The sequence below is a fragment of the Pseudonocardia sp. NPDC049635 genome (genome assembly GCF_040659795.1).
Taxonomy (GTDB): Bacteria; Actinomycetota; Actinomycetes; order Mycobacteriales; family Pseudonocardiaceae; genus Pseudonocardia.
Genome location: NZ_JBFAON010000031.1, coordinates 1 through 55217 on the forward strand (window position 1 = coordinate 1; position 55217 = coordinate 55217).

The 55217-nt window shown below is 73.8% G+C and carries 53 protein-coding genes; 28 read left to right on the forward strand and 25 right to left on the reverse strand.

Going from position 1 to position 55217, the window contains the following annotated elements; genetic code table 11:
• Positions 1-439: 439 nt before the first annotated feature.
• Positions 440-793, reverse strand: a complete 354-nt coding sequence (locus tag AB0J24_RS25360) for a nuclear transport factor 2 family protein (RefSeq protein WP_358685723.1) — start codon at positions 791-793, stop codon at positions 440-442.
• A gap of 193 nt (positions 794-986) precedes the next feature.
• On the opposite strand from AB0J24_RS25360, the gene AB0J24_RS25365 reads away from it, so the two are divergent.
• Positions 987-1160 carry a hypothetical protein gene (locus tag AB0J24_RS25365; protein WP_358685726.1) on the forward strand — a complete coding sequence of 58 codons (174 nt, stop codon included), beginning with the start codon at positions 987-989 and terminating at the stop codon, positions 1158-1160.
• Positions 1161-1244: 84 nt separating this feature from the next.
• Here AB0J24_RS25365 and AB0J24_RS25370 read toward each other — a convergent pair whose 3' ends face one another.
• Complete coding sequence (locus tag AB0J24_RS25370) at positions 1245-1676, reverse strand: ATP-binding protein (protein ID WP_358685728.1); 432 nt, start codon at positions 1674-1676, stop codon at positions 1245-1247.
• A 311-nt stretch (positions 1677-1987) separates the two neighbouring features.
• Here AB0J24_RS25370 and AB0J24_RS25375 point away from each other — a divergent pair, with 311 nt between their 5' ends.
• Both AB0J24_RS25375 and AB0J24_RS25380 read left to right on the forward strand, forming a co-directional pair.
• The gene (locus AB0J24_RS25375; RefSeq protein ID WP_358685730.1) at positions 1988-2476 is read left to right on the forward strand and encodes a hypothetical protein; all 489 of its coding nucleotides are present in this window, start codon (positions 1988-1990) and stop codon (positions 2474-2476) included.
• A 129-nt stretch (positions 2477-2605) separates the two neighbouring features.
• Entirely contained in the window at positions 2606-3421 is an 816-nt protein-coding gene (locus AB0J24_RS25380) for an SAM-dependent methyltransferase (protein ID WP_358685732.1), read from the forward strand.
• Here AB0J24_RS25380 and AB0J24_RS25385 read toward each other — a convergent pair.
• Positions 3409-4224 (reverse strand): crotonase/enoyl-CoA hydratase family protein, encoded by an 816-nt coding sequence (locus tag AB0J24_RS25385; protein WP_358685734.1) that lies wholly within the window; start codon positions 4222-4224, stop codon positions 3409-3411. The two genes, AB0J24_RS25380 and AB0J24_RS25385, sit on opposite strands and share 13 nt — an antisense overlap.
• A 77-nt stretch (positions 4225-4301) precedes the next feature.
• On the opposite strand from AB0J24_RS25385, the gene AB0J24_RS25390 reads away from it, so the two are divergent.
• From AB0J24_RS25390 to AB0J24_RS25415, 6 genes are all read left to right on the forward strand, one after another.
• Positions 4302-5483, forward strand: coding sequence for an MFS transporter (locus tag AB0J24_RS25390; RefSeq protein ID WP_358685737.1), 1182 nt, complete (start codon positions 4302-4304; stop codon positions 5481-5483).
• A 126-nt stretch (positions 5484-5609) separates the two neighbouring features.
• The gene (locus AB0J24_RS25395; protein ID WP_358685739.1) at positions 5610-6413 is read left to right on the forward strand and encodes a TrmH family RNA methyltransferase; all 804 of its coding nucleotides are present in this window, start codon (positions 5610-5612) and stop codon (positions 6411-6413) included.
• A gap of 36 nt (positions 6414-6449) precedes the next feature.
• The gene (locus tag AB0J24_RS25400) at positions 6450-7556 is read left to right on the forward strand and encodes a histidine kinase (RefSeq protein ID WP_358685742.1); all 1107 of its coding nucleotides are present in this window, start codon (positions 6450-6452) and stop codon (positions 7554-7556) included.
• Positions 7553-8230 (forward strand): response regulator transcription factor, encoded by a 678-nt coding sequence (locus AB0J24_RS25405; protein ID WP_358685745.1) that lies wholly within the window; start codon positions 7553-7555, stop codon positions 8228-8230. Before AB0J24_RS25400 ends, AB0J24_RS25405 begins: the two co-directional genes overlap by 4 nt.
• A 181-nt stretch (positions 8231-8411) precedes the next feature.
• On the forward strand, positions 8412-9932 hold the full coding sequence (locus AB0J24_RS25410) for a multicopper oxidase domain-containing protein (protein ID WP_358685748.1): 1521 nt from the start codon (positions 8412-8414) through the stop codon (positions 9930-9932).
• Entirely contained in the window at positions 9925-10368 is a 444-nt protein-coding gene (locus AB0J24_RS25415; RefSeq protein WP_358685750.1) for a hypothetical protein, read from the forward strand. The genes AB0J24_RS25410 and AB0J24_RS25415 overlap by 8 nt, the downstream gene beginning before the upstream one ends.
• Here the strand turns inward: AB0J24_RS25415 and AB0J24_RS25420 are convergent.
• On the reverse strand, positions 10352-11593 hold the full coding sequence (locus AB0J24_RS25420; protein WP_358685752.1) for an MFS transporter: 1242 nt from the start codon (positions 11591-11593) through the stop codon (positions 10352-10354). The genes AB0J24_RS25415 and AB0J24_RS25420 overlap by 17 nt on opposite strands.
• A 45-nt stretch (positions 11594-11638) precedes the next feature.
• Between AB0J24_RS25420 and AB0J24_RS25425 the strand changes: the two genes are divergently transcribed.
• On the forward strand, positions 11639-12823 hold the full coding sequence (locus AB0J24_RS25425; RefSeq protein WP_358685754.1) for an ROK family transcriptional regulator: 1185 nt from the start codon (positions 11639-11641) through the stop codon (positions 12821-12823).
• A 146-nt stretch (positions 12824-12969) separates the two neighbouring features.
• Positions 12970-13125: a hypothetical protein gene (locus AB0J24_RS25430; protein ID WP_358685756.1), complete on the forward strand. Its 156-nt coding sequence runs from the start codon at positions 12970-12972 to the stop codon at positions 13123-13125.
• Between the two features lie 192 nt (positions 13126-13317).
• On the opposite strand, the gene AB0J24_RS25435 is transcribed toward AB0J24_RS25430, so the two are convergent.
• Complete coding sequence (locus tag AB0J24_RS25435) at positions 13318-14214, reverse strand: 3-keto-5-aminohexanoate cleavage protein (RefSeq protein ID WP_358685758.1); 897 nt, start codon at positions 14212-14214, stop codon at positions 13318-13320.
• A 76-nt stretch (positions 14215-14290) separates the two neighbouring features.
• Between AB0J24_RS25435 and AB0J24_RS25440 the strand changes: the two genes are divergently transcribed.
• The 3 genes from AB0J24_RS25440 (at position 14291) to AB0J24_RS25450 (ending at position 16787) form a co-directional block, all read left to right on the forward strand.
• Positions 14291-14896 (forward strand): hypothetical protein, encoded by a 606-nt coding sequence (locus AB0J24_RS25440; protein ID WP_358685760.1) that lies wholly within the window; start codon positions 14291-14293, stop codon positions 14894-14896.
• 98 nt (positions 14897-14994) lie between these two features.
• On the forward strand, positions 14995-16041 hold the full coding sequence (locus AB0J24_RS25445) for a leucyl aminopeptidase (protein ID WP_358685762.1): 1047 nt from the start codon (positions 14995-14997) through the stop codon (positions 16039-16041).
• Positions 16038-16787: an Asp/Glu racemase gene (locus AB0J24_RS25450; RefSeq protein WP_358685764.1), complete on the forward strand. Its 750-nt coding sequence runs from the start codon at positions 16038-16040 to the stop codon at positions 16785-16787. Before AB0J24_RS25445 ends, AB0J24_RS25450 begins: the two co-directional genes overlap by 4 nt.
• 159 nt (positions 16788-16946) lie before the next feature.
• Here AB0J24_RS25450 and AB0J24_RS25455 read toward each other — a convergent pair whose 3' ends face one another.
• The 10 genes from AB0J24_RS25455 to AB0J24_RS25500 all read right to left on the reverse strand — a co-directional run bounded on the left by AB0J24_RS25455 (position 16947) and on the right by AB0J24_RS25500 (position 26566).
• The gene (locus tag AB0J24_RS25455) at positions 16947-17798 is read right to left on the reverse strand and encodes an alpha/beta hydrolase (protein WP_358685766.1); all 852 of its coding nucleotides are present in this window, start codon (positions 17796-17798) and stop codon (positions 16947-16949) included.
• The gene (locus AB0J24_RS25460; protein ID WP_358685768.1) at positions 17795-18448 is read right to left on the reverse strand and encodes an isochorismatase family protein; all 654 of its coding nucleotides are present in this window, start codon (positions 18446-18448) and stop codon (positions 17795-17797) included. The genes AB0J24_RS25455 and AB0J24_RS25460 overlap by 4 nt, the downstream gene beginning before the upstream one ends.
• On the reverse strand, positions 18445-18987 hold the full coding sequence (locus AB0J24_RS25465) for a (2Fe-2S)-binding protein (RefSeq protein WP_358685770.1): 543 nt from the start codon (positions 18985-18987) through the stop codon (positions 18445-18447). Before AB0J24_RS25465 ends, AB0J24_RS25460 begins: the two co-directional genes overlap by 4 nt.
• On the reverse strand, positions 18984-21374 hold the full coding sequence (locus tag AB0J24_RS25470; protein ID WP_358685772.1) for a xanthine dehydrogenase family protein molybdopterin-binding subunit: 2391 nt from the start codon (positions 21372-21374) through the stop codon (positions 18984-18986). The genes AB0J24_RS25465 and AB0J24_RS25470 overlap by 4 nt, the downstream gene beginning before the upstream one ends.
• Positions 21367-22212 carry an FAD binding domain-containing protein gene (locus tag AB0J24_RS25475; RefSeq protein ID WP_358685775.1) on the reverse strand — a complete coding sequence of 282 codons (846 nt, stop codon included), beginning with the start codon at positions 22210-22212 and terminating at the stop codon, positions 21367-21369. Before AB0J24_RS25475 ends, AB0J24_RS25470 begins: the two co-directional genes overlap by 8 nt.
• Complete coding sequence (locus tag AB0J24_RS25480) at positions 22209-23618, reverse strand: MFS transporter (RefSeq protein WP_358685777.1); 1410 nt, start codon at positions 23616-23618, stop codon at positions 22209-22211. The genes AB0J24_RS25475 and AB0J24_RS25480 overlap by 4 nt, the downstream gene beginning before the upstream one ends.
• A gap of 12 nt (positions 23619-23630) precedes the next feature.
• Positions 23631-24899 (reverse strand): FAD-dependent monooxygenase, encoded by a 1269-nt coding sequence (locus AB0J24_RS25485; RefSeq protein ID WP_358685780.1) that lies wholly within the window; start codon positions 24897-24899, stop codon positions 23631-23633.
• A 139-nt stretch (positions 24900-25038) separates the two neighbouring features.
• Positions 25039-25452 carry a MarR family winged helix-turn-helix transcriptional regulator gene (locus AB0J24_RS25490; RefSeq protein ID WP_358685837.1) on the reverse strand — a complete coding sequence of 138 codons (414 nt, stop codon included), beginning with the start codon at positions 25450-25452 and terminating at the stop codon, positions 25039-25041.
• A 168-nt stretch (positions 25453-25620) separates the two neighbouring features.
• Complete coding sequence (locus AB0J24_RS25495; RefSeq protein WP_358685782.1) at positions 25621-25938, reverse strand: hypothetical protein; 318 nt, start codon at positions 25936-25938, stop codon at positions 25621-25623.
• Between the two features lie 34 nt (positions 25939-25972).
• Complete coding sequence (locus AB0J24_RS25500) at positions 25973-26566, reverse strand: TetR/AcrR family transcriptional regulator (protein ID WP_358685785.1); 594 nt, start codon at positions 26564-26566, stop codon at positions 25973-25975.
• A 230-nt stretch (positions 26567-26796) separates the two neighbouring features.
• Between AB0J24_RS25500 and AB0J24_RS25505 the strand changes: the two genes are divergently transcribed.
• Positions 26797-27717, forward strand: a complete 921-nt coding sequence (locus AB0J24_RS25505; RefSeq protein WP_358685787.1) for an SDR family NAD(P)-dependent oxidoreductase — start codon at positions 26797-26799, stop codon at positions 27715-27717.
• A gap of 61 nt (positions 27718-27778) precedes the next feature.
• Here the strand turns inward: AB0J24_RS25505 and AB0J24_RS25510 are convergent, their stop codons facing one another.
• The gene (locus AB0J24_RS25510) at positions 27779-29461 is read right to left on the reverse strand and encodes an alpha-amylase family glycosyl hydrolase (RefSeq protein ID WP_358685790.1); all 1683 of its coding nucleotides are present in this window, start codon (positions 29459-29461) and stop codon (positions 27779-27781) included.
• Positions 29462-29548: 87 nt separating this feature from the next.
• Between AB0J24_RS25510 and AB0J24_RS25515 the strand changes: the two genes are divergently transcribed.
• From AB0J24_RS25515 to AB0J24_RS25530, 4 genes are all read left to right on the forward strand, one after another.
• Positions 29549-30553: a LacI family DNA-binding transcriptional regulator gene (locus AB0J24_RS25515; protein ID WP_358685793.1), complete on the forward strand. Its 1005-nt coding sequence runs from the start codon at positions 29549-29551 to the stop codon at positions 30551-30553.
• 111 nt (positions 30554-30664) lie between these two features.
• Positions 30665-30877, forward strand: a complete 213-nt coding sequence (locus AB0J24_RS25520) for a hypothetical protein (RefSeq protein ID WP_358685795.1) — start codon at positions 30665-30667, stop codon at positions 30875-30877.
• A 25-nt stretch (positions 30878-30902) separates the two neighbouring features.
• Positions 30903-31268 carry a cupin gene (locus AB0J24_RS25525; protein WP_358685797.1) on the forward strand — a complete coding sequence of 122 codons (366 nt, stop codon included), beginning with the start codon at positions 30903-30905 and terminating at the stop codon, positions 31266-31268.
• A 76-nt stretch (positions 31269-31344) separates the two neighbouring features.
• Positions 31345-31770, forward strand: coding sequence for an META domain-containing protein (locus AB0J24_RS25530; protein WP_358685799.1), 426 nt, complete (start codon positions 31345-31347; stop codon positions 31768-31770).
• A 22-nt stretch (positions 31771-31792) separates the two neighbouring features.
• Here the strand turns inward: AB0J24_RS25530 and AB0J24_RS25535 are convergent, their stop codons facing one another.
• On the reverse strand, positions 31793-32569 hold the full coding sequence (locus AB0J24_RS25535) for an alpha/beta hydrolase family protein (RefSeq protein ID WP_358685801.1): 777 nt from the start codon (positions 32567-32569) through the stop codon (positions 31793-31795).
• 16 nt (positions 32570-32585) lie between these two features.
• Positions 32586-33638, reverse strand: coding sequence for an alpha/beta fold hydrolase (locus AB0J24_RS25540; protein ID WP_358685803.1), 1053 nt, complete (start codon positions 33636-33638; stop codon positions 32586-32588).
• Positions 33639-33823: 185 nt separating this feature from the next.
• Between AB0J24_RS25540 and AB0J24_RS25545 the strand changes: the two genes are divergently transcribed.
• Together AB0J24_RS25545 and AB0J24_RS25550 are read left to right on the forward strand one after the other, a co-directional pair.
• Entirely contained in the window at positions 33824-35035 is a 1212-nt protein-coding gene (locus AB0J24_RS25545; protein WP_358685805.1) for a macrolide family glycosyltransferase, read from the forward strand.
• A 166-nt stretch (positions 35036-35201) separates the two neighbouring features.
• A complete protein-coding gene (locus tag AB0J24_RS25550; protein ID WP_358685807.1) occupies positions 35202-36731 on the forward strand; it encodes an alpha/beta hydrolase in 1530 nt (509 codons plus the stop codon).
• Between the two features lie 137 nt (positions 36732-36868).
• Here the strand turns inward: AB0J24_RS25550 and AB0J24_RS25555 are convergent, their stop codons facing one another.
• Positions 36869-37756, reverse strand: coding sequence for an alpha/beta hydrolase (locus AB0J24_RS25555; protein ID WP_358685810.1), 888 nt, complete (start codon positions 37754-37756; stop codon positions 36869-36871).
• Positions 37708-38415 (reverse strand): hypothetical protein, encoded by a 708-nt coding sequence (locus tag AB0J24_RS25560; protein WP_358685812.1) that lies wholly within the window; start codon positions 38413-38415, stop codon positions 37708-37710. The genes AB0J24_RS25555 and AB0J24_RS25560 overlap by 49 nt, the downstream gene beginning before the upstream one ends.
• A 444-nt stretch (positions 38416-38859) precedes the next feature.
• Here AB0J24_RS25560 and AB0J24_RS25565 point away from each other — a divergent pair, with 444 nt between their 5' ends.
• Entirely contained in the window at positions 38860-39090 is a 231-nt protein-coding gene (locus AB0J24_RS25565) for a hypothetical protein (protein WP_358685814.1), read from the forward strand.
• 35 nt (positions 39091-39125) lie between these two features.
• Here AB0J24_RS25565 and boxB read toward each other — a convergent pair whose 3' ends face one another.
• From boxB to AB0J24_RS25585, 4 genes are all read right to left on the reverse strand, one after another.
• The gene (gene boxB, locus AB0J24_RS25570) at positions 39126-40547 is read right to left on the reverse strand and encodes a benzoyl-CoA 2,3-epoxidase subunit BoxB (RefSeq protein WP_358685816.1); all 1422 of its coding nucleotides are present in this window, start codon (positions 40545-40547) and stop codon (positions 39126-39128) included.
• Positions 40548-40552: 5 nt separating this feature from the next.
• Entirely contained in the window at positions 40553-42274 is a 1722-nt protein-coding gene (gene boxC, locus AB0J24_RS25575) for a 2,3-epoxybenzoyl-CoA dihydrolase (RefSeq protein ID WP_358685818.1), read from the reverse strand.
• A 250-nt stretch (positions 42275-42524) separates the two neighbouring features.
• A complete protein-coding gene (locus AB0J24_RS25580) occupies positions 42525-42968 on the reverse strand; it encodes a GNAT family N-acetyltransferase (protein WP_358685820.1) in 444 nt (147 codons plus the stop codon).
• A gap of 113 nt (positions 42969-43081) precedes the next feature.
• Positions 43082-44692 carry a benzoate-CoA ligase family protein gene (locus AB0J24_RS25585; RefSeq protein ID WP_358685822.1) on the reverse strand — a complete coding sequence of 537 codons (1611 nt, stop codon included), beginning with the start codon at positions 44690-44692 and terminating at the stop codon, positions 43082-43084.
• A 173-nt stretch (positions 44693-44865) separates the two neighbouring features.
• On the opposite strand from AB0J24_RS25585, the gene AB0J24_RS25590 reads away from it, so the two are divergent.
• The 5 genes from AB0J24_RS25590 (at position 44866) to AB0J24_RS25610 (ending at position 51875) form a co-directional block, all read left to right on the forward strand.
• Positions 44866-46746, forward strand: a complete 1881-nt coding sequence (locus tag AB0J24_RS25590) for an AAA family ATPase (protein WP_358685825.1) — start codon at positions 44866-44868, stop codon at positions 46744-46746.
• Between the two features lie 61 nt (positions 46747-46807).
• On the forward strand, positions 46808-47620 hold the full coding sequence (locus tag AB0J24_RS25595; RefSeq protein WP_358685827.1) for a PIG-L family deacetylase: 813 nt from the start codon (positions 46808-46810) through the stop codon (positions 47618-47620).
• 511 nt (positions 47621-48131) lie between these two features.
• Positions 48132-49886, forward strand: coding sequence for a cytochrome c oxidase subunit I (gene ctaD, locus AB0J24_RS25600; protein WP_358685829.1), 1755 nt, complete (start codon positions 48132-48134; stop codon positions 49884-49886).
• A 19-nt stretch (positions 49887-49905) separates the two neighbouring features.
• Entirely contained in the window at positions 49906-51156 is a 1251-nt protein-coding gene (gene serB / locus AB0J24_RS25605) for a phosphoserine phosphatase SerB (RefSeq protein ID WP_358685831.1), read from the forward strand.
• Positions 51157-51212: 56 nt separating this feature from the next.
• Entirely contained in the window at positions 51213-51875 is a 663-nt protein-coding gene (locus AB0J24_RS25610) for a peptidyl-tRNA hydrolase (RefSeq protein ID WP_358685840.1), read from the forward strand.
• Between the two features lie 91 nt (positions 51876-51966).
• Here AB0J24_RS25610 and AB0J24_RS25615 read toward each other — a convergent pair whose 3' ends face one another.
• Positions 51967-53934, reverse strand: coding sequence for an ATP-dependent DNA helicase (locus AB0J24_RS25615; protein WP_358685842.1), 1968 nt, complete (start codon positions 53932-53934; stop codon positions 51967-51969).
• 272 nt (positions 53935-54206) lie between these two features.
• Between AB0J24_RS25615 and AB0J24_RS25620 the strand changes: the two genes are divergently transcribed.
• Positions 54207-55097: a thioesterase family protein gene (locus AB0J24_RS25620; protein ID WP_358685834.1), complete on the forward strand. Its 891-nt coding sequence runs from the start codon at positions 54207-54209 to the stop codon at positions 55095-55097.
• Positions 55098-55217: the final 120 nt, after the last annotated feature.

A 55217-nucleotide genomic window follows, 5' to 3' on the forward strand; every position in this document is an offset into this window, starting at 1 on the left:
AGCCAGCTCTGCGGCGTTGCGGCGGAACTCCTCGGGATACTTACTTCGACGCCCCATCGCGCGTCCTCCTCCTCGGCTACTGCCAAGTCTGGAGGTGTCCGGCCAGTAGGTGTCACTTCAGGGTGTCCTTATGGTGTCGACACCGCCGGTCACCTCGCCGACCTCGCCGGAGTCCTCGGTGACGGCGCGGGGGTGTGTCATCGTGGGCATGACCGTCCTGGTTCGTTCGCATCGGGCAGGGCGGCACGCACCAGCCGGGCGAGCGGACAAGACAGTGATGGGTGCCTGCTGGCACAGGCTCCTATGAGGTCACAACCGCCGTCTGGTGAGTGCAAGCGAGCCCCGCAGCGGACCGGACGACAGATCCCGTTCAGGACCCGAGGTCAGTCAGCCGTTGGGTCAGACCGACCCGCTGCGGGGCCCACCTACATCCTCACTGTCAGCCGTCGAGCAGCGTGTGGAGCGTGCTGATCCGGCCGTCGGTGACCTGCACGACGTCGGTCCCGGTGACGACCGGATCGCCGTCCGCGGGCCCGAACCGCCAGTCCAGCACGCTCAGTCCGGCCGGGTTCTCCCGGACCCGGTGCAGGGTGAAGACGAACCCGGGCGCGCCGTCGAGCAGCGCCCCCGCCTTCGCCACGACCGCCGCCGGCCCCCGGACGGTGCCGTCCGGATCGTGGAACGCGACGTCCGTGGCGTAGATCTCGTCCCCGGCCCGCGCCCGCGTCGCGGGATCACGCTCGCCGAAGACCTCGAACAGATTGCGCCGGGCGAGCTCGGATGCGGAGGACATGGGAGTTCCCCTCGTTCGTCGGCGGAACACCGAGGATTCGGACGCCCATCCCAGGGCCGCGGCGGCCCGCCTGTCAAGCCGATCACCCGGCGGGGAGCCTCCGAGGTGAGCGGACCCGGCGCGGCACCGGGTCGTCACCCATCCGTCAGGCGGGAGCGGTGTGCATGGAACTCGGTCCGGGCACAGTGCAGGTATGAGTGAGAGCAGCAACCAGCACGCCGACATCTCCTGGCCGCACCCGGCCAGCGAGCACGCCCGGCGCGGCGGGCACTACGCCCCGGCCGACGGCGTCTCCGACCGGCCCGTGGGCGACCACGATCCCCGCCCGGCCGGCGACCGCTCCGCCCGGACCACCTCGCACGCCTGACCGGTCCGCCGGTCGGGATCGGGACGTCACGGAGCGAGCACGGGCACCGCACACCGCGACACCCGGCAGGTCAGGTCCGGCAGGTCAGGTTCGGCAGATGCCCGGACAGCGGCCGAGCGTGCCGTGCAGCGTGACGGTGGTGCCGTCCGGCCCCGGTCGGACGGAGACGTCCTCGGCACAGGCAGTGATCATCAGCAGCCCACGGCCGCGGAAACCGCTGTCCTCGGGCGGGTCCCGCCAGCGGCCGTGGTCGGACACCTCGACGCGTACCCGCGGGCCGGGTCGCTCGATCTCCGCGCGCAGCGTGACGATGCCTCGGGTGCCCTCCGGGTACCCGCCGTAGGCGTGCTCGATGCTGTTCGACACCGCTTCGTTGACCGCCAGCACCAGGTCCGAGGCCGTGTCGCAGGCCTGGTCCGCGCCGCACAGCGACGCCAGCCATTGACCGACCTCCCTGCGCGCGCGGCTTGCGGCGCGCGGCTCCGCGGTCAGTTCCAGGACGAGGTGCGCGGCCATGTGGCGGCATACCCCGCGCGGGGCGCCGGGTAACGCGTGCGGATCGGAACCGGGCGCATCACATCCGCCCGTGCCACCGGCCGGCGGATCCGGTGGGTCCCGCGGTCCGTGTTTCACGATGGTGAGCGTGGGTACCCTCGATCGTTCCGCGCACGTCGCCGTCCGTTCACCAGCACGGGCGGGTCGTGCCATACCGAGTGGATCCACGCTCGGGTGCCGCGCGTGTCGCCGACCCGGTGGTGACGGACCAGGTCCGTCACCACCGGAGGGTCGCCGTGCCGTGGCACCGGCGTGGAGCAGGGGAGGACCGCGTGGCCAAGAAGGACAGCAAGAAGAAGGACAGCACGACCAAGAAGGACGGCAAGGGCAAGAAGGACGAGATCGCGGCCGCCAAGAAGGGCGTGAAGAAGGCTCGCCGCGCGGAGGAGAAGAAGGCCGAGCAGGCTGTTCGCGAGGCGGCCAAGGCGGAGAAGAAGGCCAAGGAGAAGGCCAAGGAGCAGCGCAAGATCCACGAGCGCGCGGCGAAGGCCGAGCGGAAGGCCGCGAAGAAGGCCAAGGCCGCCCGGCTGGAGAAGGTCGCCAGCGCGAAGGCGGCGGAGAAGGCCGAGCGCGAGGCCGCGAAGAAGGCGAGCGAGAAGATCGTCGCCGCGAAGCCGGGTTCGGGGGTCGGCACGCCGGAGACCGACCCGTCGGCGAAGGAGGCGCGCCGGCGCGAGGCCGAGGCCGCGGCCGCCCGGATCGCCGAGGCGGTCCGCCGGAAGGTCAACGGCAGCCGACCGGCGAAGACCGGGCGGTCCTGACCCTGCGACGCTTCTCGTCCCGACGGCGACGCGCCCGGGCCGCACGAGCGGACCCGGGCGCGTCGGCGCCGGAGCGTGCCGACCTGCTCCTGTTGCGCGACGAGGCGTGTATGCGAGAGGGTCGCGCATGTGATCGAGCCGGAGTCGGCAGCTGAGCCGGACCTCAGCCTCCCCAGCGCTGCTCGCGTGTACGACTTCCTCCTCGGCGGAGGGCACAACTTCGCCGTCGACCGCGCGATCGCCGAACGGATCATCCAGGCCGTGCCCACCGCACGGGAGACCGCCGTCGCGAACCGGGCGTTCCTCGGCCGCGCCGTGCGTGCCTGTCTGGACCGGGGCTGCCGGCAGTTCCTCGATCTCGGCTCGGGGATCCCCACGGTCGAACCGGTGCACGAGATCGCCCACCGGTGCGACCCGTCAGCCAGGATCGCCTACGTCGACACCGATCCGGTCGCGGTGTCGATCTCGCGCGACCTGCTCGCCGGTGTCGACCGCGCGACGATCACCGCGGCGGACCTGACCGACCCGGAGGCCGTGCTGTCCGCGCCCGGCGTGGCCGGACTGCTCGACCCGGCGGAGCCCACGGTGGTGCTGGCCGTCTCGGTGCTGCACTACGTCGGCGACGACGAGCTGGTCGCCCGGCTGCTCGACCGGTACTGCTCGGCGTTCGGCCCGGGCAGCATGCTGGTGTTCTCGCACGGCAGCACCGATGTGGACGACCCGGCGGCGGTCACCGGGACGGAGGGCATGCTGCGGCTGGCCCGCGACAGCGGCCATCCGATCGTCCCGCGGGACCGGGCCACGCTGCGCCGCATGACCGCGGGCGTGGACCTGCTCGAACCCGGCCTGGTCGACGTCAGCCGGTGGCGGGTCGACGACCCGGATCCCGGACCCGTCCTCGGCGTGTACGGGCTGGTCGGAACGGTCCGCGGTCAGTCGCGGTAGACCCCGGGACGCTTCTCCAGGTAGGCGGTGACCGCCTCCTGCAGGTCGGCCGAGACCAGCGCGCCGCTGTTCCAGGTGGCGATCTGGTCGAGCCCGTCGGCGACCGAGTGGTCCCGCGCGTAGGTGATCGCGTACTTGGTGCCGCGCAACGCCAGCGGGGACTTCGCGGCCAGCTCGCCGGCCAGCGCGACGACGCCGTGCTCCAGTGCGTCCGCGTCGTCGAACACGCCGTTGACCAGGCGCAGCTCCTTCGCCTCGGTGCCCGACACCGGACGGCAGGTGTAGGCCATCTCCCGGGCGATCCCCTCGCCGACGATCCGCGGCAGCCGCTGCAGCACACCGACGTCGGCGGCCAGACCCATGTCGACCTCCTTCAGCACGAACGACGCGTCGGCCGTCGCGTACCGCAGGTCGCAGGCCACCGCCAGGTCGAGCCCGGCGCCCAGGCAGACGCCGTGCACCGCGGCGATCACCGGCTTGCGGCAGCGCTCGACGGCGGTCAGGCAGTCCTGCAGGTCCAGGATGGTCCGGCGGAGCTTCTCCGCGCCGTGCCCGGGGGAGGGGTCGGACGCGGTCTCCTGGAGCCCGCCCAGCATCGCGACGTCGATCCCGGAGCAGAAGTGCCTGCCGTTGCCGCTGATCACGACCACCCGGGCCGACGGATCGGCGTCCAGGTCGTGCAGCGTGTCGCGCAGGCCGGACCACATCGGCGCGTGCAGCGCGTTCGCCGCCTCCGGGCGGTCCAGGCGCACCCGCGCGATCCCCTCGGCCACCTCGACCGCGATGCCCGTCGGCTCGCCCATGGAGTGCACTCCTTCGTCCGGTGTCGGTTCCGGCCCGAGGCTACCGCGGAGTAACCCTCGGCTGACAGGATGCGCTGGTGCGACGGGGCGGCGGTGTCGGCCGGGGGGACCGGACCTGGTGGGTGGCCTGCGGGCTGCTGTTCGCGACGGCGTTCGGCACGAACGTGCCGACGCCGCTGCTGCTGGTCTACCGGGTCGAGCTCGATCTCGCGCCGAGCACGCTGGCCGCGATCTTCGGGGTGTACGCGCTCGGGCTGGCCCCGTCGCTGCTGCTCGGCGGACCCGCGTCGGACCGGTACGGCCGGACCAGGGTGCTGCTCCCCGCCGCGGTGGGCGTCGCCGGGGCGTCGCTGCTGTTCCTCGGTGGCGCGTCGGCGCTGTGGCTGTTGTTCGCGGCCCGGTTCGTGCAGGGGCTGACGTCCGGCGCGATCTTCTCGGTCGGCAGCGCCTGGCTGCAGGACCAGGCCGGGACGGCCGGTGCCGCGCGGGCGGCGCGGGCCGCCTCGATCGCGCAGACCGCCGGGTTCTGCCTGGGCCCGTTGTGCTCCGGCCTGATCGCCGCCTACGGGCCGTGGCCGCTCGCCCTGCCCTACCTGGTGCACGTCGCGCTGCTGGTACCGGCGGTCCTGGCGGTGCTGCTGGTCGCCGGCACGGCCCGCCCGGTCGCCGACGGACCACGGCGCGGGCTGCTGCCCCGGCCCGGCCTGGACGGGCAGGCCCGGCGGACGTTCGTCCGGGTCGTGGTGCCGACCGCGGTGTGCGTGTACGCGTTCCCCTCGGTGGCGGTGACCGTGCTGCCGCTGCTGCTGCCCGGGATCACCGGGCTGGTCGCCCTCACCGGGTTGCTCGCCGCGCTCACCCTCGGCACCGGGACGCTCGTGCAGCCGTTCGCGCACCGGCTCGGAGCGCGCACCGGACCGGTCGGGGCGGGGCTCGGCGCGCTCGGGTTCCTCTGCGGCGCGCTCGCCGCGCCCACCGGGTCGGTGCTCGCCGTCGCGGCCGCCGGGGTGCTCCTCGGCGCCGGCGGTGGGCTGTGCCTCAACGCCGGGCTCACCCTCGTCGGGCGGCTGGCACCGGCGTCCGGCCGGGGTGCGGCGAACGGGGTGTTCTACACCGCGGCCTACGTCGGCTTCGCGATGCCGTTCCTCGCGACCGCGTTCGTGACGGTCGAGGCGCTGGTCTGGCCGCTGCTCACGCTGGCCGCCGTCACCGCCGCGACCGCCGGCTGGCTGACGCTGCGGATGCCTGCCACCGACTGAACCGGTGACCTCGGGGTGCGCCCGGCGTGCGGCGCGCCGACACGAGCCGGGCGCACGGTCCCGCGCGGGACGGGACGGTGGGACCGCATGGCGGGGCCGCCGACCGCCGCGCCCTACGCTCGTCGGGTGCCCGACCTGACCAGCACCGCCAACCCGCGCGTCAAGCAGCTGGTCCGGTTGCGCACCCGCCGGCACCGCGACGCGGCGGGCGTCACCCTGATCGAGGGGCACGACGAGCTCGCGCTCGCGCTGGACGCGGGCGTGCGGCCCACCGAGGTGTACTGGGCGCCCGGCCTGGTCGCCGACCCCGGGCTGCTGGACCGGATGCCCGGGGCCCGGACGTTCTCGGTCAGCCCCGAGGTGTTCGCCCGGATCGCCTACCGGGAGTCCCCGGACGGCTGGCTCGCGGTGGCGCGGGCCCCCGGCGGTCCGCTGGAGTCCCTCGTGCTGCGCCCGGACGCGCTGGTGCTGGTCGCGGAGGGGATCGAGAAACCGGGGAACGTGGGCGCGATGCTGCGCACCGCCGAGGCCTGCGGGGTGGACGCGGTCGTCATCGCGACCGCGGACCGGGCCGGGACCGACTTCGCCAACCCGAACGTCGTGCGGGCCTCGAAGGGGACGGTGTTCGCGGTGCCGGTCGCGTCGGCGTCCTCGGCCGAGGTGCTCGGCTGGCTGCGCCGCAACGGGCTGCGGGTGCTCGTCACGACACCGGCCGGGAGCACCGAGCTGGGCTCGGCCGACCTCACCGGGCCGTCGGCGCTGGTCATCGGCACCGAGGCGACCGGAGTGACCGAGCTGTGGCACGACGGCGCCGACGAGACCGTGGTGATCCCGATGCAGGGCACCGTCAACTCGCTGAACGCCTCGATCGCCGCCGCGGTGGTGCTGTTCGAGGCGGTCCGGCAGCGCCGGGGTACGTCGGCGCGATGACGCGCCGGGCCCTCCCGGCTGCGTAGCCTGCGCGGCATGCCGACCGTGCGTGACGTGCTGGTGGCCGCCGCCGTCGCCGCCGCGGCGGTCACCGGTGCGCTGCTCGGGGAGCCGTCCGGGCGGCCGCTGCTGCCCTGGGGCGGCGCGCTGATCGGGGCCGCGGCGGTGGCGCTGTGCTGGCGCAGCCGGTTCCCGGTGCCGGTGCTCGTCGCGGTGATGGCGCCCACCGCGCTGTACTACTGGCTCGACCATCCGGACGGGCCGGCGTCGTTGCTCGTCGCGGTGGCGGTCTACACGGTCGCCAGCCGGGTGAGCTGGCCGCGTGCCGTGCTGACCGGGCTGCTCGTCGTGCTGGCCTGGGCCGGCACCGAGGTGCTGGTCGTGCGGAGCGCACCGGGTCCGGTCGACCACTACGGCTGGATCGTGGTGACGGTCGCGCTCGGGGTCGCGGTCGGGGCGGTCCGCCGGGCCGCGGAGCTGTCGGCGGAGCAGGCCGAGGAACGGCTCGCGCGCCGTGTCGAGCAGGAGCGGCTGCGGATCGCCCGGGACGTGCACGACGTCGTCTCGCACAGCCTGTCCATGATCGTGGTGCAGGCGGGGGTCGGTGCGCACGTCGCCACCCGGCGCCCGGAGGAGGCGGTGACGGCACTGCTCCGCATCCGGGACGCGGGCACCGACGCACTGCGCGAGCTGCGCGGCACCCTGGAGTTGCTGCGCGACGTCCCCGACCCGTCTGCCGACCGAGCTGCCGGCCCGCCCACGGCCGGCCTCGACCGGCTCGACGAGGTGGTCGGGTCGGGTCGGTCGGCCGGCGTGGAGGTCACCGTGACCGGTGACCCCGGGCCGCTGCCGGACGCGGTCGACCGCACGGCGTTCGCGATCGTGCGGGAGGCGGTCACGAACACCGTCCGGCATGCGCCGGGCGCGTCCCGGGTCCAGGTGTCGGTCGTGCGGGACGCCGGGCGCCTGCACGTGCGCGTCGCCGACGACGGCGGGCCGGTCGAGCACCCGGACCGTCCGCACGGTCAGGGCCTGCGCGGCCTCGTCGAGCGGGCCGAGGCGCTGGGTGGACGGTTACGGGCCGCCCCGGGTGTGGACGGGTTCGTCGTCGAGGCAGAGCTGCCGGTCGGGAGGAGGACGTGAGCGCGGTCGCCGAGGACGTCCGGGTGCTGCTCGCCGACGACCAGCCGCTGATCCGGGCCGGGTTGCGGGTGCTGCTGGAGACCGAGCCCGGCTATGCGGTCGCCGGCGAGGCGGCGGACGGGGCGCATGCGGTCCGGCTGGCCAGGGCGCACCGGCCGGACGTGGTGCTGATGGACGTCCGGATGCCCGGCACCGACGGTCTGGACGCCCTGGAGACGATCACCGGCGATCCCGCCCTCGCGGGCACCCGGGTGGTCGTGCTGACGACGTTCGATCTCGACGCCTACGTGTACCGGGCGCTGCGCGGCGGCGCCAGCGGCTTCCTGCTCAAGGACACCGAGCCGGTCGCGTTGCTGCGCGCGATCGACCTGGTGCACGCCGGCGAGGCGCTGCTCGCACCGTCGGTCACCCGGCGGTTGATCACCGAGTTCGCACGCCTGCCCGCGGCCGAGCCGCCGGGGGCGGACCGGCTCGCGGTGCTCACCCGGCGCGAGCGGGAGGTGCTGACGCTCGTCGGTGCCGGCCGGACCAATGGTGAGATCGCGTCCGAGCTGGTGATCAGCCCGGCCACCGCGCGGACCCACGTGGGGCGGCTGCTGACCAAGCTCGACGCCCGGGACCGGGTGCAGCTCGTGGTGATCGCGCACGAGGCGGGGCTGGTCGGCCGCCGCTGAGCCTTGCCGCGCCCACCCGCCGAGATGCAGCTCAGCGGGCCCCACCGTGGCGCCCGAGCCCCCTGAGCTGCATCTCGGCGGACCCGGAGGAAGGGTCGGGGACCTACGTCGGTGCGCGTAGCGACAGGTGACGTCGCCGCGCCGACGCGCCGGACCCGGTCGGGCGGCGAGGCTCGTGGCCATGACCCGACGGATCGGACGCCGCACCTTCCTCGGCCTCGCCGGCGCCGCCGCGGGCGGGCTGCTGCTGGGCGGCTGCTCAGGCGTCCCGGCGTCCCGGCTGCCCGCCCCGGCGCCGCGGCCGCTGGCGATCCCGCCGCTCGCGTCCGGGACGCGCCGGGGCGGGGTCCGGACGTTCGCGCTGACCGCCGCGCCCGGGACGAGCGCGTTCCATCCCGGGGTGGGCACCCCGACCTGGGGCTACGGTGTGGCGTTCGGCGGGCCCACGCTGCGCGCGACCCGCGGGGAGCGGGTCCGCGTGCACGTCACCAACGGCCTGCCGGAGACCACGTCCACGCACTGGCACGGCATGACCCTGCCCGCCGAGCACGACGGGGGCCCGCACTCCCCGATCGAGCCCGGAGCCACCTGGAGCCCGGAGTGGACGATCGAGCAGCCGGCGGCGACCCTCTGGTACCACCCGCATCCGCACGGTGCCACGGAGCGGCACGTGCACCGCGGGCTGGCCGGGCTGTTCCTCGTCGACGACCCGGAGGGCGCGCCCCCGCTGCCGCACCGCTACGGCGTCGACGACGTCCCGCTCGTCGTCACCGACCGGACCTTCACCGCGAGCGGGGCCTTCGACACGCAGCGGCGCAGCGCGCACGGCCTGGTCGGCGAGACGCTGCTGGTGAACGGGACCGTCGCGCCGTACCTGGCGGTGTCGTCGTCCCGGATCCGGTTGCGGGTGCTCAACGCCTCTCCGGCCCGTTGCTACCGGTTCGCCCGGTCCGACGACCGTCCGATGGTGCTGGTCGGGACCGACTCCGGGCTGCTGGCGGCACCGCGGACGGTGTCCTCGGCTCTGCTCACCCCCGGTGAGCGGGCCGAGCTGCTGCTCGATCTCGACCCGGGGCGCCCGGTGACGCTGCGGTCGCTGCCCCAGGATCTCGGGGCGGTGTCCGGCACGGAACGCTCGATCGGGGCGCAGGACACCCTCGACGTCCTGCAGATCCGGCCGGCCGGCGTCCTCGAACCCGCTCCGCCACTGCCGGACGCGCTGCCGCACGAGCCGGGTCCGGACGAAGCCGCGGCGACCGGGGTGCGCCGGTTCACCCTCGGCAACGACGTGATCAACGGGAAGGCGATGGACATGACCCGGATCGACGAGGTCGTCCACACCGGGGCCGTCGAGATCTGGGAGCTCGTCAACGTGCACTCCCGTCCGCACAACATGCACGTGCACGACGCCCGCGGCCAGGTGGTCGAGGCCGGCGGCCGGGCGGTCCCACCGGCGGAGCGGACCTGGAAGGACACCGTGTACGTCCCGCCGCGGACGACGGTGCGGGTGCTCCTGCGGTTCGGGCGCCACCCGGATCCGGAGCGGCCGTTCATGTACCACTGCCACCTGCTGTACCACGAGGACCAGGGGATGATGGGGCAGTTCGTGCTCGTCCGCGAAGGCACCGATCCGGGCTCGGTCCCGCGCAATCTCGGTGGACACGGCGCGCACGGGGGGCACGGCGGTGGGCACGGTGGGTGAGCGCGCGCGGATGCTCGCGACGGTCCCGTTCCGGGTGTGGGCGGTGCTGCACGGGGTGCTGGTACTGGCCCAGGTAGGCCTGGCCGGTGTGCTGCTCGACGCGGCCCTCGGCGCCCTTGCCTGGCACGGCGGGATCGGCGGGTCGCTGATCCTGGTCGCGACGGTGCAGACGGTGCTCGCGGTACCCGCCGCGTGGCCCGGACGGATGCCGGTGTGGCCGGTCGCGGTGAGCGCGGTCCTCGTCGTCGCCGACACCGCACAGGTCGCCGTCGGGCACCTCGGGCTGCTGGCGGTGCACGTGCCGCTCGGGATGTCGATCGTCGTCGTCCAGCTGGCGGTCGCGGTGCGGGCCGTGCTGCCCGCCGCGGTCCGGCGCCCCCGTTCGAGTGCCGCCGGGCCGGGACTCAGCGGGCAGGGACTCAGCGGGCCGGGATGACCGGGCCCTCCCACCGGGTGGTGCCCCGGCGCAGCTCCGCGCGTTCCATCCGGACGGCGACGTACAGCGCGGCCAGCCCGAGCAGCGGCAGCACGGTCGCGACGGCCGCCGGCGAGGTCCAGCCCCAGCCCGCGGCCAGGACCAGCCCGCCCAGCGCCGCCCCCAGCGCGTTGGCGACGTTGAACGCCGCGTGGTGCAGCGCCGCGCCCAGGGTCGGGCCGTCCCGGCCGGCGTCCATCAGGCGGGTGGCCAGCGCGGGCGTGGTCGCCGTCGTGGTGAACGCCAGGGAGAACAGGGCGGCCAGCGCCATCACCACCGACGACGCCGTCACCGCGAACACCGTCATCGACACCGCGGCCGAGCCGAGCCCGGCGGCGATGGTGCGCACCGGGGCGATCTCGGCGAGCCGCCCGCCCACCTGGTTGCCCAGCGTCATGCCGAGCCCGAACACCGCGAGTGCCACCGGTACCGCGGCCTCGGCCAGCCCGGACACCTCGGTGAGCACCGGGGTGATGTAGCTGTAGACGGCGAACGAGCCACCGAAGCCGGTCGCGATGACCGCCATCGTGATCCACACCTGGCCCCGGCGCAGCGCCGAGAGCTCGGCGAGCACCGAGCCGCGGTGCCCGTCGCGCACGTCCGGGACGAGCCACCAGACAGCGGTCATGGTGACGGCGGCGATCGCGCCGGTCGCCAGGTAGGCGGCAGGCCAGCCGGCGGCCTGGCCGAGCCAGGTCGCACCCGGGACCCCGACCACGTTCGCGATCATCAGCCCGCTCATCACGGTCGCGATCGCCCGCGGGCGGCGTTCGCGGGGAACGAGCGAGGCGGCGAGCACCGACGCCGTCCCGAAGTAGGCACCGTGCGGGAGCCCGGCCAGGAACCGGGTGGCGACGAACGTGCCGAACGTCGGCGCGAACGCCGAGGCGATGTTGGTCAGCGCCAGCGCGCCGGCCAGTGCCAGCACCAGGTGCTTGCGCGGCCATCGGGCACCGAGCACGGCGAGCACCGGTGCGCCGATGACGACCCCGAGCGCGTAGGCGCTGATCGCGGTACCGGCCTGCGGGACCGTGACGCCCAGGTCGGTGGCGAACGCGGGCAGCAGACCCATCGAGGCGAACTCGGTGGTGCCGATGGCGAGCCCGCCCAGCGCCATCGCGAACAGCGCCGGGCCGGCCCCTCCGGTGGTGGGAGAGTGGTGAGAAGATGTGGAGCCAGTTTTCATCGCCCCACGAGAATAAAGAGTGCAGGCCTGGAGGTGTCAAACGAGATGGCGTCGGTGTCAGCCGGTTCACGTCCCGGACGCGCCGAGACCGATCGTTGGCGGGCCACCGCCGAGGTGCTCGCGGAGATCCGGCGTGAACCGGGGCTGACCCGGGTGGAGCTGGCCCGGCGACTGCGCCTGGGCGGCGGTTCCGCCACCGAGATCACCGGCCGGCTGCGCGGGCTGGGCTGGATCACCGAGGAGCGGGCACCCTGCGAGGGGCGTGGTCGCCCGACGACCCGGTTGGTCCCGAACCCGGGCGGGCCCGCGGTCGTCGCCGTCGACGTGCGGTTCGAGGGCTGGCGGGCCGGGTTGGTCGGGCTGGGCGGCGAGCCGGTCGCGGTTCGCTCCGGGCGGCACGCGCGCCGGGAGCCGGACGCGGTCGCCGCCCAGCTGGACGGGTTGGTGGGGGAGCTCGTCGCCGAGCACCCGGGGCCGGTCGCCGCGGTCGGGATCGGCGTCGCGGCGACGCTGCTCGACGAGCACCTCGCCCAGGCCGCCGGGCAGGGCTGGAGCCCGTTGGACGTCCGCCGGATCGGTGCCGGCCACGGCGTGCCGGTGCTGGCCGGCAACGACGCGAACCTGGCCGGTGTGGCGGAGGTCCGCGACGGTGCCGCGGCGGGGGCCGGTACGGCGCTGTTCCTGACCGTCGAGGTCGGGATCGGCGGGGCGTTGCTGTTGCGCGGACGGCCGCAGGCCGGCTCGCGGGGAGCGGCCGGGGAGTTCGGGCACCTGCCCTTCGGCGATCCGGATCGCGGTTGCCCGTGCGGGGCCCGCGGATGCTGGAACTCCGAGGTCGACGGACGGGCGCTGGCGCGGATGCTCGGCGAGCCCGAACCCGACGACCCGCACGGCTCGGCGGTCGTCGTGCTGGAGCGCGCTGCGGCGGGGGAGCAGCGCGCGGTCCGGGTCGTCGAGCACGCCGCCGCCCGGTTCGCGGCCGGGACCGCCGGCCTGGTCAACGCGCACGATCCGGAGATCGTGGTGCTCGGCGGGCTGGGGACGGCGCTGCGCCGGGCCGCGCCGGACCGGTTCACCGAGGCCTATCGCGCCGGCTTGATGACCTTCCATCGGGAGAGCCCGCCCGCGGTCGTCGACGCCGCGCACGGTGCCGAGGGGGTGCTGCGCGGCGCCGGGGCGATCGCGCTGGACCATGCGACGTCCCCGGCCGGGCTGGCCGCGCAGGCGTAGCGGAGGCCGCGCCGGCCCGGTCCGGTGACCGCCCGGCGGTGATCCGCCCCCGAATGTCACGATCCGACCATCGGAACACTTCTCCGCGCTGCGCGCGGCGCGCTCCCCGGGTAGTTTCCTCCCACATTCCTGGGAGGGAACCCGAAATGATCATTCTTGGCATTGTTCTGCTGCTGGTGGGCTACTTCACCAGCATTCCGCTGGTCACGACGATCGGCACGATCCTGGTCGTCATCGGCGTCATCCTGCTCATCCTCGGTGCGATCGGCCGGCCGGTCGGTGGTCGTAAGGCCTGGTTCTGACCAGGCCGGTCGCGATCGGGGCGGAACCCGCCCGTCGCTCGGGAGCGACCGGCGGCGCAGCCGTGCAGGGAGTGCGGCCCCGGCCCGGCCGGGGTGGCACCCGCTGCCGTGTATCAGGTTGAAAACGTCCCGCGAATCAGTGTTCCGGGCCGGGCCGAGCGGGTAGTCGAGCGTCCTTTCCCGCGGTCCGGATCATGAATTGCCCGGGGCCGTCGGGAGTCCGAGCAGGCGGCGTGCGGAAAGCGGGTCCGCGGGGGTCGCGCCCACCCGGTCGAGGACTCGCAGCGCGTCCTCCAGCAGCTCCCGGTTCGACGGGGTCCGGTGGCCCGCGTGGTCCTCCAGCCCGACCCGCAGATGCCCGCCCCGGCGGACGGCGAGTTCGGCCAGTCCGGACGCCACGACGTCACCGCCGAGCACCGCGACCGACCACGGCAGACCGGAGGGCTCGAGCAGCTCCAGGTAGGCCTCCAGTGCGGCCCGGGTCGGCGGCAGGCCGAACTGCAGCCGGTCGGCGAAGTACAGCTTCACGATCGCGCCCGGCGGCACCCTGCCGTGCCGGTGCAGGGTCAGCGTGGTGCGCAGGAATCCCGGTTCGAAGATCGAGATACTCGGCCCGGCCCCCAGCTCGGCGGTGCGCGCGAACATGTACTCCGTGTCGGCGAACGAGTTCTGGTAGGGCTCGGGCGCCGCGCTCTCGGGGCAGCTGCCGTCGTCGAGCAGGCCCACGTTCACCGAGCCCGGGTCCACCAGCGTCAGGCCGCCCATCCGGCGCCGTGCCAGTTCCTCGACGTGTGCCCACCGGCGTTCGACCGGGATGCCGCGGGCGCCGGCCGCCATCGTCGGGTAGAGCAGGGCGGCCGGGTGCCGGTCGAGCACCGGCCGCCATGCGGTCAGGTACGGCTCGACCGCGTGCACCCCGTCGGCGGTGAACATCAGTTCGTCGTTGTGGTTGTGCACGATCGCCGCGCCGCGGCCGAGCACGTCCAGCGCCTGCTCGGTGATCTCCTCGGGCGCCCGCGGGACGTGCGGGTTCCGGTCGCGGGTGGTGGTGCCGTTGAGCGCCACTTCCAGGATCACCGTCGAGTCCACCCGGGCAGCATCGCCGGATCCGGTCCCGGGCGCACCTCCTCGGGCGGCGGGAGGGCCGGGTCGTAGGCTCGTCGCCGTGAAGGGTGCTCCGCGGTCACGGCGTGGACGACCCGGTGCCCGCGCCGGTGTCGGCGTGGGCGTGGGCGCCGCCGCGCTCGTGCTGCTGGCGGGTTGCGGGGACACGCCCGGCCCGCTCACCGACGGGCCACCGGGTGCCGCCCCGGCCGACGGGTTGGCCAGGATCGTCGAGCTGACCGGGGACCGGATCGGCATCGCCGAACGGGCCGCCGCCGGGGACGCCCCGGTGGAACCGTGGGCCGAGGCCGAGGCCGAGGCCGGGGCCGAGCGCGCCGGAGTCGACGCGGAGTGGGCGGCACGCGTGTTGGCCGACCAGCGCGCGGCCGCCGACCAGGTGCGCGACGGCCTGCGGCAGCGGTGGGCCGAGCGTCCCGAGCTCCGGCCCGCCGAGCGGCCCGATCCGGTGCAGCTGCGTTCCGAGCTGGACCGCCTCGACGAGGAGCTGCTCGCGGCCCTGCGGGTCGCGGCCCCGGCCCGGGTGCACGAGGACTGCCCCAGCTCGCTCGCCCAGGCCGCGGTGGCCCGCGCCGAGGGGCTCGACGACCTGCACCGCTCGGCGCTCGGTCGCGGCCTGATGTCGATCTGCGACGGCACCCCGGACTGACCCGGCGCCCGTGACGGTCGTGTTTCCGTCGGCGACAAGTATTGCGTACCCGGATAGTACGTGCTCGGATTAATAGACGAGTCATGGAGGTGGCCAGGATGGACCAGAACCTGTTCAACGACATCTGTCTGCAGCAGCTGACGCTGTCCGGGGTGCACGAGGGCGAGACCGTCGTCGTGCTGACCCGGGGCGGCGAACGCGGCGCCTACGCCGACGCCTTCCTGTGGGCGATCCAGCGCCTCGGCGCGACCGGGTACCACATGCGGCTCCCGTCCCCGGCGAGCGCGGCCGGGGCGTGGGCGGTCGGCGACTCCGGGCTCGGGAACATTCCGCTCGCCGTGGAGGCCCTCAAGGCGGTCGACATGGTCGTGGACTGCACGTTCCTGCTGTTCTCGCCCGAACAGTTCGCCATCCAGGACGCCGGGACCCGGATCCTCACCGCCGTCGAGCCGCCCGAACTGCTGGCCCGGCTGATGCCGACCACCGAGCTGCGCGAGCGCGTCGAGGTCGGGGCCGAGTTGCTGGCCAAGGCCTCGACCATGCGGATCACGAGCCCGCACGGCACCGATGTCACCTACCAGCTCGGCATGTACCCGACGATGTCCGAGTACGGCTACACCGACACCCCCGGCCGCTGGGACCACTGGCCGGCCGCGTTCGTGTTCACCGGTGGGTCCGACACCGGCGTCGACGGCAAGATCGTACTCGCCCCGGGGGACGTGCTGCTGCCGTTCAACACCTACGTGCAGACCCCGGTCGAGATCACCATCGAGGAGGGGTTCATCCGCGACATCCGCGGCGGCGCCGGCAGCAGCGGCCTCGACGCCGACCTGCTGCGCTCCTACATCGAGAGCTTCGACGACCCGCGTGGCTACGGCATGAGCCACGTCGGATGGGGGCTCGACGAGCGCGCGCACTGGCACGGCCTGACCCAGTTCCCCGGCGGGATGGGGATGGAGCTGCGCAGCTTCTACGGCAACGTGATGTTCTCGATCGGCCCGAACAACGAGCTCGGCGGGCCGAACGACACCGCCTGCCACTTCGACATCCCGATGCGCGGCAACTCGCTCCACCTCGACGACGAGCTGATCGTCGACGCCGGCGAGCTCACCGTGCCGGAGATGCGGCCGGTGAACCGCCGATGAGCCGGGACCTGCACGTGGGGATGATCGTCCCCAGCTCGAACCTGACGATGGAGACCGAGCTCCCGCGGATGCTGGCCGCGCGCGAGGCGGAGATCCCCGGCGAGCGGTTCGTCTTCCACGCCGCCCGGGCCCGGATGCAGCACGTGACCCCGGAACAGCTGCGCGCGATGAACGCCCAGGCGCAGCGGGCCGCGGCCGAGCTGGCCGACGCCCGCCCGGACGTCGTCGCCACCGCCTGCCTGGTCGCGATCATGGCGCAGGGGCCCGGTTACCACTGCACCGCCGAGGACGACATCACCGCCGCGCTGCGGGCGGAGGGTTCGCAGGCCTCGGCGGTGTCCAGCGCCGGTGCGCTGCTGTCCGGGATCTCCGCGCTCGGCGCGCAGCGGGTCGCGATCATCACCCCGTACATGGAGCCGCTGACCCGGGCCGTCGTCGACTACCTGGAGGATGCGGGCGTCGAGGTCGTCGACTCGCTGTCGCTGCAGGTGCCGGACAACCTCGCCGTCGCCCGGCTCGATCCGGCCGACCTGCGCGAGCACTGGCGCAAGCTGGACCTGGCCCGAGCCGACGCGCTGGTGCTGAGCGCCTGCGTGCAGATGCCGTCGCTGCCCTCGATCCAGCCGGTGCAGGACGAGGTGGGCATCCCGGTGCTCTCCGCCGCGACCGCGACGACCCACCGGATCCTCACCGAGCTGGGTCTGGAGCCCCGGGTCCCGGGCGCCGGGGCGCTGCTCGCCGGCTGACCCCGCACCACCCGCTCCGGCCCGCGCCACCCTCCCGGCGCGGGCCGGTCCGCTCCCGGGACACGAACCATGATCCGCGTCCGGGGAGTCCAGGAGACCGATACGCGCAGCTGCGCTCCCCGAACAGGGATCATGAACCGTGGGGCGGGGCGCTGCCGGTCAGCCGACGAGCGGCTGCAGCGCGGTGCGCAGCAACCGGCGTGCCCCGGCGGGGTTGTCCCAGAAGACCATGTGCCCGGCGTCGGGCACCTCGACGAGTTCGGCACGCGGGTTGGCCGCGGCGATCTCGGTGACCCCGGCCGCGGTCACGACGGGTGAGTCCGCGCCGAACAGCACGGTCGTCGGTGCGGGCACCGAGGGCCAGGTGTCGAAGAAGTCCTCGTTCTCGAACCCGGCGTGGGTGGCCCGGATCGCCGCCTCGTCGCAGGAGGACAGCCAGCGGGCCCGCAGTTCCTGCTCGGCGCGCGGCCAGCGCGGCCAGGCCTTCGCGACCTCGTCGGCGTCGGTGCCGCGGACGGCCTCGGCGAGCTGGCCGAGGAACGCGTCCAGCGTGGTCGGGTAGGGCCCGCGGCCGGGCCCGGACAGCGGCGGGTCGACCAGCACGGTGCCGCGCAGGGGGCGTGCCACCGCGGTGGCGGCGGCGATCCGTGCGCCCATCGAGTGCCCGAGCAGCACCGGCTCGGAGCCCAGGTCGAGCTCGGACAGCACGGCCAGGGTGTCGCCGACGTAGTCGTCGAGGGTCCAGGACGTTCCGGAGTCGGACAGTCCACGGCCGCGGACGTCGAGCACCAGCGGCCGGCACAGGTCGTTCACCTCGCGGGCGACGAAGTCCATGGTGATCGCCGGGCTGGTGATGCCGGGCAGGAACAGCACCGGCGTGCCGGTGCCCTCGTAGTCGAGCACGTGCAACCGGAGATCACCGTTGCGCACCCAGCGGGACACCGCCGCGACGTCGGCGAGATCGGCCAGGGCGTCCTGGCGGACCTGACGGGTGGTGAGCGTGCCGGTCATGCGAGTCCCTTCAGGTGTCCCACGGCGTCGTCGAGGTCGACGACGTCTCCGTACTTGGCCGCGATGTCGAACAGGTTCGCCTCGTGCGGGCCCGCCGCCCGGTCGCCGACGCAGTCGCGCGGCACCAGCACCCCGAACCCGGACTGGACGGCGTCGACGGCGGTCGCGCGCACGCAGCCGCTGGTCGTGGCCCCGCACACCAGGACCGTGTCCACCCGGGCGGCGGTGAGGAACGAGGCGAGCCCGGTGTCGAAGAACGCCGAAGCGCCCTTCTTGGTGATCACGTTGTCACCCGCCCCGACGGGCAGGCGGTCGTCGAGGGCGACGGCTGCGGAGCCCTCGGTGAGGCCGCGCAGTCCGGGGGCCTTGGTCAGCCAGGGGAGCGTGTCCAGCTCGGCGGGGGTGTAGGCGATCGTGGTCCAGACGACCGGGACGCCGGCCGGGCGGGCCGCCTCGACCAGCGTCGTGGTCGCGGCGACCACGTCGGACAGGTCGGCGCCGGTCGGGTACGCCGGGTCGGTGAACCCGGCCGTCAGGTCCACCACGACGATCGCGGGCCGCTCGCCCCGGCGGGTCGTCGCGCCGAACCCGGCCCGGTCGTAGGTCGCGTCGGTCTCCGCCCCGTGCAGGCCGGGATCGGGGGTGCTCATGGGGTGCTCTCCAGGGTCGGGTCGGGTGTGCCTGCCGCGGTGTCGAGTACGCCCTGCAGGGCCGCGCGGCGGCGGGACGCGCAGTCCCCGATCGCGTCAACGATGGTCTCGTAGCCGGTGCAGCGGCACAGGTTCGAGGCGACGACCTCGCGGATCTCCTCGCGTGTCGGGTCCGGTTCCTCGGCGAGGAACCCCTCGGCGAGCATCAGGAACCCCGGCGTGCAGAAGCCGCACTGCAACCCGTGGTGCTCGCCGAAGCAGCGCTGCAGGTCGGACAGCTCGCCGTCCGGTGCGGACAGCGACTCGACGGTGCCGATCGCGGCGTTCTCCACCTGCACCGCGAACAGCAGGCAGGCCCGCGCGGGCTCACCGTCGACGAGCACCGTGCAGGCCCCGCAGATGCCGTGCTCACAGCCGATGTGGGTACCGGTGAGTCCCAGGTCGTGGCGGAGCACGTCGGCGAGCGTGCGCCGGGGCGGGATCACCAGCTCGTGGCGCTCCCCGTTGACGGTCAGCTCGACCAGCTGCACATCGGTCATCTCGCCTCCTGGAGGGCCTCGGCCGGACGGTCGGTGTCCGCTGTCCGGTTCAGTGCACTGTGGATCGTGGAGCGGGTGATGGGGGTGTGGTCCAGCTCGACGCCGGTGTGCCGCAGCGCGTCGTTGACCGCGTTGAGCACAGCGGCCGGGGCGCCGATGGTGCCACCCTCACCTGCGCCCTTCGCCCCGTTCGCGGTGAACGCGCAGGGCGTCTCCAGGTGCTCGATGCGCACGTCCGGGATCTCGGCGGCGGTCGGCACCTTGTACTCCATGAAGCTGGGTGCCAGCGGCTGGCCGAGCTCGTCGTAGGTGACCTGCTCGAACAGCGCCCCCGCGATGCCCTGCGCGATGCCGCCCCGCGCCTGCCCCTCGACGACCCGCGGGTGGATGGCGACACCGCAGTCCTCGACGCAGACGTAGCGCAGGATCTCCACGCCGCCGGTGCCCGGGTCGAGTGCGACGACGCAGCCGTGGGTGGCGTTGGAGAAGGTGCCGTCGCCGCCGACGTCGAAGCTCGCGGTCGCGGTGAGCCCGGGGCCGACGTCCTTGGGCAGCAGGTGCGAGCGCAGGTAGGCGACGTCGGCGAGCTCGGCGAAGGGGAACGTCCGGTCGCCCACCCGCACCCCGCCGCGCCCGTCCAGCGCGGCCGACTCCACGTCGGCATCGGCGAGGTGGGCGGCGAGCGCGCACAGCTGGTCGCCGAGCTTGACCGCCGCGGCGGCCGCGGCGGAACCGCCGATGGTCACCGAGCGGGACGCGAACGAACCCCAGCCGTAGGTGATCCGGTCGGTGTCGCCCTGCACGACCTTGACCTTGTCGTAGCCGATGCCGAGCCGGTCGGCGACGATCTGGGCGAACGTCGTCTCGTGGCTCTGGCCGTGCGACAGGGTCCCGGTGGTCACGCTGACCGTGCCGTCGAGGTCCATGGTGATCTGCGAGAGGTCGAAACCGGGGACCACCTGCATCTTGCGCTGTGCGAACGCCCCGGAGCCGTAGCCGGTGCGCTCGGAGAAGCAGGCGTAGCCGATGCCGAGGATCCGTCCGTCGTCCGGCGTGCGGCCGGGCCAGCCCTCCTCGCGCAGCACCTGCTCGCACAGGTTCAGCGACTCCAGGTAGGAGCCGGGATCGTAGGTGATGTTGTTGACGCCGCGGTACGGGAACTCGGTGATCAGGTTCCGCCGCCGGACGTCCAGCGCGTCGATGCCGAGCGAGCGGGCGGCCCGCTCCATCAGCCGTTCCATCACCATCACGTACTGCGGGCGGCTGACCCCGCGGTACGGCGCGGTCGGCGCCTTGTTGGTGGTCACGGCCCGACCGCGGACCCGGTAGGCGGGCACCCGGTAGACGCCGGGCATCTCGGCCGAGGCCATCAGCGGCTCGATGCCGGCGGTGAACGGGTAGCAGGAGTAGGCGCCCATGTCACAGACGACGTCGGCGTCCAGCGCCAGGATCTCGCCCTCGGCCGAGAACGCGGCGCGGGCGGTGTAGTGCTGCTCGCGGGCCAGGAAGCTCGCCGTCAGCGCCTCCCGCCGGTCCTCGATCCACTTCACCGGGCGGCGCAGCACGCGGGCGGCCGCTGCGGCGGCGATCTCCTCGCGCCCGACGACGCACTTCTGCCCGAACCCGCCGCCCATGTCGGGGACGGTGACCCGGACCTGCCGCTCGTCCAGCCCGACGCACCGGGCCAGCACCGTGCGGACCTGGTGCGGGACCTGGGTGCAGGTGCGCACGACCAGTTGTTCGTCGCGGTCGTCCCAGTCGGCGACGACGCCGCGGGTCTCCAGCGGCAGCGCGTTCTGCCGCCCGGTGCGGGCCTCGACGGTGACGACGGTGTGGGCGCCGGAGAAGATCGCGTCGATGCCCTCGGTGGCGAACAGCGACACGTCGACGAGCACGTTGCCGGGTGCCTCCTCGTGCACCGGTGGTCCGGCCGCGGCCAGCGCGGCGGCCTCGGTGACGACCGGGTCGAGGGGCTCGTAGTCGACGAGCGCGGCCTCCACCCCGTCCTCGGCGGCGTACGGGTCGGTGGCGAGGACGACCGCGACCGGTTCACCGACGAACCGGACCTTGTCCCGGGCGAGTACCGGCATCGAGGTCGGCGTGAACTCCTCCGCCGGCCGGTCGAGCAGCGCGGTGATGTCGCCGAGATCGAGATCGGCCGCGTCGAACGCGGCGACGACCCCTGACACTCCCCGGACCTCGGTCAGGTCGACCGAGGTGAGCAGAGCATGGGCCTCGGTGCTGCGGACGAACGCGGCGTGCAGCATCCGGGGCAGCGTGATGTCGTCGACGAACCGGCCACGCCCGGTGAGCAGGCGCGGGTCCTCGCGGCGCGGCACGGACGCGCCGACCCAGGCGCCGTCGCCGCGCAGGCTCGGCTCACCCATCGGCGGCCCCCGCTCCGGTCGTGCGGTGCACACCCGGGCCGTCGCCCCCGGTGCGGGGCGACCCGGCCTCGGTCCGGGCACGGGCGACCAGGGTGCGGACCAGGCCGCGGCGGTAGGAGGCCGGTGCGCCGGGCTCGTCGCGCAGGTCCGGCACGTCGGCGATCTCGTCCGGGGTGCCGGCGTCGCGCAGGAGCAGCGGGACGGTGCCGACGCCGCCGAGCACGACCGAACCGGTGTCCAGGTCGGCTCCGGCGGCGACGACGGCGAAGTCGCCGCGCCGGTCGGCGTACTCGGTCAGCGCGGCCCGTGGCGCGGGCCGGGGGAACACGATCTCCACGATCACCTCGTCGGGGTCCAGCGCGGTGGTGAAGGGCCCGAGGAAGAACTCGCCGGCCGGGATCTCCCGGCGCCCGGCCGGCCCCTCGGCCACGACGACGGCGTCCAGCAGCACCGCGAGCAGGCACCACTCGGCGGTCGCGTCGGCGTGCGCGATCGAGCCGCCGACGGTGCCCCGGGTGCGGATGGGCAGGTGCCCGACCCAGCGCATCGCCTCCGACAGCACCCGGAAGTCCGGGCCGAGATCGGCCTTCTCGACGGCCCGGTGGGTGGTGAGCGCGCCGATCCGCAGCACGTCGCCCTCGCGGCGGATCCCGGCCAGGCCCGGGACACGGGTGATGTCGACGAGGTGCCCGGGGCGGGCCATCCGGAAGTTCATCATCGCGACCAGGCTCTGCCCGCCGGCGAGGATCTTGGGCTCCTCCGGTCCCAGCTCGCCGAGCAGTCCTACCGCGTCGCGCACCGAGGACGCCCGGTGGTAGGTGAAGGCGGCCGGCTTCACGGCGTCTCCACCGCCGTGCCCGCGGCGCCGCCGTCGACCTTCTGCTCGGTGCCGGTGATCCGGTCCAGCTCCAGGCCCTTGGTCTCCGGCGCGCAGAAGACCATGAAGATCACCGCTGCGACGACCAGCAGGGCCATCACGGTGAACGTCAGCGGCAGCCCGAGGATCGGCCAGAGCAGCGTGCCGAAGATCAGCGGGACGAACCCGGTGACGGCCCGGCTCGACGACGACGCCCAGCCGAAGCCCGAGGCGCGCAGCTCCGTCGGGTAGAGCTCGGAGACATAGGCGTACATCACCGGGATGACGACGAGCGCGAAGAACCCGAACACCGCGATCGTCGCGATCGAGGCCGCCGCCGACTCCATGACCAGCGAGAACACGACCAGCGAGAGCGCGGCCAGCGGCGCTGCGACCCCGATCACCCACTTGCGCCCGACCAGCTCGACCAGCAGCACCGAGGTGATGACGCCCAGGATGCCGACCGCGTTCATGATCGTCGTGGAGGCGAACGCGGCCACCTCTCCCATGCCCTGCGAGCGCAGGATCGACGGCATCCAGGACAGCGCGGCGTAGTAGACGACCATCACCGAGATGAACAGCGACCAGGCGACGCCGGTGATCCGCGGCGAGAACGCCCAGACCATCCTGAGCTGCTCCCCGAGCGCGGCGAGGCCCTTCTTGCGCGAGGTCGTCGCCTCGGGTGCGGTGGTGGTGATGACGTAGGGCTCGGGTGTCGCGCCGGTGCGGACGACCATGTCGTCGATGACCTCGCGGGCCTCGGCCTCACGGCCGGTCCGGGCCAGGTAGATCGGGGACTCGGGCACGCCGCGGCGGACCCAGAACAGCAGCAGCGCGGGCAGCACCATCAGCGCGAGCATCCACCGCCAGTTGCCCTCGACCGGGACGAGGAGGGTGGCCGACACACCGGCCATCGTCGCGCCGATCGGCCACCAGCCGTCCATCGCGGCCAGGATCTTGCCGCGCAGTCGTCTCGGTGAGAACTCGCTGACAATCGCGTAGTCCACCGGGATGCATCCGCCGAGGCCGAGGCCGGCGATGAAGCGCAGCAGCAGGAAGATCTCCCAGTTCGGGGAGAACGCGCCGAGCACCGAGAACAGCGCGAAGATCAGCAGCGTGATGCTGAAGACCTTCTTGCGGCCCATCCGGTCGGCGATCGTGCCGAACATGACGGCACCCACCGCCATGCCGACCAGGTTGGCCGTCGCGACCAATCCGCGCTCACCGGTGGAGAGCCCGAACTCGAGCCCGAGCAGCGGTGTGAGGAAGCCGTTGAGGGCGACGTCCCAGGCGTCGAACATGTAGCCGAGGCCGCCGATGATGAAGATCTTGCCCTGGACTCTCCACCGCCAGGGCAGGTCCTGGACGACCTGGTCTCCGGTACGCATCGTGAGTGCTCCTTAGCGGGCGAACTGGTAGGTGATGGCCTCGTTGTCGGGGTCGTTCAGGGGGGATCCGCGCCACAGCCAGTCGTAGGACAGGTCGGACTCCCCGTCGAAGCGGCGCAGCTTGTCGTCGCGCTCGCGCTGCTCCGGACCGTCGGGAAGGTGGTAGAACGCCATGTTGCGCAGGGAGGCGTCCTGCACCAGGCCGGCGTGTTTGGCCCGCCGCGCCACGTAGCGTGCCAGCGCCCCGTCGATGCCGGCCGGCCCGGCCGCGCCGAGCTCCTCGGCCAGCACGGCGGCGTCCTCCATCGCCTGCGAGGCGCCCTGGGCCTGGTAGGGGAGCATCGCGTGGCAGGCGTCGCCGAGCAGGGCGACCCGGCCGTCGATCCAGACCGGGTCGCGGCGGCGCCGGTACAGGGCGAACGCGGTGACGTCGTCCTTGGCCTTGGACAGCATCGCGGGCACCCGGTCGTCCCAGTCGGCGAAGGCCTCGACCATCTCCTCGGACGACGCCGGTGCCGTCCAGTCCCGCTCGACCTGCTCGGTGCACGGGACGATCGCGACCACGTTGAGGTACTCGCCGCGCCGGATGACGTAGTGCACCAGGTGCTTGTCCGGGCCGTACCAGATCGTCGAGTGGTAGCGGTCGACGAGGAACCGGGTGGCCGGGTCGGTGGCGATCAGGTCACCGGGGATGAGCGCCCGGTAGGCCATCTCGCCGGAGAAGGTGAGCGTGTCGTCGAAGCCGGCCAGGTCGCGGACCGTGGAGCGGATGCCGTCGGCGCCGACGAGGACGTCCCCGGCGAACCGGTCGCCGCGGGCGACGACCGCGACCGGACGGTCCGGCTCGCTGCGGTCGAGCTCGACGACCTGGGCGTCGGTGTGCACCTCGACGACCGGGCCCGGCCCGGTGGGGTGCAGGCAGGCGTCGAGCAGGATCCGGTGCAGGTCGGCGCGGTGGTAGTGCCAGTAGGGGGCGCCGTAGCCCTCGACCACGGACCGGCCGAGCGGGAGCTGGGCGATGATGCTGCCGTCCGCCCACCGGCGCCGGACCTGGTCCTGCGGTTCGGTGTGGATCCGCTCCATCTCACCGCGCAGTCCCAGTCCGATCAGCACCCGGCTCGCGTTCGGCGCGGTCTGGATGCCGGCGCCGACCTCGCCGAGCTGCGGCGCGGCTTCGAGCACGGTGACGCGACAGCCCTGCTGGCGCAGGGCCAGCGCGGCGGTCAGCCCGCCGAGCCCCCCGCCGACGACCGTGACCTGCAGGGACTGGCTCGGTGCCACTGCTACCTCCTCGGATCCGTGTGATGCAGCCCGCATCGGGAACTAATCCGAGCACGTACTATCCGGATACGCAAGAGTTTGCCGACGAGTGAACCGGGACCGAAACGCGGGTTGACCTCCCGTTCACACGGGAGCGGGCTCAGGCCCGGTCGTCGAGCGGGGGGCGCTCGGCGACCGCCTCCCAGTGCGCGCCAAGGGTGTTGAGCAGGCCGGCGATCTCCCGGCGGCGCTCCTCGGGGACGGCGGCGAGGAGTTCCCGGTCCAGCCGGCGGGTCCGGCGGGTCACCTCGGCCAGTGCGGCGGCGCCGTCCTCGGTGAGCGAGAGCAGCTTGCGCCGGGCGTCGTAGGGTGACTCGGTCCGGACGATCAGGCCGCGCCGCTCGAGGCGGCGGCAGACGTCGGCCATCGTCGAGGTGTCCAGCGCGACCGCGCCCGCGAGCGAGCTCTGGTCGGAGCCGGGATAGGCGCGGACCGCGGAGAGCACGGCGAACTGCGGGCCGGTCAGGACGCCGTCGACGTGCCGGTTCCAGGCGGCCAGGTACGCCTGGTACATCCGGCGGGCGCCGTAGCCGGGGGCGGCGACCAGGTCCGCGGGCGGGGTGGCGGACCTCGATCCGCGGCTGCTGGTGCTCGACGGCAGCGTCTCGCCCACTGGACCCTCCGGCGTCGATCCGGCCCGGGCGCCCGGGCCTGCTGGTGTTGATGTTACGTGCCCGGACGATCACGGCACGTGTCGCCTCCGTCGCAGCCGGCGTACCGCCAGGGCGTGCAGCCCGACGTTGAGCACGGCCGGGCCGAAGGCGGCGGGCCACCACAGGATCGCGGGGAGCTGGTCGTAGAGCTCCGGAGTGCTCAGGTGCGGCCACGACCACGGCAGGCCGAGCCCGATCAGCGGGAGGCCGACCAGGCCGAGGCCGATGTTCGCGTCGGGGCCGGCGCCGGCGACCCGGAGCACGCAGAACCCGGCGAGCAGGACCGCCACCAGTGCGGCGTGGGCCCGGACGGTCCACATCGGGCGTCGTTCACGGGTGTGCACCACCGCATGATCCCCGGCCGCTCCGGCGCGGGGTGACTCAGTGCGTGCGCAATCCGTCCACCAGTAGGTCCAGCAGGCGCCCCGCCTGCGCCCGGCCCTGTGGGTCGGCGATCGCCATGCAGATCCCGCTGGTGCCCACGAGCACGTCGGCGGCGTCCACGTCCGCCCGCAGTGTGCCGTCCGCCACGCCTGCCTGTTGGAGCAGGCGCACGGCCTCGACCATCCGCTCGCGGCTCTGCGCGAACGGGTTGCGACCGCAGGCGACCAGTGAGTGCAGCGAGTCCGCGAGGTGCTTCTTGGTGATCACGTAGTCGACGAACCGGTCCATCCACGCGCGAAGCGCCTGATCGGCGGGGAGCTCGGTCAGCAGCTCGCCGGCGGCCGCGCAGAGCCGGTCGAGCTCGTTGCGGTAGACGGCCTCGACCAGCGCGTCCCGGTTCGGGAAGTGCCGGTAGAGGGTGCCGATGCCGACCCCGGCCTCCTTCGCGATGCCGTCGAGCGTGGTGGCCGGGCCGCCGGTGCTCTCCGCGGCGAACGCCCGGACCGCCGCGGCGAGCAGCAGCTCACGGTTGCGTGCGGCGTCCGCGCGCAGCGCGGTGCGGGTGCCGGATCGTCCGGTGCCGGTGGGCATGTCGTGCCTCCTCGAACGCGATCGGCTCCACGATACGGCTTGCAATCCGGAGGGTGCTCCGGATAAAGTTCCGAGCCATACGGAGGATCCTCCGTTTTATACACCCGGATCCGCCCGGCGCGCAGCCGCACCGCAGCCGCCCGTGCCGCCGCCCGGGATCCGGTGCTCAGAAAGGGATCACCGCCATGACCGTCCGGCCCGTCCCCGTCCGATCCCAGAACGCCCCGTCCGTGTCCGTCCCGTCCCACCCGGCCCGGTCCCACCCGGGTCCCGTCCCGGCCGCCCCCGGCGTCCCGACCGCCGCCGAGCTGCTCTCCGGTGTCGACCTGAGCGGTCGCCGTGCCGTCGTCACCGGAGCCGCCACCGGCGTCGGCCTGGAGACCGCCCGCGCGTTGGCCGGTGCCGGCGCCGAGGTCACCCTCGCCGTGCGCGACAGCGACGCCGGCGCCGCGGCCCGCGCCGCGATCGTCGCCGACACCGGGAACGAGCGGGTCGCGGTCGGCGAGATCGACCTCTCCGACCAACGTTCCATCGCCCGGTTCGTCCGGCTCTGGGACGGCCCGCTGCACATGCTGGTGAACGCCGCCGGGGTCTCCGCGCTCCCGCTGGCGCGCACCGCCGAGGAGGAATGGGAGCTGCACCTGGCCGTCAACCACCTCGGGCCGGCCGCGCTGAGCTCCGGCCTGCACTGGGCGCTCGCGGCCGTCGACGGCGCCCGGGTCGTCAACCTGTCGTCGAGCGCGCACCTCACCGCGCCGTTCGACCTGGAGGACCCGCACTTCACCTCCACCCGCTACGACGGCGCACTGGCGCTGGGCCGGTCCCGCACCGCCGCCGTGCTGCACGCCGTCGAGGCGACGCGCCGTTGGTCCGGTGACGCGATCGCGGTGAACGCCGCCGCCCCCGGCACGGACCGGCTGACCCCGCAGCAGGGTGCCGCGACGGTCGTCCTGGCCGCGGCCTCGCCGCTGACCGTCGGGATGAGCGGGCGCTACTTCGAGGACGCCGCCGAGGCCGGCCCGGCCGACCCGCGGACCGGGCGCGGCGTCGCGGCGCACGCGCTGGACCCGGTCGTGGCCCGGCGGGTCTGGCGATGGACCGAGCGCACGCTGCGCGAGACCTGGTTCTCCGGGCTGCCGGTGGTGGCCTGACCGCTCGTGCGCGGGGGAGCTGTGCGGGGGCGCCCGGCCCCCGCACACGAGCGTCACCCGGTCAGGACCGGAGCCAGACCGTGGTGTCGGCCGGGACCTCACCGCGCGCCGTGAGCGGGCCGCTGGCCAGCATCACCTCGGCGTCCTCGGGCAGCGACACCGGCGCCGACGAAACGTTCACCAACGCGGTGAAACCGGCCCCGTCGGCCGGGTCGTCGTCGGGGACCCGGCTGAAGGCCAGCGTGCCCTCCGGGGACTCCTGCCAGACCAGCCCACCGCCGCCCAGCGCCGGGTGCGCCCGGCGCACTGCCAGTGCGTTCCGGTAGAGGTGCAGCTCCGAGTCCGGGTCGGCCTCCTGGACGTCGGCGGCGTGCCGGGCGAAGACCTGCGGTTGCGGGAGCCAGGGCCCCGCACCCGTCGGGGGGACGACGCTGAAGCCGAACCACGGCTCGCCCGCGGCCCAGGGCAGCGGGACCCGGCAGCCGTCCCGCCCGCGCAGGGTGTGCCCGGACAGCTCCCACGTCGGGTCGTCGAGCCGGTCGACCGGGATGTCCTCGACCTCGGACAGGCCGAGCTCCTCGCCCTGGTACAGGTAGGCGGTGCCGGGCAGCGCGAGCATCAGCAGCGTCGCCGCGCGGGCCCGGCGCCGGCCCAGCTCCGGATCCGCCGGGAGATCGAGCACGTCGTCGAGGTTCCAGCCGCGGCCCGCCTCGGGCTTGCGGGACAGCCGGTTCGGGTGCCGGCAGACGTCGTGGTTGGACAGCACCCAGGTGGCAGGCGCACCGACGGCCGAGTTCTCGGCGATCGCGGCGTCGATGTGCGACCGCAGGTCGTCGGCCAGCCAGGCCGCGGTGAGGAAGTTGAACGAGAACGCGGTGTGCAGCTCGTCCGGGCGCAGGTAACGGGCCAGACGCTCCGGATCGGGCACCCACGCCTCGGCGACGAAGACCCGCGGCGGGTCGTAGCGCTCACCGATCCGTCGCCAGGAACGGAAGATCTCGTGCACGCCGTCCCGGTCGAGATAGGGGTGGCCGCCGTCCTGGACGTCGTTCACCCCTTCTACGACGTCGGGCAGCCCGGGTTGCTTGACCATCGCGTTGGCGACGTCCACCCGGAACCCGTCGACGCCGCGGTCGAACCAGAACCGCAGGGTCTGCTCGAAGTCCGCGCGCACGTCGGGGTGCTCCCAGTTCACGTCCGGCTGCCGGACGTCGAACAGGTGCAGGTACCACTGCCCGTCGGGCACCCGTTCCCAGGCGGGGCCGCCGAACATCGACCGCCAGTTGTTCGGCGGGTCGGCGCCGTCGGGGCCGCGGCCCTCGCGGAACACGTAGCGCTCCCGCTCGGGTGAGCCCCGGCCGGCGGCGAGTGCGGCCCGGAACCACGCGTGCTCGTCGGAGTGGTGGTTCGGCACGATGTCGAGCAGCACCCGGATCCCGCGCTCGTGCGCCTCGGCGATCAGCGCCTCGGCCTGCGCGGTGTCGCCGAACATCGGGTTGATCGCGCGGTAGTCGGCCACGTCGTACCCGCCGTCGGCGAGCGGTGAGGGGTACCAGGGGTTGATCCAGATCGCGTCGACACCGAGCCGGGCCAGGTGGTCGAGCTTGCTGCGCAGACCGGCGATGTCACCGGTGCCGTCGCCGTTCCCGTCGGCGAAGCTGCGGATGTACACCTGGTAGACGACGGCGTGGCGCCACCAGTCGGTGACTCCGGCCGGGCCGGGGGTGGGGTGGTGGGCGGTCATGCCTCTCCCGGGTCGAATCGTGTATCGCGGTGTTTCACACTGTTGCACGATGTTGCAACACCTGTCGAGGGGGAGCAGACTGGCGGCGTGACCGACGAACGGGCAGGGCTGCGCGAGGTGTCGCGCCGGGCCGGGGTCCGCCGGGTCGCCGAGCTCGCCGGGGTGTCCCCGGCCACCGTCTCGCGCGCTCTGCGCGAGGGCACCCCGGTGTCCGCGGACACCCGCGAGCGGGTCCGCCGGGCCGCCGTGTCGGTCGGTTACCCGCTCCCGGCGCGCACGCTCACGGTCGCGGTGCTGGCCCGCCTCCCGACCCGCTGGTTCTTCGCGGAGGCGGTCGCCGGGGTCGAGGCCGTGCTCTCCGCCGGTGGGCACCTCACCCAGCTGCACAACGTGGGTGATCCGGCGAGCCGGAGGCACTTCTTCGACACGCTGCCGGTGCGTGGCCGGGTGGACGGGCTGATCCTCGTGGCCTCCGCGCTGGACGACGCCGAGCGGTCCGCGCTGGACGAACTCGACCTGCCGGTCACCGTGGTCGGCGGGGACATGCCCGGGCGGCCCCGGGTCGGCGTCGACGACCGGGCGGGTGCCCGGGCCGCCGTCCGGCACCTGGCCGGGCTCGGCCACCGGGAGATCGCGTTGGTGTCGTTCGACCCGTACGAGGCGTGCGGCCGCACCACGGCCCGCGACCGCCGGGCCGGCTGGGCCGACGCGCTCGCCGAGTCCGGCGCCGCCCCGGGGCCCGTGGTCGAGGTCGGTGCCGACGTCACGGCCGGTGACACGGCCGCCGGGCGGTTGCTGTCGCTGCCGCGGTTGCCCACCGCGGTCTTCGCGATGTCCGACGAGGCGGCGATCGGTGTCGCGCGGACGCTGCGCCGCGCCGGCGTCGAGGTGCCCGGGCGGGTGTCGGTGGTGGGGTTCGACGATCACGAGATGGCGGCCGTCGCCGACCTCACCACGGTCGCGCAACCGGTCCGCCGCCAGGGCGAGCTGGCGGCCCGTGCGCTGCTCGCGACCGTCGCCGGGGACACCCCCGCCGATGTCGAGCTGCCCACCCGGCTGGTCGTGCGGGGCACGACCGCGCCACCGCGGTGAGCCCGGCGCGACGGGCGCCCTGCCGGGCGGGCCTGTTGCTGGCCGGTGCCGCCGTTTCCCCGTCGTTGTCGGGGGTTCGTGGTTTCCTCTCGGTGAGCCGGGAGGTGGGCCGTGGTCAGGGTCGAGGGGCACTGGCGGAACCGGAGCTGGGTGCGCACGCACTACCGGCACCCGCTGCGGCCGGAGGCCGACCAGACGGTGCTGGTGTTCCCGCGGGCCCGGTCGGTGCGCCTCGACCCCTCGGTGCACGGCGGGCCGTTCCCCGCCTCGCCCCTGGCGGGTGCACCGGGACCGCCGCTGCCCTCGCCCCGCCCGCCGTCCTGAGCCGGGCAGCGGCAGGATGGTGACCGTGCCACGACTGATCGAGACCGCGAGCCGGGTCACCGCCGCCGGGAGCCCGCCGAAGACCATCGACGAGTACGTCGGCCGGGTGAACACCGGTACCGACGCGGTGTCGATCGCCCACATGCGCAGCCCGTCCGGCTGGGCCGAGCCCGGCCAGACCCCCGAGTTCGACGAGTACACGCTCGTCCTGCGCGGGGAGCTGCGCGTCGAGCACGCGGCCGGTGAGCTCACCGTCCCGGCCGGTAGCGCCGTGCACACCGCGGCCGGGGAGTGGGTGCGCTACAGCTCGCCCGGCGCCGAGGGCGCCGAGTACGTCGCGGTCTGCCTGCCCGCCTTCGACATCGGCGCGGCACACCGGGACCAGGACTGATCGTTCCGGTGGCGGGGTGACAACGGGCGGCCGCGCACGGTAGGTGTGGACCCCGACGGAACGGGAGGTCCCGCCGATGAGCCGGACACTGCTGGGGGTCGCGCTGGCCGCGGTACTGGCCCTGCCCGGTTGCGCGAACACACCCGCCGACGACGCCGCCGGTCCGGGCGAGGGCGGCCCGCGCCCGGCCACCGCCGCCGACCTGACCGGCGGCTCCTGGTACCCGGCCGACGGCACCGCGCAGGGCCGCGCGTTCGCCGAGTTCGCCGCCGACGGGAGCTGGAACGGGTCCGACGGCTGCAACGGTCAGAGCGGCACCTGGGAGCTCGCCGACGACGGTGCGTTCACCGGCACCACGGGCATGAGCACCCTGATCGGCTGCGAGAACGTGCCGTTCGGGTACTGGATCGACGACGCGGTCCGGGCCGAGACCGACGACGGCGACCTGGTCCTGCACCCGGCGGCCGGGGAGCCGGTCCGCCTGGTCCGCGAGCTGCCCTGAGACGTCGCGGTCGCCGCCCCGCTCAGCGGGGCAGCGGGAGCCAGTCGAGGACGTCGCGCACCCGGACGTCCCAGTAGGCCCAGTCGTGGTCACCGGGCCCGTCGTGGCCGGTCACGTCGAGCCCGGCGGCGCGGGCCGCGGCGGTGAACCGCACCGACTGGCCGTGCAGCGGGTCACCGGCGCCTGCGCACACGAACAGCGGCGGCACCGCGGCCGGGTCCACCCGTTCGACGAGTGCGAACAGGTCGGCGTCGGTGCCGGCGACCGGGCCGCCGTCGAAGATCCGCTCCCAGATGCGCGGGTCCTCCTCCCGGGGTGGCGCCGCCACGAGCTCGGCGATGTCGAGGACCCCGGACAGCGACGCGGCCGCCGCGAACCGGGCCGGTTCGCGCAGCGCCCAGCCGATCGCGCCGTAACCGCCCATCGACAGGCCGGCGACGAACGTCTGCGCCGGATCGGTGGACACCCGGAAGAACCGGGCGACCAGCTCGGGCAGCTCGGTGCACACCCACGTCCGGTACCGGCCGCCGTAGGCCTGGTCGGTGTAGAAGCTGCGGTGCACCTGCGGCATCACGACCGCGAGCCCGAGCTCGTCGGCGTAGCGCTCGATCGCCGTGTAGCGGGTCCAGGCGGTGTCGTCGTCGGACAGCCCGTGCAGCAGGTAGAGCACCGGCGGCGGTGCGTCCAGGTCGCGGACCCCGGCCCCGATCCGGGTGCGGGAGGGCTGCGGCAGCAACACGGTGATCGAGGTCGCCATCCCGAGCGAGTCGGCGACGACGTCGCAGCGCAGTCGCGCCATCAGCGCCGGCCTCCCCTCAGCACGCGGCCAGGAACTCGCGGAGCACCCTGGTCCAGCGGGCTTCGGCGTCGAAGAGCGGCCCGTGCCCGGACCCGTCGAACCACTCGGTCCGGACGCTGCCGCCCGACTCGGCGTAGCGCTGCAGCACCGTCCGGATCTGGGTGACCATCTGCTGGGGCGGGAACTCCCCGGCGCCCGGCCAGCCCGGGATCAGCCCCGCCTGCCCGAGCGTGCCCGTCTCCAGCATCGATCCGTCGGCGACGATCAGGTCGTCGGCCCCGTGCGTCCACAGCACCGGCGGCTTCGGGTCGAGACCGACGATCCCGTCCCAGCGCAGGTACTTCGGCGACAACGCGTTGAGCAGCCCCGAGTCGCCGGGTGCGAACCCCGGCCAGTACTGCGAGGCCAGCACCGAGCCCGGGTAGCCGCCGTCCCCGATCGCGGTCAGCAGGACCTCGTCGACGAGTAGGTCCTCCCGCTCCGGGGACAGCCGGAACGACGGTGACCAGTACGTCCGGCGCATCACGTTCCGGATCGAGAACGGGCTGTCGGCCGAGGCGTCCCGTTCGCGCAGCCGCCGTACGAACTCGGGGTTCGCGCCGCCCGCACCGGAGCCGGCGCCGTCGGGACGCACCGGGGTGCCGTCGGCGCGGACGCCGCCGTAGCCGTACGGTCCGACCGGGTCGACCAGCGTCAGCGACGCGACCGGGCGGGTCAGCCCGAACCGGGCCACCGCACCGCCACCGGTGGACCAGCCCACCAGGTGCGGGGGTGCGGTGATCCCGAGCGCGCGCAGCAGGGCAGCCACGTCGTCGGCCCAGTCGTCCAGCCCGCGGGTGGCGTCCAGCGGTGCGGGCTCGCTGCGGCCGAACGAGCGCATGTCCGGCGCGAGCACCCGGAAGCCGTCCTCGGCGAGTGCCGGCATCACGTGCTCGTAGAACCGGCCGGTCGACAGGTTGCCGTGCACCAGGACCAGCGGCGCCCCGTCGGACGGGCCCGCCTCCAGCAGGTGGATCCGGATGCGGTCGGTCGGCACCTCGCGCGCACGCACGCCGGGCAACAGGTCCACGCCGGGATCCTCGCGTCGCGCGCGCGGCGCGGTCAAGAAAGTCCGTGCACGCGGGCCCTCGGCCGGGCACCATCGTGATCGTGTTGCTCGAACTCCTCTACGGCTGAGCCGGACGGACCGCCCCCACCCGCCGCACCACCGGTGCCGCGGAGTCCCGTCCTGCCCGTCGTACGACTGGAGTTCCGATGAGCCACGTCCTCATGTCCACCGCGGCCGCCCACGGCCACGTTCATCCCAACCTGCCGGTCATGGCAGAGCTGGTCGCCCGCGGCCACCGCGTCACCTACCCGGTGCCGGACCGCTTCGCCGACGCCGTCGCCGCCACCGGCGCGACCGTCCTGCCGATCACCACCGACCTGCCCGACCCGGCGAAGGGCCAGCAGTGGCCGGACGGCGGCATCGAGGCGATGCGGCTGTTCTCCGACGAGGCCCGCAGCGCCTACGCACAGATCACCGCGGCGCTCGGCGACGACCTGCCCGAGATCGTCTGCTACGACGGCAGCGGCTGGGCCGGGCACGCCGTGTCCCGGGTGCACGGCCTCCCCCGGGTCGAACTCTCCCCGCACATGGTCGCCTGGGACACCTTCGAGCAGGACCACGCCGAGGCGTTCGCCTTCCTCGACGAGCCCGACGGGCTCGCCTGGCGGGCCGCGATGGACGCCTGGCTCACCCGGATCGGAGCGGGTGCGGGTAGCCGGGAGTTCCTCGCGCCCTCGCACCGCTCCGCACGGACCGGAGGCGCCGCAGCGTGTGTCGTCCTGATCCCGGAGGCCATGCAGCCCCACCTCGACCGGGTCGACCGCGACCACTACACGTTCGCCGGACCGGTGATCGACGACCGCACCCACCAGGGGACGTTCGCGGAGCTGGGAATCGGGCCGGCCCCGGACCGGCCGCTGCTGCTCGTGTCGCTCGGCTCCGCCTACACCGACCGCCCGCGGTTCTGGCGGGACGCGATCGCCGCCATGCACGGCACCGGCTGGACGACCGTGCTCGCGGTCGGCCCGTACGTCGACCGGACCGCGCTCGGACCGGTGCCCGACGACGTCGTCGTCCGGGAATGGGTGCCGCAGCTCGCGGTACTGGAACACGCCTCGGCGTTCGTCACCCACGCCGGGATGGGCGGTTGCGCGGAGGGCCTCTGGCACGGTGTCCCGATGGTCGCCGTGCCGCAGGCCGTCGACCAGTTCGTGAACGGGCCGCGGCTCGCCGAGATCGGGGTCGGTGAGCACCTGCCCGCCGAGGAGGTCACGCCGCAGCGGCTGCGGGCAGCGGTGCTGCGGGTGGCGTCGTCCGACGGGGTCGCGCGGTGCTGCGCCGAACAGAAGCGGATCGCCGGGGCAGCCGGGGGAGCGGCGGCCGCCGCCGACGTCGTGGAGCGCATGCTCGTCTCCTGATCGGGTGCCGGGGCGGGTGGGGCGACACGCGTCGCCCGTTCCGCCGAACCGTCGTTACGCCGTTCGCGTCCCTCTACCGCATGGCAGTTGTGGATCAGTGGTTGCAGGTGGCAACGTCCCCGCTCGATGTCGGGGGCGGGCGGGAGCCCGGGGAGCGGGGGCACAGTTGCGCAGGACGACCGTCACCCATCTGGTCGCGACGGTGCTCGCCGGCGCCGTGCTCAGCGGGGTCGCGGCCCCGGGCGCGGCCGCCGCGCCGGCTGCACCCGCGGCGCCGATCGCGTGGGGGCCGTGCCACTCGCCGCCGTTGCAGCAGGCCGGCGCCGAGTGCGGGTTCCTGCCGGTCCCGCTCGACCACGCCGAGCCCGGCGGGGAGCAGATCGAGATCGCCGTCTCCCGGGTACGCCACACGGTGCCCGACGAGCAGTACCAGGGCGTCATGCTGGTCAACCCGGGCGGCCCCGGCGGCCCCGGCCTCGGGCTCAGCCGGCTCGGCGGCGCCGTGCCCGGCAACGCCGGAGCCGCCTACGACTGGATCGGGTTCGACCCGCGCGGCGTCGGCACCAGCAGGCCGGCGCTGATCTGCGACCCCGGTTACGGCGGTTACGACCGGCCCGACCACCGCCCCGAACACGGCGCCGAGGCGGCGTGGCTGCCCCGGACGAAGGCGTACGCGCAGGCCTGCGGCGAACGCGGCGGTGCGCTGCTGGAACACCTGCGCACCGAGGACACGGTGCGCGACATGGACCTGCTCCGCGCGGCGCTCGGTGCTGAGCAGGTCAACTTCTACGGGTTCTCCTACGGCACGATGCTCGGCCAGGTCTACGCGACGATGTTCCCCGAGCGGGTCCGCCGGATGGTGCTCGACGGCATCGTCGACCCGCGCGCCTGGTGGTACCAGGCGAACCAGAACCAGAACGTCGCTTTCGAACGCAACATCGGGGTGTTCTTCGACTGGGTCGCGAAGAACGACGCGACCTACGGCCTCGGCAACTCCGGCGACGAGGTCGAGGCGCGCTACTACGAGATCCGGGACCGGCTGCGGGTGGACCCGGCGGGCGGGCTGATCGGGCCCGCCGAGTGGACCGACATCTTCCTCAGCGCCGGCTACAACGTCGGTGCCTACACCCGCGTCGCCGACGCCTTCGTGGCCGGCACCCGAGGCGACGCCGCCACCCTCAAACAGGCCTACGACCAGGCCGGGTCACCGACCGACGACAACAGCTACGCGGTCTATCTCGCCACCCAGTGCACCGACGCGCCGTTCCCCCGGGACTGGGCGACCTGGAAGGCGGACAACACCGCGACCGACGCCGTCGCGCCGTTCGAGACCTGGGGCAACGCCTGGTACAACGCCCCCTGCCTGGACTGGCCGGTTCCGCCCGGCCCGGCGCCGGAGGTGCGTGGAACCCTTGCCGAGGGGCCGCTGCTGATCTCCGAGACCTACGACGGCGCCACCCCCTACGAGGGTGCCCTGCAGGCCCGCCGGACCTTCCCCGGGTCGTCGCTGGTCGAGGGGCTCGGCGGGCACACGCACTCGGCGTCGCTGTCCGGGGTGTCCTGCGTCGACGACGCGGTCGCCGGCTACCTGGCCACCGGCGCCCTGCCGCCCCGGACCGCGGGCGAGGGCTCCGACCTGCAGTGCCCCGCGGTGCCACAGCCCGACCCGGTGGCCCCCGCACCGCCCCGGAGCTGATCGGCCCCGACCGGCGCTGCCCCTGCCGGTGCTTCGTCCGGGCCCGTCCCGCCGAGATGCAGCTCAGCGGGCGTGGTGCCCGGGCAGCGCCCCGCTGAGCTGCATCTCGGCGCGCACCGCCGTTGCGGGGGCGCTGCTCAACCGGGCTGCGGTGCCCCGGCCGGTACGAGCGGCCGCCGCCCGGTCCGGACGGCGGGTGGTGCTGGCCCCGGGCCGCGGTCGCACGACGGCCCGGGGCACGGTGAGGCACCCTCCCGCAGATGACGGCCCAGCGCCACCCGGACCGCGTCGGGCTGCTCGTAGGGCAGCAACGCGCCCGCTCCCGGCACCACCGACACCGACGCGCCGAGCACCCGCCGGGCCGCCCGGGCCAGCCGGTCGCCGCCGAACAGCGGGTCGTGCTCCCCGACGCACACGGTGACGGGGGTTCCGCGCCAGCGCCGCGCCAGCTCCGGGCGCGGGGGAGGGGTGGTGCTCAGCGCGACGTGCCTGCCCACCGTCGCCAGCCAGTCGACCAGCGCCTCGGGCGGCACGAACGACGGCCCGCCGAGCCGGCTCAGCACGCGTCGGGCGGTCCGGTGCAGCGGAACGGCCCGCCACCCGAGCATCGCGGTGAGCGGCCCGGAACGCGGCGCGGGACGGACGAACCCGTACGGGTTGAGCAGCACCATTCCGCGTACCCGGGAAGTCGGCCGGGCGGCGAGCGCGACGGCGGCGCCGAACCCGTGGGCGAGCACCGTGACGCCGTCCGGTGCGTCGGGGGCGAGCTCGGTGAGCAGGTCGTCGAACCAACTGCCGTAGTCCCGCAGCCGGTCGGTGTTCGGTCGCCCGCCGGAACCGAGCCCGGCCTCACCGGGCGGGTCGACGCCGATCACCCGGTACCGGGCGGCGAGCAGCTCCAGCAGGCCGGTCAGTGTCGCGGCGCAGCCGTGCCGGCCACCGAGCACGACCACGGTCGGTGCGTGCGCGGGTCCGGCTAGGACGAGGTGCGCGCGGCGGTAGTCGTACGGGGGGTCGTCGTGCACCGACCGTTGGTGGTGCGGTACCGCCCAGCTCCGGAGGCGTCGCTGGCACCACTGCCGGACGGCAGCCTCGCCCGCGTCACCGCGATAGATCCACATCGTGCTTCTCGGCCGTTCGTCGTCGGAATGGGGGAACGTGGCGCGGGGGCGCCCGGCACCGGCGTGGGGACCACCCGGTGGCGCACCACCGAGATCCACGGGTGGGTCCGGCGGGGCCACCCCAGGCTCCGCAGCCACACCGGACGGGTGTCGAGGGCCCACACGATCCACCGGCCGTCGTCGCGCCGGAGCAGGCCCACGTCGGTGACCCGGCACGGCGGGCCGGTGGACTCGCCGGTCAGCACGTCGGTGCGCAGGACGGTCCGGCGCAGCCACCGGTCCGGCGCGGCAGCGCCCTCCGGCATCGGCCAGGTGCTCCGGAGCGGGCCGCGGTGCCGGAACACGAACGTGTCGGCGGGCACGACCACCGGGCCGCCGGGCGTGCCGAACAGGCCCGCGGTGACCACCGGCCCACCGGGCCCGTCGGTCACCCCGACGTCACGCAGGAGGCCCCGCCGGCGGCCGTCCGGCCCGAGCAGCGCACGCCCGAACAGGGTGCCCAGCCACAGCAGCCCGCCGTTTCGGGGACGGCCGACCGGGAGCACCGCGCGCACGTCGTCCACGACATTCTTCTTTCCTGACGCCGATTTCTTGACTGCCGATCCTAGCCCGGGGCCGCACGATTATCGACGCTGGTGCATCGGGTGCGCGAAGTCGGAAACAACGGGTGGGCGCACGCTTCCCGGACTCGGCAGGACGAGAATTTCCGTGCCAGGATCGGTACTGTGGCCTGCGTTACCTCGCACCCGGGCGCTTCCGGTCCCGGTCGGCGCGAGCGGGTGAGGGATCGCTTCGAGGCGGACGGGGCGCGGATCTCGGATTCGGCGTTCCGGGCTCGGGAAGGAGTAGGTGAAATGTCGGCGGCGGGTCGCGGAGCGGGCCCTGAAAACGCTCGGACAAACGATCGGGAGGCGGACCGGGAAAAGGGCACGGAAACGGGGTGCGGGTCCCGGTGCGAGGCGCCGGGCCCGCGGGCCCGGCGGTACCGGGACCGGATGCTCGCGGCGGTGGCGGAGGTCGACGACCTCGATCTGTGGCGGATCGCCGAGCACGTCTCGTCCGTCGCGGACGGTGACGCGCCGGTGCGCGTCACCCGCTACAGCGGCATCCACCACGGTGACACCCGGGAGCGGGCCCTGATCCGGCTGATGGCCGCGGTGACGGACCTGGCGACCCGGCAGCTGGAAGGCCGGGCCGGTGGGCCGGACGGGCGTCGACGCCCCGCGCGCCGGGGCTGACCGGTCACGGCCGGTCAGGGCCCGTCCGGCGGCACTCAGGCGAAGTGCACGTACTCGTAGTCGAACGGCTTGCCGTTGATCCCGTTCGACGGCGGCGCGATCCAGCCCGCGATCTTCCCCGGCTCGTAGACCGGCCGCATCAGGTTCTGCACGTGCGCCCGGTCGGCCTCGGACGGCAGCCAGTCGTCGCGGCGGGCCTCCCACACGTCGGCACCGACGACGTCGCCCTTCGGCGTCACGTGGTGCCCCGAGAACAACCCGACCTCCCGGTTGAACCCGACGTGCGGCAGCGCCACCCGCTCGTCGAACCCGTTCCGTTCGAGGATCTTGTTCCACCGCTTGATGCCGGACTGGCAGTCCTTGACGTACTCGTTGCGCAGGTCCAGGTTCAGCGCCAGCAGCGCGGGGACCTCGTCGGTGACGATCGCGCCGTCGCGGACCTGCTCCATGCCGTAGCCGTCCTCGGTGAGGACGTGGTCGTCGCGGCGGCGCTCCTCCTGCCAGCGTCCCTTGAGCCCGGCGGTGAAGTAGTTCGCGGCGTTGGTGGACTGCTCGGAGCCGAACAGGTCCAGCGACACCGAGTAGTGGAAGTTGATGTATTTCTGGATCACCTCCAGCGGCACGCCGCCGTGCGGGGCGATGTCGGTGGTGTCGTGCTCGCGCATCAGCTCGCAGGTCCGCTGGATCACGCGGTCGATGCCGGTGGTGCCCACGAACATGTGGTGGGCCTCCTCCTTGAGCATGAACTCGCAGGTGCGCGACAGCGGGTCGAACGCCGATTCCTTCAACGTCCCGAGCTGGTACTTGCCGTCCCGGTCGGTGAAGTAGGTGAACATGTAGAAGCTCAGCCAGTCCGGTGTCTCCTCGTTGAACGCGCCGAGGATCCGGGGTGAGTCGAGATCGCCGGAGTTGCGCTGCAGCAGCGCCTCGGCCTCCTCGCGGCCGTTGCGGCCGAAGTAGGCGTGCAGCAGGTAGACCATCGCCCAGAGGTGGCGGCCCTCCTCGACGTTGACCTGGAACAGGTTGCGCAGGTCGTAGAGCGACGGCGCGGTCTCACCGAGCCGGCGCTGCTGCTCGACCGAGGCGGGTTCGGTGTCGCCCTGGATGACGATCAGGCGCTGCAGGTCCGCCCGGTACTCGCCGGGGACCTGCTGCCAGACCGGCTCGCCGCGGTTCTCGCCGAACGCGATCCGGCGGTCGTCGCCGCGCTCGGCGAGGAACACGCCCCAGCGGTACTCCTCCATCGCGACGTGGCCGAACTGCGCCCAGCCGTCCTTGCCGACGTCGACGGCGGTGCGCAGGTAGACGTCCTGGGTCGGCACGGCCGGGCCCATCGTCTTCCACCAGTTGATGAAGTTCGGCTGCCACGACTCCAGCGCACGCTGCAGCTTGCGGTCGCCCGCCAGGTCGACGTTGTTCGGGATCTTCTCGGAGTAGTCGATGGATCCTGTGCTCACTGTGCTCACACCCGCTTGCGGTCGAAGTCGGCCCTGCGGCCCGTCCCGTACTTGCGCAGTGCGCCGTCGGGCCCGGAGGCGTTCGGGCGCACGAAGATCCAGTTCTGCCAGGCGGTGAGCCGGCCGAAGATGCGGCTCTCCATCGTCTCCGGGCCGACGAACCGGTGGTTGGCCTCCATCCCGGTCAGCGCGTCCGGTGACATCGACGCCCGCTCCTCGAGCATGATCCGGACCTCGTCGTCCCAGTCGATGTCGTCCGGTGCGTCGGTGACCAGACCCAGGTCGAGGGCCTCCCGGGCGTCGATCCGGCGGTCGGTCTCCTGGCGCAGCTTGGCGACGTGGTCGTCGTCGCCGTGGAACCGGGAACCCAGCCGGGTCACACCGTTGCCCATCGGGAAGGTCCCGAAGTTCGACGCCGTCAGCATGATCTGGGCCTCGTCGGACTGCTCGTCGCCGTCCGGGTCGAGGGTGCCGTCGAGCATGTACTGCCGGTCGCAGGCCAGCGCGAGCTCCAGCAGCGCGCCGCCGAAGCAGGACCCGGGTTCGATCAGCGCGATCAGCGAGCGGGACGTGACGTCGAGCCGCTTGAGCGTGCGCTTGAAGTAGTGCCGGATCTCCGAGACCAGCCAGTCCGAACCGGCGTGTTCGGCGATCACCTTCTCGAAGGCGAGCGCGTCGGCGAGGTCGCCACGGGTCCGGATCACCCAGGTCCCCAGCTCCAGCTCGTTGGAGCGCAGCCGCAGGATCAGGTCGTCGAGCTGGCGGGTCACGGCCAGCGGCCAGAACTCGGCGCCGAGCTCGTGCACCCGTTCGATCGACGACGGAACGCCGCCGTCCGGGCCGTCCACGGTGATCTCCACCAGGCCGCGGTCGCGGTCGAAGCGGGCCCGGACGTGCGGGTAGTCGATCCCCTCGGCGGTCTCGGTGCGCTGCAGCGGGGGCAGCTCGACGCCCTGCCCGGCGGGCAGCCGGGTGGACGCCTGCGCCGCGGCGACGGCCCGCTCCCGGACCGTCTCGTCCCACCTGCGCTTGGGCACGACCTCGTCGACGAGCTTCCACTCGACGGCCTGCCGTCCGCCGAACCCCTCCGGTCTGGTGGCGAAGACGTCCGCGCGGTCCTTGCGGACCTTGCGCTTGTCGGTGACCCGGGTGAGGCCGCCGGTGCCGGGCAGCACGCCCAGCAGCGGGACCTCGGGCAGCGCGACGGTGGAGGAGTTGTCGTCGATCAGCAGGATGTTCTCGCAGGCCAGAGCCATCTCGTAGCCGCCGCCGGCCGCCGTGCCGTTGACCGCGGCGATCCAGGTCTGGCCGGAGTGCTCGGTCGCGTCCTCGATCCCGTTGCGGGTCTCGTTGGTGAACCTGCAGAAGTTCACCTTCCACGGGTGGGGTGACCCGGCGAGCATCCGGATGTTGGCGCCCGCGCAGAAGTTGCGGTCCTTGGCGCTGGTCAGCACGACGGCCCTGACCTGGGGGTGGGTGAACCGCAGCCGCTGGGTGAGGTCGTGGAGCTCGATGTCGACGCCGAGGTCGTAGGAGTTCATCTTGAGCTCGTAACCGGGGACGAGCCCGCCGGTCTCGTCGACGTCGAGCCGGACCCAGGCGACCGCCGGGTCGTCGGGGTCGATCTGCAGCTGCCAGTGCCGGTAGCTCGACGGATCCCGGTCGAAGTCGACGGTCGGGGAGTCGGCCGGGGCGCTGGCCTCGGTGGTGGGGCCGGCATCGGTCATGGGACGGGCGCCTCCTCGCGTCGTTGCGGCACCGCAAAGACTACAAGAAACCGACGCCCCGGCGAAAGTCTGTGGAGTATTCACCGCCGCCCGGTTCGGCACGTGGGAGCCCGCGGCGGACTCCACCGGCGGTCGTGACCCCGCGTTCCGCACAGGACGGCCACGACGCGACGGTCGAGGTGTCCGCGCGCTCGGTCGCCGGGACCCCCCGGCCCGGCGGTCACGGCGTGGAACGCGGCAGGCCGGGCGCTCAGCGCGAGGCCGGCGCGGTGGTGAGCGGGAGCTGCTTGCGGAGCTCGCCGACGTCGTTGCGCACGAAGCCGTGCGCCGCGAGCCACCCGGTGACCTGTTCGGGGTCGGGGTGGCCGTCGGGCACCACGTTGTAGATGTAGTTCAGGCCGCGGCGTGCCGCCTCCAGTTCGAGGCGGGACAGCACGAAGGAGCCGACACCGCTGCGTTGCGCGTCGGGACGGACCAGCACCAGGATCTCGGCGTCGCCCCACGACTCGTCCAGCCTGCCGTAGGCGACGGTTTCGCCCGAGCCGTCCTGGACGCGCCACCACTCGTCACCGAGCGGGTCGCCGACGCCCGGGTGACCCAGCCCGAACAGCGCCGGCGAGAGCCCCGCCAGCACGGCCGCCTTGCGCTCGTCCCAGCTCGCCGGGGTCTCCGGGATCCACTCCCACGCGTCCACTCCGGCCTCCTCGCCGTTGCCGTCCTCCGGTGCCGAGCCGAGTGAACCCGGTCGATCGTCTCCCGCCAAGGGAGCGTCGCGAATAGCGACACTCCATCGGCCGATCCGTGTGCTCAGACCACCGGTTCCGGTTCCGCGGCCAGTGCGGAGGCCCGCTCGCGCAGCCGGAACCGCTGGATCTTCCCGGTCGGGGTCTTCGGCAGCTCGTCCACCGCGACGACCGACCGCGGCCGCTTGAACGCCGCCAGGCCCTCCCGGCAGAACGCCACCAGCTCGTCCGCCGACGGTGCGGCCGCCGGGTCCCGCGGTACGACGAAGGCGACCGGCCGGTCCAGCCCGTCGGCGTCCGGCACCCCGACGACGACCGCCTCGGCCAGCCCGGGATGTTCCAGCAGCCGGGCCTCCACCTCGGCGGGGGAGACCCAGATGCCGCCGACCTTGAGGACGTCGTCGGCCCGGCCCAGGCAGGTCCAGGAGCCGTCCTCGCCGCGCACGTACTGGTCGCCGGTGCGCATCCACCGGCCCTGGAACACCTGCCGGTTCACCTCGGTGCGGCACCAGTAGCCGATGCACACCGAGTCCCCCGCGACGTAGAGCATGCCCTGCTCGCCGGGCCCGTCGATCACGCTGCCGTCCGGGCGGCGCAGCTCGACCTCGTAGCCGGGCACCGGGAACCCGGAGCTGCCCGGCACGACCTGACCGGGACGGTTGGAGACGAAGATGTGCAGCGCCTCGGTGGACCCGATGCCGTCGAGCACCTCGAAGCCGTACCGCTGCCCGACGCCGTGGAACATCCGTGCCGGCAGCGCCTCCCCGGCCGAGACGCCCAGGCGCACCGTCGCGAACCGCTCCCGGGGCAGCTCGGCGGCGATCAGCGGGCCCCAGAAGCTGGGGACCGCGAAGAACAGCGTCGCGGAGTGCTCGGCCACCAGCCGGGAGTACCGCTCCGGGTCGGGACGGGAGGGCTCCAGCACCGCGCAGGCACCCACCGACAGCGGGAAGAACATCGAGTTGCCGATGCCGTAGGCGAAGAAGAGCTTCGCGACCGACAGGCAGACGTCGTCGCGCCGGATGCCGAGCACCCGCGCGCCGTAGGTCTCGCACACCGAGCGGATGTCGGCGTGCCGGTGCATCGCGCCCTTGGGTTTGCCGGTGGTGCCCGAGGTGTAGAGCCACAGCGCCTGGGACTCGTCCCACGTCGGGTGCGGTTCGGGCATCGGCCCACCGGCGGCGAGCAGCTCGTCCCAGGTCAGCGACCGGACCGACGCCACCGGGACCGGCAGCGCGTCCGGCCCGGTGAGCACGACCCGCTCCAGGTCGGGGGCGCCACCGACGGCATCGGCGAGCGCACCGGCGAACGCGGCGCCGCCGATCACCGTGGTCGCCCGCGAGTCCCGGACCAGGACGGCGAGCTCCCGGCCGGTCAGCATCGTCGACGACGGCACGGCGACCGCGCCGGACCACATGGTGGCCAGGATCGCGACGTAGAGCTCCACGTCGTCCGGCATCACCAGCAACACGCGCTGCTCGGGCCGGACACCGCTCGCGCGCAGCGCGCCGGCCAGCGCGCGGACCCGCTCGGTGAGCTCGGCATAGGTCAGCGATCCGGCCGGGAACCGGACGGCGGTGCGGTCACCGTCACCGGCCGCCACCCGGGCGGCGGTCAGGTGCGCGGCTGCGTTGAACACGGGGACGGGCTGGTCAGCACGGACGACGTCGGCCATGGTGGGTGGCTCCTGTGCCGGTTCGGGGATCTGTGATGCTACACACATGACGTGTGGCGTCAACGCTTCGTAGACCGTTCCGCTGGGGTGCCCGGATGTGGTGAGCTGACGGGGTGACAGTGTCGTTGCCAGAGTCGTCCCCTGCCGGGAACGGGATCCGGAACCCGGTCCCGGTGGTCGGTCTCGACCGCGAGCGCGAGGTCCTCACCGTCGCCCTCGACACCGGGCGGCACGTCGTGCTGGAGGGCCCGCCGGGTACCGGCAAGTCGACCCTGCTGCACGCGATCGCCCGCGGTTCCGGGCGGCGGATGGTGTTCGTCGAGGGCAACGCCGAGCTGACCCCGGCCCGCCTGGTCGGCGCGTTCGATCCGGCGCAGGTGCTGTCCACCGGCTATACCCCGGCCGCGTTCGTCGACGGCCCGTTGCTCACCGCGCTGCGCGAGGACGGCCTGCTCTACCTCGAGGAGATGAACCGCGTCCCGGAGGAGACGCTGAACGTGCTGATCACGGTGCTCACCGAGGGCGAGATCAGCGTCCCGCGGTTCGGCACGGTCACCGCGGGCCCCGGTTTCCGCTTGATCGCCGCGATGAACCCGTTCGACGCCGTCGGCACCGCCCGGGTGAGCCAGGCGATCGCCGACCGGATGTGCCGGGTGGTGCTCGGCTACCAGTCCGAGGAGGCCGAGCGGCGGATCACCTCGGCGGTGACCGGTCGGCCGGACGCGGCCGTCGCACTCGCGGTCGGCCTGACCCGGCGCACCCGCGGCCATCCGGACGTCCGGATGGGGTCGTCGGTCCGCGGTGCCATCGACCTCGCGCACGTCCTGACCGGGCTGGCCGACCTGCGCGGTGAGGACCCGCCCGTCCGCGGCACCGCGCGCGACGCGCTGCACGCGGCGCTGTCCGGCCGGATCAGGATCGCCGACGGCGTCGACCGCACCCCCGAGTCGGTGCTCGACGAGATCCTCGACGAGGTGTGGCCGCCGGACGCGGAGTCCCCACCGGAGCAGCCCGACCCGGCGGACCCCGCCGAGGAGACCGGCGGTGACCGGGGAAAAGCCGACGGCCCGGCGCCCGCTGACGGCGCGCCGGGCTCCCCGTCCGCCGGTCCGCAGCAGCCGGGCCGGGCCGGTCGCCCGCCGCGCGGCCCGCGCACGCTGGGCCGGGACCAGCTGGCATCGCGGCACGAGGGCTTCGCGGAGGTCTCGCCGGGGCTCGGCGAGCTCGACGCGGACGCCCTGGACGACGCGCTCTCCCGCGATCCCGAGGCCGCCGCCGCGCTGCTCGCCGATCTCGCCGTCGCCACCGACGCGGAGCTGCGGGCCAGGGCCCGGCGGATCGCCGGCCGGGTGTTCCTGCGGCTCGGCCGGGTCGGCCCGGCCCGCTCGCGCGGCACTCGTCGGCTCGGGCCGCGCCGCGGCGGGCACGGGGACCTCGATCTCGACCGCACCCTGGACGCCTGGCACCCCGGCACCGGGCCGCCGCGCCCGGAGGATCTCGTCACCCGGGACTGGACCGCGCACCGCCGGGCGATCTGCCTGGTCGTGGACGTGTCCGGTTCGATGCAGGGCGACGCGGTCGCGCTCGCCGCGGTCGCCGCCGCCGGGGTGGTGCTGGCCTGCACGAACGGCGGCGCGGGTGGGGCGGCCCAGGACCCGGGGGTGCTCTCCTTCGGCTCCGGGGTGCAGACCCTCGCGGCACACGGTGTGCCGCGCCCGGCGCAGGAGCTGGTCGCCGAGCTCGTCGCGCTGCGCGGGCACGGCACCACCGATCTCGCTGCCGCCCTGCGTGCCGCGTCCGCGCAGCTGGCGGGTGCGGTGGCCGAGGAGCGGACCGTCGTGCTGCTGTCGGACTGCCTGCACACCGCGGGTGACGATCCGCTGGGGGCGCTCGCCGGGATCGACCGCCTGCACGTGCTGCTCCCGGTCCCCGGCGGGCCGGACGCCGACGCCCGCCGGGCCGCCGGTGCGCTCGCCGCCCGCGGCGGAGGGCTGTGTGTGCCGGTGGCCCGCCTCGGCGAGGTCGGTGCCGCGCTGACCCGCGTGCTGGCCTGATCCGGCCGGCGCCCCGGGCCTGCGCTCCGGCGGGAACATCCGGTGCGTAGGCTCGCCCGACGTGGGGACCCTGGTCAGCTTCCATGCCCATCCCGACGACGAGTCGATCGGCACCGCGGGAACCCTCGCCAAGGCGGCCGCGCTCGGGCACCGGGTGGTGCTCGTGTTCGCGACCCGCGGCGAGCTCGGTGAACCCGTCCCGGGGGTGCTCGCCGAGGGTGAGCAGCTCTCGGTGCGGCGCTCCGCGGAATGCCACGAGTCCGCCCGGGTTCTCGGCGTGTCCCGGGTGGAGTTCCTCGGCTACGTCGACTCCGGGATGATGGGCGAGCCCTCCAACGACGCGCCGTACTGCTTCTGGCAGGCCCCGGTGGAGCACGCGGCGCGGCGGCTCGCGTTGATCCTCGAGGAGGAGGAGGCCGACGTCCTCACCACCTACGACGACAACGGCGGCTACGGGCACCCGGACCACATCCAGGTGCACCGGGTGGGCGCCCGCGCGGGCGAACTGGCCGGAGTGCCGGTCGTCGCGCAGAACACCACGAACCGGGACTGGCTGCTGCGCGGCATGCGGGGTCTGCAGAAGGAGCGCGGCGCCGGGATCGAGCTGCCGGAGATCACCGAGGACCCGTCGTTCGGCAAGCCGGAGTCCGAGATCACGCACCGGGTCGAGGCCGTCGAGTACGCCGGGACGAAGCGGGAGTCGATGCGGGCGCACGCCAGCCAGATGGGCCCCGACCACTTCATGCTGAGGATGCCCGAGCCGGTCTTCGCGATGGGGCTGGGCACCGAGTTCTACATCGTGGCGGCGCCGCCGAACCCGGCGTCCGCGCCGGAGATCTGGACCGAGGTGTTCGAGCCGCTACGCGGAGCGTGAGCCCCGCGGCCGGACCCGGCCCCGGGCGCGCGTCGGCGCACCGTGGGCCGGCCGCTCGACGAACCGGGTGAGCAGGTGGCCGGGCGCCGGTGCGGTGCCCGGCATCGCCGCCGACCGCGGCCTCCGGTCGGCCCGGGCGTCCCGCGGCCGCCGTTCGGCACGTGGTCGACCGTCCGGGCCGGGCGTACGGCACCGGCCCCGGACGGGTGAGCGCCCCCGGTTCGCACTCCGTGCCCCGGGGGCACCGGTCGTGACGCGGGCCGCGGTGGCGGGATGTGATCTCGCTCCCGGCGGTGCGGCCGATGCCGCGAACGGGGCGAAATCAGACCCGGCGGTGCGGGCGGGGGGTGGTCGTTCTACCCTCCGTAGAGCACAATCGGCGCGCGGCGCGCGACCCTGGCCGGACCCCCTGTGGATCTCCGGGCCCGGTCGGGCGACGTACGCCGGTCGGGAAGTAGAGTCCTCCCGTCCGCGAGGACGTGCTCAGGGCAGGCAAGTGCAGGAGGACCAGGTGACAGCCGTCGAGCCGAAGCCGATCTCGACGCGCCAGTATCCGGCGCGGCGAGAGGGCAAGGGGTCCACGTTCCTCAGGATGCTGAGGACGACGGACCCCAAGGACATCGCGATCCTCTACATGGTCACGTCGTTCGGCTTCTTCGCCGTCGGCGGCGTGATGGCGCTGCTGATCCGCGCCGAGCTCGCGCGTCCGGAGCTGCAGTTCCTCTCGACCGAGCAGTACAACCAGCTGTTCACCATGCACGGCACGATCATGCTGCTGCTGTTCGCGACGCCGATCGTGTTCGGCTTCGCGAACTACATGGTGCCGCTGCAGATCGGCGCGCCCGACGTGGCGTTCCCCCGGCTGAACTCGTTCTCCTACTGGCTGTTCCTGTTCGGCGGCCTGATCGTCCTGTCCGGGTTCCTGACCCCGGGTGGCGCCGCCGACTTCGGCTGGTTCGCCTACACCCCGCTGTCCGACGCGGTCCGCTCGCCCGGGCCGGGCGGGGACCTGTGGATCATGGGTCTGGTCGTGTCCGGTCTGGGCACGATCCTCGGTGGCGTCAACTTCATCACCACGATCGTCTGCATGCGCGCCCCCGGAATGACCATGTTCCGGATGCCGATCTTCACCTGGAACATCTTCATCACCGCGATCCTCATCCTGATCGCGTTCCCGATCCTGACCGCGGCGCTGCTGGGCCTGGCCGCCGACCGGCACCTCGGGGCGAACGTGTTCAACCCGGAGAACGGCGGCGTGGTGCTCTGGCAGCACCTGTTCTGGTTCTTCGGCCACCCCGAGGTCTACATCGTGGCGCTGCCCTTCTTCGGCATCGTCTCCGAGATCTTCCCGGTGTTCGCCCGCAAGCCCATCTTCGGCTACAAGGGCCTCATCTTCGCGACGATCGCGATCGCGGCACTGTCGGTCGCGGTCTGGGCGCACCACATGTACGCCACCGGCGCGGTGATGCTCGCCTTCTTCTCCTTCACGACCTTCCTGATCGCCATCCCGACCGGTGTGAAGTTCGTGAACTGGATCGGCACGCTGTGGAAGGGCAAGATCACCTACGAGACACCGATGCTGTTCTCGGTCGGCTTCCTGGTGACGTTCCTGTTCGGCGGCCTGACCGGCATCCTGCTCGCGATGCCGCCGGTGGACTTCCACGTGTCGGACAGCTACTTCGTGGTGGCGCACTTCCACTACGTGCTCTACGGCACGATCGTGTTCGCGACCTTCGGCGGCATCTACTTCTGGTTCCCGAAGATGACCGGCCGGTTCCTCGACGAGACGCTCGGCAAGATACACTTCTGGCTGACGTTCCTCGGGTTCCACATGACGTTCCTGGTGCAGCACTGGCTGGGCAACGAGGGCATGCCGCGCCGGTACGCCGACTACCTGCCCTCCGACGGGTTCACCACGCTCAACACGATCTCCTCGATCGGCGCGTTCATCCTGGGTGCCTCGACGCTGCCGTTCATCTACAACGTGTTCAAGAGCTACCGGTTCGGCCGGATCTGCGACGTCGACGACCCGTGGGGTTTCGGCAACTCGCTGGAGTGGGCCACCTCCTCCCCGCCGCCGCGGCACAACTTCACCGAGCTGCCCCGGATCCGGTCCGAGCGGCCCGCCTTCGACCTGCACTACCCGCACCTGGTCGAGAAGGCCCGCGCCGAGGCGCACGTCGGCAACCGTGCCCACCCGACCGAGGTGCTGGCCAAGGAGGTCGGCAAGGAGTCCTGGCCGGACGACGACCCCAAGTCCAACTGAGGTGGTCGGGGTACCACCGGTGAACCCCGGCCCGGTCCGGCCCGCCGTGCTCGTCACGGTGACCGGGCCGGACCGCCCGGGTGTCAGCTCCGTCCTGTTCGCGGCGCTCACCGCGGCGGGGGTGGAGCTGCTCGACCTGGAGCAGGTCGTGGTGAACGGCAGGCTCACCCTGGGGGCGCTGGTCGTGCCGGAGGGGGACCCGGAGGACCTGCAGGAGTCGGTCGGCGAGGCGATGGACTCGATCTCGATGTCGGTGCACATCGAGATCCAGCGCGACGGCGACGTCACGGCTCGCCCGCCCTCGACACACGTGGTGACGGTGCTCGGCCGGCCGATCACGGCCCGCGCGTTCGGCGCCATCGCCGCCGAGCTGGCCGCGGTCGGCGCCAACATCGACGCGATCCGCCGGGTCGCCGACTACCCGGTGACCGGTCTGGAGCTGCTGGTCTCCCCGGTGCCCGACGGCGATGCGGACGCCTACCCGCCCGGAACGCTGCGCAAGCGACTGGTCGGTGTGGCCCGGCAGGCCGGTGTCGACGTCGCGGTGTCCCGCGCCGGCCTGGCCCGGCGCAGCAAGCGGCTCATCGTGTTCGACGTCGACTCCACCCTGATCCAGGGCGAGGTCATCGAGATGCTGGCCGCCCGGGCCGGCGCGGACGTCGCGGCCCAGGTGCGCCGCGTCACCGAGGAGGCGATGGCCGGGCAGCTGGACTTCACCGAGTCGCTGACCCGGCGGGTCGCGGTGCTGGAGGGGCTGCCCGCCTCGGTGGTCGACGAGGTCGCCGCCGAGATCGAGCTGACCCCCGGTGCCCGCACGACGATCCGCACCCTGAAGCGGCTCGGCTACCGCTGCGGCGTCGTGTCCGGTGGTTTCACGCAGGTCATCGCCGGTCTCGCCGACGAGCTCAAGCTGGACTTCGTCGCCGCGAACGAGCTCGAGATCGTCGACGGACGGCTCACCGGACGGGTCCGCGGCGAGATCGTGGACCGGCCCGGCAAGGCCGTGGCGTTGCGCCGCTTCGCCCGGGCGCACGAGATCCCGGTCGAGCAGACCATCGCGGTCGGCGACGGTGCGAACGACATCGACATGCTGTCCACGGCCGGGCTGGGGATCGCGTTCAACGCCAAGCAGGCGCTGCGCGACATCGCCGACACCTCCGTCTCGGTGCCCTACCTGGACGTCGTGCTGTTCGTGCTGGGCATCACCCGCACCGAGGTGGAGGCCGCGGACGCCGCCGAGGGTGTGCTCCGACGGGTCCCGATCGCGTGAGCGGCGTGCTCGGCCTGCTGGCCGACCGCTACGGCACCGGTGCACGGCGCCGCGAGATCCCGCCCGAGCCGGACGGGATCGTGCGCGCGATGCCGGTCGTGCTGCGCATCGAGCGCGATCCGCTCCCGGCGCGGACGCCGCTGCTGGAGGCGGCCGCCACGGCGGCGGTGGCGGTGTGCCTGCACCCGTGGGCGCAACCCGGCGGTGAGTGGCACGCCGCCGTGGAGACCTGGGTGGACGGCCGGATCCGCAAGATCGCCCGACGGGCCCGCGGTGCGCACTGGGCGGCGGTGCAGGAGCTGCCCGGCGTGACCGTGGAGATCGACGGGGCGCAGGCCAGGGCGCTGCTGCCCGGCCCGGTGGACGCGGTGCCGAAGGCGGTGTCCCGGCTGCAGATCGGCGGTACCGAGCTGGAACCCGACGAGCCGGGCCCGGCGCCGGACGGCGCCCCGCTGGTGCTGCTGAACCCGCACGTGACGATGACCGTCGGGAAGGCCGCGGCCCAGGTCGGGCACGCGAGCATGATCCTCGGTGCGGTCCGCGGCTGGCCGGTGGCGCAGCCGGACGGGGTGCCCCGCTGTGCGGTGCGGACCCCGGCGCCCCGGGAGTGGGACGCGCTGCTCGCTGAGCTCGCCACGGGTGGTTCGGACCTGGTCGCCGTCCGCGACGCCGGTTTCACCGAGGTCGATCCGGGCACCGTCACCTGCCTGGCCCGCTGAGGAGACCGGCGGCGGGGCCGGTTCGGTCGCCGCGCGGCGAGTCTGCGCGGTCCGGGTCGCGCCACGGAGGTGCCGGAGGTCACGGTCGGTGTCACGCGCCGCGCAGCCGCCGCAGCGCGCCCTGCACCTTCTCCCCGTCGGTGGTCTCCCAGAACGGTGGCAGCGATGCCCGCAGGAATCCGCCGTAGCGGGCCGTGGAGATCCGCGGGTCGAGGATCGCCACCACGCCGCGGTCGTCGGTGGAGCGCAGCAACCGGCCGGCGCCCTGGGCGAGCAGCAGCGCCGCGTGCGTCGCCGAGACGGACAGGAAGCCGTTGCCGCCCCGCGCGTCGGCGGCCTTCTGCCGGGCCGCGACCAGTGGGTCGTCCGGGCGCGGGAACGGAATCCGGTCGATGATCACCAGCGACAGCGACGGGCCCGGCACGTCGACGCCCTGCCACAGCGACAGGGTGCCGAACAGCGACGTCTCCGGGTCCTCGGCGAACCGCTTGACCAGCAGCATCGTCGAGTCGTCGCCCTGGCAGAGCAGCGGCGTGTCGAGCTTGGGCCGCAGCGCCTCGGTGGCCTGCTTGGCGGCCCGGGTCGAGGAGAACAGGCCCAGCGTGCGGCCGCCCGCGGCGCGCACCAGCGCCTCGATCTCGTCGAGCGTCTGCGGTGCGAGACCGTCCCGGCCGGGGGAGGGGAGCCGCCGGGCCAGGTAGAGGATCCCCGACCGGCCGTGCGCGAACGGCGAACCGACGTCGAGACCGGTCCAGCGCGGGGCCTCCGGATCCTGGACCGGGCCGTGGCCCTCCTCGGCGGCCGGCGGGGTGTCACCGCGCTCCTTCGGGGCCGATGCCGGGAGACCCCACTGCCGGGCGAGCGCGTCGAACGATCCGCCCAGCGCCAGGGTCGCCGAGGTCAGCACGGTGGTGCGGGTGTTGAACAACCGCTCCCGCAGCAGCCCGCCGACCGACAGCGGTGCGACCCGCAGCACCTTGTACCGGCTGCCGTCGGGACCCTGCTCACCCAGCCAGACGACGTCGCGACGCTTGCCCGCGTCGCTCTCGCCGAACGTGTCGATCAGCCGGACGGCGGTCTCGGAGACCTCGTCGAGCAGGGCCAGCGCGAGCTTGCGGGCCGCCGCGCCCTCCGGGTCGGCGTCGTCGCCGCGACGGTTCCCGCCGAGTGACTGCCGGCAGCCCCCGGCGGCCGACAGGATCGCGTTCAGCGCTCCCGCGGCCGGCGCCGGCAGTGACTCCCACCGTGCGGGCGGCAGGTCCTCCAGCACCGCGCCCAGGCCCTCGCCGGCCTCGGCGAGCCGATCGGCCAGTTCCTGGTCCACGAGCTTGCCGCAGCGCCGCGCGGCCGCCGCGACGGTGCCCGCGGTCAGCTCCGCGGTGGCCGCGCCGGTGACCCGGTCGACCAGCTCGTGCGCCTCGTCGACGATCACCGCGTCGTGCTCGGGCAGCACCTGCGCCTCACCCATCGCGTCGATCGCGAGCAGCGCATGGTTGGTGACGACGATGTCGGCCCGCCCCGCCTCGGCTCGTGCCTTCTCGGCGAAGCAGTCCTCGCCGACCGGGCAGCGGCTCGCCCCCAGGCACTCGCGGGCGGTGACCGACACCTGCCGCCAGGCCGGCTCGGGCACGCCGGGCACCAGCTCGTCGCGGTCGCCGGTGCCGGTGTCCGACGCCCACTCGTGCAGCCGCTTGACGTTGCGGCCCAGCGCCGAGATCGCGAACGCGTCGAACAGCTCCTCGACGCCGTCGTCGGCCGCGTCCCCCATGTCGCCGTGCAGCTTGTTCAGGCACAGGTAGTTGCGGCGGCCCTTGAGGATCGCGAACGTCGGCTCCCGGCCCAGCGCCTTCTTCAGGCTCTTCGCGACCCGCGGCAGATCCCGGTCGACGAGCTGGCGCTGCAGCGCGATCGTCGCCGTGGACACGACGACGGAGGTGTCCCGGGCGATCGCGTGCCGGATCGCCGGGACCAGGTAGGCCAGCGACTTCCCGGTGCCGGTGCCGGCCTGCACGGCCAGGTGCTCACCGGAGGACAGCGCCCGGCGCACCGCGTCGGCCATCCGGTCCTGCCCCTCCCGGCGGGAACCGCCGACCGAGGACACGGCCACCTCCAGCAGCTCGTGCACGCCGGGCAGATCGCGGGTCGCCACGGGAGCAGACGTGGGGGCGGGCACGGACGCGGGCACGGTCCGAGGCTACCCAGGCCCACCGACGGTCCCGGCCCCGACGGGGACCGTCCCGGCCGGTACGCGCCGTGACGACGGTGTGCACCGCGTGTGATACCGGACGGCCGGTCGTCGGTGAGCGGCGACACAGCGTCACCATGGTGGTCGTGACAGCATCCTTGACCTCTCAGAGCACCGTCGCGCCCGACGCGTTCCCGGTGCTGATCGAGCACGAGGCCCGCTACGCCGATCTCGACCCGAGCCGCCGGATCGGCCGGGACGCACTGGTGCGCTGGTTCGAGGACGCCAGGGTCGCCGTCGAGCGCGAGACCTTCGGCGCCGACCTCGTCGCCCGCCTGCAGTCGCGGGTGCGGCTGCTGCTCGCGGCGGTCCGGGTGGAGGTGCTCGCCCCGCTGACCGTCGCCGGGGCGTACCGGATCGGGATCGGCGTGACCCACGTCGGGACGACGTCGTTCTCCTACCGGTACGGAGTGTTCGCCGGCGAGGACCTGGTGGCCACCGGTGAGTCCACCTCGGTGCACACCGACGGCGAGAAGCCCGCCCCGCTGACCGACGAGGTCCGCAACCTGCTGCAGCCGCTGCGGATCGACCTGCCCGCCTCCGCCCGCCCCGAGCGCGGCGAGGCCCGCCTGGTGCGGGAGAACTACCCGTTCCGGTGGGACGCCCGGGTCCGGTTCACCGATCTCGACACCAACCGGCACGTGAACAACGTCGCGCTGGCCGCCTGGTACCTCGACGGTCTCGCCGAGCTGCACGCCGACGTCCTGGGCTACCCGGTCGGTGGGCCGCTGGACGGGCTGTCGCCCTCGACGCTCGCGGTGCAGTACCTCGACCAGGTTCACTACCCGGGCATCTACCAGCTGCGGGTCGGCGTCGAGGAGATCGGCGAGGACACCGTCCGCTACGTCTGCGGGCTGTTCGACGAGCGTCGCTGCATCGGGCTCGCCGAGGCCGAGGGGTTCCACCACGCGCCCGGCGAGAACGGCGACCCGGTCCGGCTGGCCGAGGCGCTGGCGCCGTTCCGCTTCGCGGGCTGAGCCGCCCGGCCCACCGAGCTGCCCCGCCGCGGCACGCACGGCCCGCAGGCCGAGGCGATGGGCCACCTGCTGAAGGCCGACGGGCTGCGCGTCTACGCGGCCGGTGACACGGGGCTGTTC

What these genes read in the sequence shown, in the direction of transcription:
- AB0J24_RS25360 (WP_358685723.1), bottom strand. Translation starts at nt 793, where the DNA reads ATGTCCTCCGCATCCGAGCTCGCCCGGCGCAATCTGTTCGAGGTCTTC.
- AB0J24_RS25365 (WP_358685726.1), top strand. Translation starts at nt 987, where the DNA reads ATGAGTGAGAGCAGCAACCAGCACGCCGACATCTCCTGGCCGCACCCG.
- AB0J24_RS25370 (WP_358685728.1), bottom strand. Translation starts at nt 1,676, where the DNA reads ATGGCCGCGCACCTCGTCCTGGAACTGACCGCGGAGCCGCGCGCCGCA.
- AB0J24_RS25385 (WP_358685734.1), bottom strand. Translation starts at nt 4,224, where the DNA reads ATGGGCGAGCCGACGGGCATCGCGGTCGAGGTGGCCGAGGGGATCGCG.
- AB0J24_RS25400 (WP_358685742.1), top strand. Translation starts at nt 6,450, where the DNA reads ATGCCGACCGTGCGTGACGTGCTGGTGGCCGCCGCCGTCGCCGCCGCG.
- AB0J24_RS25410 (WP_358685748.1), top strand. Translation starts at nt 8,412, where the DNA reads ATGACCCGACGGATCGGACGCCGCACCTTCCTCGGCCTCGCCGGCGCC.
- AB0J24_RS25420 (WP_358685752.1), bottom strand. Translation starts at nt 11,593, where the DNA reads ATGAAAACTGGCTCCACATCTTCTCACCACTCTCCCACCACCGGAGGG.
- AB0J24_RS25425 (WP_358685754.1), top strand. Translation starts at nt 11,639, where the DNA reads ATGGCGTCGGTGTCAGCCGGTTCACGTCCCGGACGCGCCGAGACCGAT.
- AB0J24_RS25430 (WP_358685756.1), top strand. Translation starts at nt 12,970, where the DNA reads ATGATCATTCTTGGCATTGTTCTGCTGCTGGTGGGCTACTTCACCAGC.
- AB0J24_RS25445 (WP_358685762.1), top strand. Translation starts at nt 14,995, where the DNA reads ATGGACCAGAACCTGTTCAACGACATCTGTCTGCAGCAGCTGACGCTG.
- AB0J24_RS25450 (WP_358685764.1), top strand. Translation starts at nt 16,038, where the DNA reads ATGAGCCGGGACCTGCACGTGGGGATGATCGTCCCCAGCTCGAACCTG.
- AB0J24_RS25455 (WP_358685766.1), bottom strand. Translation starts at nt 17,798, where the DNA reads ATGACCGGCACGCTCACCACCCGTCAGGTCCGCCAGGACGCCCTGGCC.
- AB0J24_RS25460 (WP_358685768.1), bottom strand. Translation starts at nt 18,448, where the DNA reads ATGAGCACCCCCGATCCCGGCCTGCACGGGGCGGAGACCGACGCGACC.
- AB0J24_RS25465 (WP_358685770.1), bottom strand. Translation starts at nt 18,987, where the DNA reads ATGACCGATGTGCAGCTGGTCGAGCTGACCGTCAACGGGGAGCGCCAC.
- AB0J24_RS25470 (WP_358685772.1), bottom strand. Translation starts at nt 21,374, where the DNA reads ATGGGTGAGCCGAGCCTGCGCGGCGACGGCGCCTGGGTCGGCGCGTCC.
- AB0J24_RS25480 (WP_358685777.1), bottom strand. Translation starts at nt 23,618, where the DNA reads ATGCGTACCGGAGACCAGGTCGTCCAGGACCTGCCCTGGCGGTGGAGA.
- AB0J24_RS25490 (WP_358685837.1), bottom strand. Translation starts at nt 25,452, where the DNA reads ATGTACCAGGCGTACCTGGCCGCCTGGAACCGGCACGTCGACGGCGTC.
- AB0J24_RS25500 (WP_358685785.1), bottom strand. Translation starts at nt 26,566, where the DNA reads ATGCCCACCGGCACCGGACGATCCGGCACCCGCACCGCGCTGCGCGCG.
- AB0J24_RS25510 (WP_358685790.1), bottom strand. Translation starts at nt 29,461, where the DNA reads ATGACCGCCCACCACCCCACCCCCGGCCCGGCCGGAGTCACCGACTGG.
- AB0J24_RS25530 (WP_358685799.1), top strand. Translation starts at nt 31,345, where the DNA reads ATGAGCCGGACACTGCTGGGGGTCGCGCTGGCCGCGGTACTGGCCCTG.
- AB0J24_RS25535 (WP_358685801.1), bottom strand. Translation starts at nt 32,569, where the DNA reads ATGGCGCGACTGCGCTGCGACGTCGTCGCCGACTCGCTCGGGATGGCG.
- AB0J24_RS25545 (WP_358685805.1), top strand. Translation starts at nt 33,824, where the DNA reads ATGAGCCACGTCCTCATGTCCACCGCGGCCGCCCACGGCCACGTTCAT.
- boxC (WP_358685818.1), bottom strand. Translation starts at nt 42,274, where the DNA reads ATGACCGATGCCGGCCCCACCACCGAGGCCAGCGCCCCGGCCGACTCC.
- AB0J24_RS25585 (WP_358685822.1), bottom strand. Translation starts at nt 44,692, where the DNA reads ATGGCCGACGTCGTCCGTGCTGACCAGCCCGTCCCCGTGTTCAACGCA.
- AB0J24_RS25615 (WP_358685842.1), bottom strand. Translation starts at nt 53,934, where the DNA reads ATGGCCGACGCGGTGCGCCGGGCGCTGTCCTCCGGTGAGCACCTGGCC.